Genomic DNA, 54,980 nt, shown 5'->3' on the forward strand with positions numbered 1-54,980 from the left:
AATTCTGTCATCTTTTTCGCCAGTTGTCCGCGCAGCCAGGGGTCGTTGCAGGCGGAGTTGTAAGAGAGCGTGAGGTACAGCCCTTCGCTGGCGATAGGCGGTTCCAGCACTTCCAGGTCATTAGTGATACCGAGGGTTTCCGCCAGGGCGACGCCGGGGTAGTGCTCGTAGAGAACGAATTCGGTGCGCTCCAGCAGCAGTTTCTGGAAGGCCTGGGTGACGCTGGGGACTTCTTCGAGGGTGAGGTTGTCGCGGGCGAAGTGGTCGAAGTCCTGGCCGAAACTGTTGTTCACCAGGGTGCCACCGGTACGCCCCTTGAGGTCGTCACGCCCTTGGAAGGGGAACGCGCGGCCGTGCTTGACCCAGACCACGCTGGGCGTGTCCAGGAAGGCGGGGTGGATGTAGTCCATCGTTTCCAGCCGCGGCAGGGTGAGGAAGGCCCCGGCGATGAGGTCGACCCGACCGGTGCGCACTTCGTCCTGCGCGCGGGACCAGGGGCCGGTATAGAGGACGTCGATCTTCACGCCGATTTCTTCGCCGATGCGGTGCAGCAGGTCGGCATTGGCGCCGACCAGCAGCTTGGGGTTCTGTGGGTCGCGCCACAGGTAGGGCGGGTACTCGGGGTTTCCCGTGGCCACCAGGCGCTCGCACTTCTTGGCCGCCAGGGCGAGGGTCGGCACCAGCAGGCTGGCGATCAGCAACGGAGCGAGGAAGAGACGTCTGTACATCATGGAGTCCCAGTTCTGGAGCTTGGTTGGGAAGACGCCGGCCGTGTCACTGCACGACCATAACGCCGTGCTAGCTTAGGCCATTTGAAATCGTTATTTGTCATAAGGAAGCCTTGATGAAGAAACTGCTTGCAGGACTTGTGACGTTGCTGGCAGCAGTGGCGGCCACGCTTTATTTCTATCCGCCTGCGTTGATGGCCAGCGCGCGACTGGTGGAAACCCATCTGGCCGGCCTGAGCCGCCAGGTGGTGACAGCGGGCGAACTGGATTTCGCCTACTACGACGGCGGCCCGAAGCTGGGCGAGACCATCGTCATGGTCCACGGCTTCGGTGCGGACAAGGACAACTGGCTGCGCATGGCCCGGCACTTCAGCAGCCGCTACCACGTGGTGGTACCCGACCTGCCGGGCTTCGGTGAAAGCAGCCGGCCGACGGGCAGCTACGACGTCGGCACCCAGGCCGAGCGGCTGGCGAACTTCATCCAGGCGCTGGCGGTGGGCAAGGTCCATCTGGTGGGCAACTCCATGGGCGGGCACATCGTGGCGCTGTATGCGGCGCGCTACCCGGACCGCGTGCGTTCGCTGGCGCTCTTCGACAACGCGGGGGTCACTGCACCGCACAAGAGCGAACTGTTCGACCTGCTGGAACAGGGCCGCCCAAATCCCCTGGTGGTCACCCGCGTCTCCGACTACGACAGGCTGATGGACTTCGTCTTCGTCGATCCGCCCGTCCTGCCGGCCCCGCTCAAGCGCTACCTGGCCGACAGGGCCATCGCCAACCAGGCCCACTACGAAGCGGTGTTTCAGCAACTGGTTCAGCGCTACATCCCCCTGGAGCCGGAACTGCCAAAGATCCAGGCCCCTACCCTGCTGCTCTGGGGCGACAAGGACCGCGTGCTGGATGTATCGAGCCTCGATGTCATGAAGCCGCTGATCCCGCACGCCAGTACGGTGGTCATGAAGGATTGCGGACACGCCCCGATGATCGAGCGCCCCGCCGAGACAGCACGCCACTACCAGGCCTTCCTCGACGGTCTCGCCACCGGCACGGCCACACCGTGACCGCTTGCCCGTACAGAGCGACGCAATTATCGGAGAAATAAAAAAGACGGGAAAAGAAAAAGGCCTGCATTTCTGCAGGCCTTTCTTGTATGGCGCACTCGAGAGGATTCGAACCTCTGACCGCCCGGTTCGTAGCCGGGTACTCTATCCAGCTGAGCTACGAGTGCGTTGTGGTGTTTTTAGACCAGATCACCGCTGGTTTCTTCAATCACCCGACGCTATATCAGCTGATTGAAAATGGCGCACTCGAGAGGATTCGAACCTCTGACCGCCCGGTTCGTAGCCGGGTACTCTATCCAGCTGAGCTACGAGTGCGTTGTGGGCGCGCATTATAGAGACTTCAAAACCACCGTCAACTGATTTTTTCGATACTTTTCAATAACTTATCGAACTAACCGCTGACATCTCTACAACACTGAATAATGGCGGAGAAGGGGGGATTCGAACCCCCGACACCCTTTTGAGGTGTACTCCCTTAGCAGGGGAGCGCCTTCGGCCACTCGGCCACCTCTCCGCAACACGGGGCGCATGATAACCATGTTTTCCCCGTTTGCAAAGAAAAAAAGTAGAAAAATTAGTGGTTTGGTTCCTGGTCTTTCTCTTTCTGGATGCGCTGGTAGATTTCCTCACGGTGCACGGCTACCTCTTTCGGGGCGTTGACGCCAATGCGCACCTGATTACCTTTCACGCCTAATACGGTGACAGTGACTTCATCACCGACCATCAGGGTCTCTCCGACCCGGCGAGTCAGAATCAGCATTCCTTTCTCCTCACGGATGTGTTTCAGGGACAGTCTGCAAAAAAGAAATGGCGTCGGCCCCCCATGAATTTCAAGGGGCGTCCACCCAAGTATTGACCAGCGGTGGCAAAAGGAAAGTTCCACCACCGCAGACCAAAAACGACGAAAGGCGCGGGGTGAGCCGCGCCTTTCGTTATAAGGCTCACTCGCTCTGTCGAGCGGGTGCATCCAGTTCGAAGGCGGTGTGCAGGGCACGGACGGCCAGTTCGAGGTACTTCTCCTCGATGACGACGGAGACCTTGATCTCGGAAGTCGAGATCATCTGGATGTTGATGCTTTCCTTGGCCAGGGCTTCGAACATGCGGCTGGCGACGCCCGCGTGGGAGCGCATGCCGACACCGACGATGGACACCTTGGCGATGTTGGTGTTGCCGCCGACTTCACGGGCACCGATCTCGGCAGCGGTCTTCTCCAGCACGGCCAGGGCGTTCTGGTAGTCATTGTTGTGCACGGTGAAGGTGAAATCGGTGGTGTTATCGTGCGCGACGTTCTGCACGATCATGTCCACTTCGATGTTGGCCGCACTCACCGGGCCGAGGATCTTGAAGGCCACGCCGGGGATGTCCGGCACGCCACGGATGGTCAGCTTGGCCTCGTCGCGGTTGAAGGCGATGCCGGAAATGATCGGCTGTTCCATGGATTCCTCTTCATCAAGGGTAATGAGGGTGCCCGGACCCTCCTGGAAGCTGTGCAGCACGCGCAGCGGAACGTTGTACTTGCCGGCGAACTCCACCGAGCGGATCTGCAGCACCTTCGAACCGAGGCTGGCCATTTCCAGCATTTCCTCGAAGGTGATCTTGTCCAGGCGACGGGCCTGGGGAACAACGCGCGGATCGGTGGTGTAGACGCCATCTACATCGGTGTAGATCTGGCACTCGTCCGCCTTCAGGGCAGCCGCCAGGGCCACGCCGGTGGTGTCGGAACCACCACGACCGAGGGTGGTGATGTTGCCGTGCTCGTCCACGCCCTGGAAACCGGCCACCACCACGACGCGACCGGACTTGAGGTCGGCACGGATCTTCTGGTCGTCGATCTGCAGGATGCGCGCCTTGTTGTGGGCGCTGTCGGTGAGGATGCGGACCTGGTTGCCGGTGTAGGAGACGGCCGGCACACCGCGCTTGATCAGCGCCATCGCCAGCAGGGCGATGGTCACCTGCTCGCCGGTGGACACCATCACGTCCAGCTCACGCGGAACCGGCTTGTTGTCGCTGATCTGCTTGGCCAGATCGATGAGGCGATTGGTTTCGCCGCTCATGGCGGAAACCACCACGACGATGTCGTCACCGCGCTCGCGGAATTTCTTGACCTTCTCGGCCACCTGCTCGATGCGCTCGATGGTGCCGACCGAGGTCCCCCCAAACTTCTGTACGATCAAAGCCATTTCAAAGCCGCCTAATCCCGTGAAGGGCGCCCATTAAACAATCAACGCAGGACACTGCCAAGGGCCCGCCGGGCGTGGCGCGGAGCTCCTGGCGAAGGGTTCCGGCGGGCGCCCGGTGCGTGTGGCAACCGGGCGCCAACGGCATCAGAGCCCCTGCTCGACGAACGGAACGGCAAGTGCCAGAGCCTGGTCCAGGGCTGCGGCGTCGGTACCACCGCCACGCGCCATGTCCGGACGGCCACCGCCCTTGCCACCGACCGCTGCCGCGGCCTGCTTCATCAGATCGCCGGCTTTGAGTTGGCCGGTCAGGTCCTGGGTGACGCCGGCGACCAGTGTCACCTTGCCCTCCAGCGCCCCGCCGAGCAGGATCACTGCGCGGCCGAGCTTGTTCTTCAACTGGTCGACCAGCGCCAGCAGCGCGTCGCCGTCCACGTCCAGGCGCGCGGCCAGGACCTTGACGCCCTTGACCTCCACCGCCGATGCCGCCAGGTCGTCGCCGGCCGCGCTGGCCGCCTTGGCCTTGAGCTGGTCGACTTCCTTCTCCAGCTGGCGGTTGCGCTCCAGCAGGGCTGCGAGCTTGTCCAGGACGTTGTCACGGCTGCCCTTGACCAGCACGGCCGCTTCCTTCAGCTGCTCCTCGGCACCGTTCAGGTAAGCCAGGGCCGCAGCACCGGTGACTGCCTCGATACGGCGCACGCCGGAGGCTACACCGCCTTCGCTGGTGATCTTGAACAGGCCGATGTCGCCCGTGCGGGAGACGTGGGTACCGCCGCAGAGCTCGACGGAGAAATCACCGCCCATGCTCAGCACGCGAACCTGGTCGCCGTACTTCTCGCCGAACAGCGCCATGGCGCCCTTGGCCTTGGCGGTCTCGATGTCGGTCTCTTCGGTCTCGACTGCGGTGTTGCGGCGAATCTCGGTGTTGACGATGTCTTCCAGCGCTTTCAGCTGCTCGGGCTTGATGGCCTCGAAGTGGCTGAAGTCGAAGCGCAGGCGCTGGCTGTCCACCAGGGAGCCTTTCTGCTGCACGTGCTCACCCAGCACGCGGCGCAGGGCTGCGTGCAGCAGGTGGGTCGCGGAGTGGTTCAGCGCCGTGGCACTGCGAACGGTGGAGTCGGCCTCGGCCTTGACGCTGGCACCAACCGAGAGACCGCCCTTGGCCACGATGCCGTGGTGCAGGAAGGCACCGCCGGCCTTGGTGGTGTCACGGACGTCGAAGCGCACACCGGCGCCTTCCAGGTAACCGCAGTCGCCCACCTGGCCACCGGACTCGGCGTAGAACGGGGTCTGGTCCAGCACCACCACGCCCTCCTCGCCTTCGGCGAGGCTGTCGACGGCAGCGCCAGCCTTGAACAACGCGACGACCTTGCCGCTGCCGCTGGTGCCGGCGTAGCCGAGGAAACGGGTGTCACCGTCAACCTTGACCAGGCTGTTGTAGTCCATGCCGAAGGCACTGGAGGCGCGGGCACGTTCGCGCTGGGCTTCCATCTCGCGCTCGAAGCCTTCCTCGTCGACGGTCAGCTCGCGTTCGCGGGCGATGTCGGCGGTCAGGTCGACCGGGAACCCGTAGGTGTCGTAGAGCTTGAAGACGATGTCGCCCGGGATGACCTGGCCCTGCAGGGACGCGAGGTCCTGCTCGAGGATCTTCAGGCCATGTTCCAGGGTCTTGGCGAACTGCTCTTCCTCGGTCTTCAGCACGCGCTCGATGTGCGCCTGCTGCTGCTTGAGCTCGGGGAAGGCCTCGCCCATCTCGGCCACCAGGGCAGCGACGATCTTGTGGAAAAAGGTGCCCTTGGCGCCCAGCTTGTTGCCGTGGCGGCAGGCGCGGCGAATGATGCGGCGCAGCACGTAGCCACGGCCTTCGTTGGACGGCAGCACACCGTCCGCCACCAGGAAGGAGCAGGAGCGGATGTGGTCGGCCACGACCTTCAGGGACGGGGCGTCGTCGTTGGCGCAGCCGATGGCCTCGGCAGCGGCCTTGAGCAGGCTCTGGAACAGGTCGATCTCGTAGTTCGAGTGCACGTGCTGCAGCACGGCGCTGATGCGCTCCAGGCCCATGCCGGTGTCCACGCTGGGCGCCGGCAGCGGGTGCATCACGCCATCGGCGGTGCGGTTGAACTGCATGAAGACGTTGTTCCAGATCTCGATGTAGCGATCACCGTCCTCTTCCGGGGAACCGGGCGGGCCGCCCCAGATGTCCGGGCCGTGGTCGTAGAAGATCTCGGTGCACGGACCGCACGGGCCGGTATCGCCCATCGCCCAGAAATTGTCGGACGCATAGGGCGCGCCTTTGTTGTCACCGATGCGGACCATGCGCTCGGCAGGGATGCCGACTTCCTGGGTCCAGATGTCGTAGGCCTCGTCGTCGCTGGCGTAGACGGTGACCCAGAGCTTTTCCTTGGGCAGCTTCAGCCACTTGTCGCCGGTGAGGAATTCCCAGGCGTAGTGGATGGCATCGCGCTTGAAGTAGTCGCCGAAGCTGAAGTTGCCCAGCATTTCGAAGAAGGTGTGGTGGCGCGCGGTGTAGCCGACGTTGTCCAGGTCGTTGTGCTTGCCGCCGGCGCGGACGCACTTCTGGCTGGTGGTGGCACGGGTGTAGGCGCGCTTTTCCAGGCCCAGGAAGCAGTCCTTGAACTGGTTCATGCCCGCGTTGGTGAACAGCAGGGTCGGGTCGTTGCCCGGGATCAGGGAGCTGGAGGCGACGCGGGTGTGCCCCTTCTCTTCGAAGAAGCTCAGGAAGGCTTCACGGATTTCTGCGCTTTTCATAGGTTCGTCCACGGAATCTGCGGTCAAGAATCGCCGGCAAAGGGCCGCATTATATCGGCCCTTTGCCGCGCGGATAGTGCCTTGTGCGATAGAAAGGGGCTATCGGGGGGATTTCAGCCCGCATGATCGAGAAACGCGGCAAAACCCTCGATCACCCGCTCGATTCCGGCGGCGTCGACATCCAGGTGGGTGACCATGCGCAGGCGTGCCGCCGCGCTCACTACCACGCCGCGCTCGGCCATGAAGGCCTTGAGGGCAGCGGCCCGCTCGCCGATGTCGACGTAGACCATGTTGGTCTGCACCGGCTCCACGCTGAAGCCCAGTGCCGCAAGCCCTTCACCCAGGCGCGCGGCGTTGGCGTGGTCGTCGGCCAGGCGCGCCACCTGGTGCTCCAGGGCGTAGTGCCCGGCGGCGGCCAGCAGGCCAGCCTGGCGCATGCCGCCACCGACCATCTTGCGCAGCCGGCGAGCACGCTGGATGAACTCAGCCCCGCCGCACAGTACCGACCCGACCGGCGCGCCCAGTCCTTTGGACAGGCACACGGAAACGGAGTCGAAATGGCGGGTGATCTCGGCAGCGTCCACTCCCAGCTTCACGGCGGCGTTGTACAGCCGCGCGCCGTCCAGGTGCAGCGCCAGGCCACGGCGGCGGGTCAGCTCGCGGGCCGCTGCCAGGTACGCCAGGGGCAGGACCTTGCCCTGCATGGTGTTCTCCAGCGCCAGCAGGCGGGTACGGGCGAAATGGAAGTCGTCCTGCTTGATGGCCGCCTCCACCTTCGCCAGGTCCAGGCTGCCGTCGGCCTCGCCCTCGATGGGCTGTGGCTGGATCGAGCCCAGCACTGCCGCGCCGCCGCCCTCGTACTTATAGGTGTGCGCCTGCTGGCCGACGATGTACTCGTCGCCCCGTTGGCAGTGCGCCATCAGGCCCAGGAGGTTGCTCATGGTGCCGGTGGGGACGAACAGCGCCGCCTCGAACCCCAGGCGCTCGGCCAGCCAGGCTTCCAGACGGTTGACGGTGGGGTCTTCGCCATAGACGTCATCACCCAGCGGGGCGCGGTTCATCGCCTCGCGCATTCCCGGAGTGGGTTGGGTGACGGTGTCGCTGCGCAGGTCTATGACGGACATCTCGGGCTCCTCGGCTGGGTAAGGGGGTGACCCTAAAGGAGCGCGGCGGGTGGGGCAAGGGGCGCCAGGCGCCCCACGAAGCGGGCCTCAGCCCGCAGGGGCTCGGCCCACTGGGTCAGTCGACGTTGGCGGGCACGATGAGGATGCCGGCGCGCAGGCCGTTCTTCACCTTGGGGTTGGGGAAAATGATGCGCGCGCCCTGCTCTTCCACCACCCAACGGGTCCCGGCGATGTCCTCGGCCAGCAGGTAGCCGGTGGGCAGCTCGCTGAAGTTCTCCACATCGTCGGGCAGGTGCAGGCGGAAGGCATCGCTGTGCTTGATCACCTCGCGGGACACGGCGAACAGCTTGAGGTCGCCCAGCGTGTCCACCTCCGGCTCGGCGCCCTCGATCAACTGGCGCAGGCGGGTCTCCAGGCGGTCGAGGTTCACGCCCTCGTTCTGCCCGAACGGCCGGGCCTTGCCGAGTTCCAGGGTGAAGGCCTCGGCCTCCAGCCGCGCGTAGGTGTAGGAGCTGAAGGTGATGCCGGTCTTGTTCTGCAGCAGCACGGCCTCGACCCCGGCAGCGGCCAGGCGCGCCAGCTCGCGGGGGGAATGGGCACGCCCCTCGCGGTAGGGATAGAGGGCGAACTGTTCGATGCGCGAACCGCGGATGGCGGTGTGCATGTCGTAGTGCAGGCGGGTGCGGCCCTCGCGGGCGAAGAACGCAGCGGCCAGGTGTTCCAGCTCGTTGGCGCGCATGGCCTCGGTGCCGCTGGTCTGCTCGTGGCGGCCGTTGAACAGGCGGTTGATGTCCTGCTCCACGTAGCGCTCGCCCCGGCGCATGGCCTCGGGGTTGCCGAGCAGGAAGAGGATGCGTGCGCGGGGTTTCAGTTCGCCCCGGGCCACACCCTGGATCAGCCGGTCGAGCAGCTCGATCGGCGCCGTCTCGTTGCCGTGGATGCCGGCGGAGAGCAGCAGGTCCAGGCCGTCATCGGCGCCGGCGGGCGGGGTCACCTCCAGGGCGCCCTCCGCCAGCCAGTGCAGGCGCGTGCCCTCGGCGGTCAGTTGAATCTTCTCGGTCGGCTCACGGCCGGCCAGGGTCAGTTCAAGCAGCTTGCCAAGGGCCAGCATCCGCGCGTCCTCAGTGGTCGTGGTTGCAGTCCGGCCCGTGTACGTGGCCGTCTTCGTCGTCGGCGTCGGCCGGTTCCATCTCCAGCTGCAGGCTAACCAGGTTGGTGGCCAGCGGGCGCAGCAGCAGGTTGGCGTACTCAGTATCGCCCTCCTCCACGTCCACGCCGATCAGCAGTTGGCCGTTGCCGGCGGTCTGGATCCAGACCTCCTTGCCCTGCCAGACCACGGCAAAACGGGTGCAGGACGTTTCCAGCTGGGTGCCGTCGGTGTCTTCGAGGATGAGTTGCAGGGCGTCGGACATGTGTAGAACTCCAGGATCGTAAGGCAGAGAGCGGCGGGCGGGGCGGAGGGTTCCGAGGAACACCTCACCGCCGGCCGCACGCCGCTCAGTTCAGTTGGAACGGATAAACGGCGCCCAGTTTAAGGATCTGGGTGAGTTCATCCAATGCCGTGCGGCATTCGGTGAGCAATTGTGGATCAGCCAGGTCGCTTTCGCTCAGGCGATCACGGTAATGCTTCTCCACCCAGGCGGTCAGGGTGTCGTAGAGCGAGGGGGTGAGGATCACGCCCGGGTTGACCGCCGCCAGCTCGTTGTCCTTCAGGGCCACGCGCAGGCGCAGGCACGCCGGGCCACCGCCGTTCTGCATGCTCTGCTTGAGGTCGAAGACCTTCACCTCGCGGATCGGGCCGTCCTCGGCGGTCAGGGTCTGCAGGTAGTGCCACACCCGCGCGTTGTTGCGGCACTCCTCGGGGACGATCAGCAGCATGCTGCCGTCGGCGCGGCTGAGCAGCTGGCTGTTGAACAGGTAGGAACGCACCGCGTCCTCCACCGTCACCGCCTCGCGGGGCACGCACACGGCCTGGAAGCGACCACCGACGCGGCCCAGCTTGTCGTGCAGCTCGGCCAGTACCTTGTCGGTCTCCAGGAAGGCGTCCTGGTGATGGAACAGCACCTCGCCATTGCCCACCGCGATCACGTCGTTGTGGAACACGCCCTGGTCGATCACCGCCGGGTTCTGCTGGGCATAGACCACGCCGGCCTCGCTCAGCCCGTGCAGGCGCGCGACGGCCTGGCTGGCCTCCAGGGTCTGCCGCGCCGGGTAGCGCGAGGGCGCCGGGAAGCGGCTGTCGAAAGCGCTGCGGCCGAACACGAAGAACTCCACGCCGGCCTCGCCGTAGCCCTTGCAGAAACGGGTGTGGTTGGCCGCGCCTTCGTCACCGAACTGTGCCACCGCCGGCAGCGCGGCATGGTGGGCGAAGTGGCGCTCGTCGGCGAACATCGCCGCCAGCACGCGGCTGGTGGTGGGGTGCTCGATGCTGCGGTGGAACTTGCAGTTGAGGTTGGCGGCGGTGAAGTGCACGCGGCCGTCCGCAGTGTCGGCGCTGGGGCTGACGGTGCAGGCGTTGGCGGTCCACATGCTGGATGCCGAGCTGCAGGCGGCCAGCAGCGGCATGGCGTCACGGGCGGCCTTCTCGATCACCTGGGCGTCGGTCCCGGCAAAGCCGAGGCTGCGCAGCGCGGCGACGTTGGGGCGCTCCTGCGGGGCGAGCACGCCCTGCTGGAAGCCCATGTCCATCAGCGCCTTCATCTTCGCCAGGCCCTGCAGGGCGGCTTCCTTGGGGCTGGAGACCGCCTGGCTGTTGCTCTGCGACGCCACGTTGCCGTAGGACAGGCCACCGTAGTTGTGGGTCGGGCCGACCAGACCGTCGAAGTTCACTTCATGGGCGCTCATAGGCTGACTCCAGGCGTCAGGGTTGCAGGCAGGGCGAGGGTTTCGCTTTCCAGCGAGGCGACCGGGTAGGCGCAGTAGTCAGCGGCGTAGTAGGCGCTGGCGCGGTGGTTGCCCGACGCGCCGACGCCACCGAAGGGCGCGCTGCTCGCGGCCCCGGTCAGTTGTTTGTTCCAGTTGACGATGCCGGCGCGGCTCTCGATGAAGAAGCGCTGGTACAGCTCGCGGGAGTCCGAGAGCAGGCCGGCAGCCAGGCCGTACTGGGTAGCGTTGGCCTCGGCCATGGCGGCCTCGAAGCCGTCGTAGCGGATCACCTGCAGCAGCGGGCCGAAGAACTCTTCGTCCGGTCGCTCGGCCACTGCAGTGACGTCGAGGATGCCGGGGGTCAGCAGCGCGGCGGTCTCCAGCGGCTGGGACATGGCCAGCAGCGGCGTGGCGCCCTGGGCGATCAGGTGCTCCTGGGCCTTGAGCAGGTGGCGCGCGGCGTCCAGGGAGATCACCGAGCCCATGAAGGGCGCCGGCTGGGCGTCGAAGGCGCCGACCTGGATGCTCGCCGCCACCGCCACCAGGCGCGCCAGAAGCGCGTCGCCCCAGGCGCCGACCGGCACCAGCAGGCGGCGGGCGCAGGTGCAGCGCTGGCCGGCGGAGATGAAGGCGGACTGGATGATGGTGTAGACGGCCGCATCGACATCGGCCACCTCGTCCACCACCAACGGGTTGTTGCCGCCCATCTCCAGCGCCAGGATCTTGTCCGGGCGGCCGGCGAACTGCTGGTGCAGCAGGTTGCCGGTGCGGCTGGAACCGGTGAAGAACAGGCCGTCGATGCCCGGGTTGCCGGCCAGGGCGACGCCGGTTTCGCGGCCGCCCTGCACCAGGTTGAGCACGCCGGCGGGCAGGCCCGCTTCGATCCAGCACTGGACCGTCAGCTCGGCCACCTTGGGGGTCAGCTCACTGGGCTTGAACACCACGGCATTGCCGGCCAGCAGCGCGGGCACGATGTGGCCGTTGGGCAGGTGGCCAGGGAAGTTGTAGGGGCCGAACACGGCGACCACGCCGTGGGGCTTGTGGCGCAGCACGGCGGTGGCATCGGCCAGCGGGCCGCTCTTCTCGCCGGTGCGTTCGCGGTAGCTCTGGATGGAGATGGCGACCTTGTTGACCATGCTGGTCACTTCGGTGGCGGACTCCCACAGCGGCTTGCCGGTCTCCTCGCCGATGCAACGGGCCAGTTCGTCGGCGCGGGTCTTGAGGGTGGCGGCGAAGCGTTCGAGAACGGCGATGCGCGCGTCCAGGCTCAGGCGGGCCCAGGCCGGGAAGGCCGCACGGGCGGCAGCCACGGCGGCTTCGACCTGCTCGGCGCTGGCGCCCTGCCCACTCCAGACGGATTCCTGGGTGACCGGGTTCAGCGAGTCGAAGGCCTCGCCCTGCCCGGCCTGCCAGGCGCCTGCGATGTAATGGGTGCTCATTTCACGGACTCCTTGGCCGACAGGGGCACGGCGCGAACCGAGGCGCCAGCCGAGAGTTTCAGGCGCTTGGCGGTGTCGGCGTCCACCACCAGGGTGCCGGCAGCCAGGCGCGCCGGGGCGGCGGTGACACGGCAATCCTCGCGCTTGCGGTTGTGGATCAGGTACGGCGTGGCGTCCTCGCCCGGCGTGCCCACGGCCAGCACCAGCGCCTGGCTGTCCTGCACGGCGCGGATCTTCGCGGTCTGGCATTCGATGGCCGGGCCGGCGTCGAAGATGTCGACGTAGCCCTGGAAGCTGAAGCCCTCGCCCTTGAGCATCGCCAGGGCCGGCTCGGTGTCGGTGTGCACGCGCCCGATCACGTCCCGCGCCGCCTCGGAGAGGAAGCAGGTGTAGAGCGGGAACTTGGGCATCAGCTCGGCGATGAAGGCCTTGTTGCCGACGCCGGTGAGGTAGTCCGCGCGGGAGAACTCCATCTTGAAGAAGTGCCGGCCCAGGCTCTCCCAGAACGGCGAGACGCCGTGCTCGTCGGACATGCCGCGCATCTCGGCGATCACCTTGTCGCCGAACAGCTCGGGGAACTCGGCGATGAACAGGAAGCGTGCCTTGGACAGCAGGCGGCCGTTGAGGCCGGTGCGGTAGCCGGCGTGCAGGAACAGCGAGCACAGCTCGGAGTTGCCGGTCAGGTCGTTGGCCAGGAACAGCGTGGGGATCTGCCGGTGGATGTTCAGCTCCTGGGAGGCGCTGACGGTGAGCCCGACGCGGTAGTTGTACCAGGGCTCACGCAGGCCCACGGCGCCGGCCACGGCGGAGATGCCGACGACCTTGCCGTCGTCGTCCTCGAGCACGAACAGGTAGTCGGCATCGGCCCGCTCGGCCTCGCCACGGAATGCCTTCTCGGCCCAGCCCACACGGTGGGTCAGGCGCTCCTCGTTGGCGGGCAGCGTGGTCAGGCCGGCGCCGGTGCTGCGCGCCAGGTCGATCAGGGCCGGCAGGTCGGCGCTGCGTACGGGACGAACGATCATAGTCACTCCGTTAGAGCTTCGTGCTGCGAGCGGCAGGTCGGGCGGCACGCCGCCCAGGGCTGGCACTCGGGGTTAAATCGCCACCAGGCGCACGCTGGCGCCCTCGCCGACGCCCAGGGCTTCGGCGGCTTCGGCGGTGAGTTCCACCGGCTTGCCCGGGGCCCAGTCCAGCTCGGCCACCACGGCGCGGAAGTCCTGCAGCTGGCCGTTGCTCACCAGGTACTGGCGGCCCACCTTGGGCGCGGCACCGATGCGCACCGGCACCACGCGGCTCTGGGCGATGGAGCGGATGCCGGACGTGCGGGCGTGCAGGGTCGGGCCACCGTCGAAGATGTCGATGTAGTTGTCGGTCTCGAAGCCTTCGCGCATGAGGATGTCGAAGGTGATCTGCGCGCGCGGGTGCACCTGCCCCATGGACTCCTGGGCCTCGTCGGGCAGCAGCGGCACGTAGATGGGGTAGTTCGGCATCAGCTCGGCGAGGAAGGTGCGGCTCTTCAGCCCCGACAGGCGCTCGGCCTCGACGTAGTTGAGGTCGAAGAAGTTGCGCCCGACGGCGTTCCAGAACGGCGACTCACCCTGGTCGTCGCTGTAGCCGACGATCTCCACCACCACCGCATCGGCGAAGCGCTCGGGGTGGCTGGCCATGAACAGCAGGCGGCCGCGGGAGTTGAGTTCGGCGAAGGCGGTGTTCACCAGGTCGCGCTCGACGTAGAAGCTGGTCAGCAGGCTGTTGCCGGTGAGGTCGTGGCACAGCGAGAGGACGTGGATCTTGTTGTGGATCTTCAGCTCCCGGGACGCATGCACGAAGGTCTCGTTGCGGAAGCTGTAGAAGGGCTCGGAGAAACCGGCGGAGGCGACGATGGCGGAACAGCCCACCAGGCAGCCGCGCTCGGTGTCTTCCAGCACGAAGAAATAGCTCTCCTCACCGTTGAAGCTCACTTCGGCAGCGAAGGACGCTTCGGAGGCGGTGATCTTCTCGCCCAGGCGACCGGCGTCGTCCGGGAGGGACGTGACACCCACGGGGCTGTCCGCGGCCAGTCGCTGAACATCGGCGAGGTCGGCCATTTGCGCGGGGCGCATCACCAGCATGGGGTCACTCCTTCAATAAAGGCTCCGGCGGCGCCGTTGGCCGACCGGAGAAAACGGCGGCCAATGGGCCGCCGATCACGCATGAAAAACCTTCATCCCTGGTTGTGCGACGCGGCACCTCCTGTGCCGCGCCTTCCGGGCCCTCAGGCCTGGGTCAGCTTGGCCACGGCGCGCTCGAAGCGGTCCAGGCCTTCGTCGATGTCGGCGTCCGGGATCACCAGGCTGGGCGCGAAGCGCACCACGTCCGGGCTGGCCTGCAGCACCATCACGGCTTCCTTCTCGGCGGCGTTGAGCACGTCCTTGGCCTTGCCTTTCCAGGCATCGGCCAGTACCGCGCCGATCAGCAGGCCCAGGCCGCGCACTTCACTGAACAGGCCGTACTTCTGGCCGATGGCCTCGAGGCGTGACTTGAAGCGCTCGTGCTTGGCGGTGATGCCGCTGAGCACTTCGGGGGTGTTGATCACGTCCAGCACCGCTTCGGCCACGGCGCAGGCCAGCGGGTTGCCACCGTAGGTGGTGCCGTGGGTGCCCACGGAGAGGTGCTTGGCGATCTCGGTGGTGGTCAGCATGGCGCCGATGGGGAAACCGCCGCCCAGGCTCTTGGCGCTGGAGAGGATGTCCGGGGTCACGCCGTAGTGCTGGTAGGCGAACAGGTGGCCGCTGCGGCCCATGCCGCTCTGCACTTCGTCGAACACCAGCAGGGCGTTGTGCTCGTCGCACAGCTTGCGGGCGCCTTCCAGGTAGGCCTGGTCGGCCGGCAGCACGCCGCCCTCCCCTTGCACGGGTTCGAGGACCACGGCGCAGGTCTTGTCGGAGATGGCGGCCTTCAGGGCTTCCAGGTCGTTGAACGGCACATGGGTGATGCCTTCCATCTTCGGACCGAAGCCGTCGGAGTACTTCGGCTGGCCGCCCACGGTGACGGTGAACAGGGTACGGCCGTGGAAGCTGTTGGTGGCGGCGATGATCTCGTGCTTCTGCGGGCCATAAACGTCGTGGGCGTAGCGACGGGCCAGCTTGAACGCGGCCTCGTTGGCCTCGGCGCCGGAGTTGGCGAGGAACACGCGCTCGGCGAAGGTGGCGTCCACCAGCTTCCGGGCCAGGCGCAAGGCCGGCTCGTTGGTGAAGACGTTGGAGACGTGCCAGATCTTGTTGGCCTGGTCGGTCAGTGCCTTGACCAGTGCCGGGTGAGCATGCCCCAGGGAGTTCACGGCGATGCCGCCGGCGAAATCGATCAGTTCACGGCCGCTCTGGTCCCAGACGCGGGAGCCCTGGCCTCGCACCGGGATGAACGCGGCGGGGGCATAGTTGGGGACCATCAGCTGATCGAAATCGGCGCGCTCGACCTGCGCATGCTCAACGGACATCAGTTTCTCCTGCCTGAAGCGGCTAGTGGTGAAAGGATTGTAGGGAGTGATCCGGGGTTGGCATTGTCGCCAAGCGACAACTTCTTACAGCCCAAACCCGCGAAAATCCGAGGCTTTCGGAAATGCGACAGAAAGCGTCGGGAAGGCGCAGTTTAAACGCGGATCGCCACAGGACGCACGGGGCACAGCGTATTCGCCACGGGATGACCGGCGGGTATCCGTCATGCGCAAGGACACGAGGCAAGACGGCGCATCGAGACGCCATGCACCGGCACGCCGCACCCGCGACCGGGGCTGCCAGCACAAGGAAGAAAGGAACGAGGCGCCGGGCGCTGCAAGCCGCCCGCCCGGCACCGGTGATCAACCGCGCTCGGACAGTGCCGGCTGGTTGTCGAAGGGGCCGCCGCTGCGCCGCTGGTTGCGGTCTTCGCGAGGGGTGACGCCGAAGAAGTTGCGGTAGGCGCTGGAGAAGTGCGGGCCGGAGGAGAAGCCGCAGGAGAGGCCGATCTGGATGATCGACTTGCTGGTCTGCATCAGCATCTGCCGGGCCTTGTTCAGGCGCAGCTCCAGGTAGTACTGGCTGGGCACGCGGTTGAGGTACTGCTTGAAGATGCGCTCCAGCTGGCGGCGCGACACGCACACGTGCTGGGCGATCTCGTCAGTGGTCAGCGGCTCCTCGATGTTGGCCTCCATCAGCAGCACCGCCTGGGTGAGCTTCGGGTGGCTGGAGCCGAGGCGGTTCTGCAGCGGGATGCGCTGGCGCTCGCCGCCTTCGCGGATGCGCTCCACCACCAGTTCCTCGGACACGGCGCCGGCCAGCTCGGCGCCGTGGTCACGGGCCAGCACCGCCAGCAGCAGGTCGAGCACCGCCAGGCCGCCGCAGGCAGTGAGGCGGTCGCGGTCCCAGTCGAACAGGTGGCTGGTGGCGATGACCTTGGGGAAGCGCTCGCTGAAATCATCCTGCCAGCGCCAGTGCACCGCTGCGCGGTAACCGTCCAGCAGGCCCAGCTGCGCCAACGGGTAGACCCCGGCGGAGAGCCCGCCCACCACGCAGCCGGTGCGGGCCACCTGCTTCAGCGCCGTGGCCAGCCCGACGGACACCGCCGCCGGTGGCTCGTCGGCCAGAAGGAACAGGCGTGTCAGCCCTTCCAGCCTGCCGGTCCAGGGCTCGCCCGGCAGGCGCCAGCCGCCTTCGGCCGGTGCCTCGGCCTGGAGGAAGTGCAGGTCGTAGACCACTTCCGGGTGCAGGCGCTGGGCGACGCGCAGGGCCTCCTCGGCCAGCGCCAGGGTCATGGCCTTGGTGCCGGGCCAGAGCAGGAAACCGATTCGTTGGGCAGTCATGGCAGGCAGCTTAGCCTCAGTCGGCACGATTTACTTGAGGCTTCCGGAGAGGAACTGCTTGAGCCGCTCGGATTGTGGATTGGCCAACACATCCTTCGGGCAGCCGGTCTCTTCGACCACGCCCTTGTGCAGGAAAATCAACTGGTTGGACACCTCGCGGGCGAAGCCCATCTCGTGGGTGACCACCACCATGGTGCGGCCTTCCAGGGCCAGGTCCTTCATCACCTTGAGCACCTCGCCCACCAGTTCGGGGTCAAGGGCGGAAGTGGGCTCGTCGAAGAGCATCACCTCCGGCTCCACCGCCAGGGCGCGAGCGATGGCGACACGCTGCTGCTCACCACCGGACATGTGCGCCGGGTAGGCGTCCTTGCGGTGGGCCACGCCGACCTTGGCCAGGTAGTGCTCGGCCTTCTCGATGGCTTCCTTCTTCGACACGCCGAGCACGTGCACCGGCGCTTCGATGACGTTCTCCAGGGCGCTCATGTGCGACCACAGGTTGAAGTGCTGGAACACCATAGCCAGGCGCGAACGCATGCGCTGCAGCTGCTTGGGGTCGGCCGCCTTGAGGCCGCCGTCCTTGTTGGCCACCAGCTTGAGCTCCTCGCCATTGAGCAGGATCTTGCCGCCGTGGGGCTGCTCCAGCAGGTTGATGCAGCGCAGGAAGGTACTTTTGCCCGATCCGCTCGAGCCGATGATGCTGATCACATCGCCCGCCTTGGCGGCCAGGGAGACGCCCTTGAGGACTTCATGGCTGCCGTAGCGCTTGTGCAGGTCTTGGACTTCCAGTTTGTACATGGTCTCGGTCTCGATGCGATTGGATCAGTCGCTCAGCAAGCGTCCCTGACGAATGGGTTCACGGCCGGCCACCTTGGCCAGCCACAGTCCGGGTTGGGCGAAGCGGGTGCGCTCACGGGCGAACAGCACGCCGTCCACCGTGGCGCACACCGTGGAATGGCGGTCGCTCAAGGGGTCGATCACTTCGAACAGCGGCTCGCCAGCCCTGACCCGCGCACCGGCAGGCTGCAGGAAGCTGACCACGCCGGCGTGGGGCGGATAGAGCAGTTCGGTGCCCTCGAAGGGGGTCGGCTCGCACCGTGCCGGCGGAGCGGCCGGCCAGTCACCGTCGATCAACCCGTGCTCGGCGAGCACTGCGAGAATGGCCTCGGCGCGAGCCTCGGACAGCGGGCGGTCGGTATCGGCCACGCCGCCCAGCTCGACCGTGCTGGCCACGCAGACCAGCGGAATCGACGCCTGCGGGAAGCGCCGGGCCAGGCGCAGCCAGGGCAGCGAGCAGGCCTCGTCGAACGAGCTGCCGCCGGACTCTTCAGCGGTGAGTACGGCCGCGGCCCCCAGGCGGGCCGAGAGCCCGGCCAGCGGCGCGGCGTGCTGCGGCAGGCAGTACAGGTGCACGGCCGCCTCCAGGTCGCAATGCAGGTCCAGCACCAGGTCGGCGTCGCAGGCGTGGGTCAGCAGCAGGCGCTGCAGCCCCTCCAGCTCCGAAGTGGCCGGCGGCAGCTGGCGCAGGGCGGCCCGCATGGCCTCGCGGATGGTGGTGCGGTTGGCATCAGCGTCATCACCCAGGCGCCCTTCCAGGCTGGCCTCGATCTGGGCCGCCAGGTCGACGAAGCCCCGGTTGAAGTTGCGCCCACTGGTGAACTCGAAGCGACCCAGGTGGGTGGCCTGCAGCACCTGGCCGAGGCCGATGGGGTTGGCCACCGGCACCAGTTCGATGCAGCCGGTCAGGCGCCCTTGGGCCTCCAGTTCGACCAGACGCCGCTTGAGCTCCACCGCCACGCGCATGCCCGGCAGTTCATCGGCATGCAGGGACGCCTGCAGGTACGCCTTGCGCGCGCCGACACCGAAGCGGAAGACGCTCAGCTGGCGGCGGGTACCGGGCAGGCCCCAGGGCAGTTCGTGGTCGATGCGCTCCATGGCATCAGGCCTTGCGCGGGGCCAGGTAGGCCAGCCAGCGGCGCTCGGCCAGCTTGAACAGGCGCACCAGGATGAAGGTCAGGCACAGGTAGAACAGGCCGGCGGTGATGAACGCCTCGAACGGCAGGTAGTACTGCGAGTTCACGGTGCGCGCGGCGCCGGTGATGTCCACCAGGGTGACGATGGAGGCCAGGCTGGTGGTGTGCAGCATCATGATCACTTCGTTGCTGTACTGCGGCAGCGCACGACGCAGGGCCGAGGGCAGCAGGATGCGGCGGTACAGCTTGGCGCGGGACATGCCGATGGCCTTGGCCGCTTCGATCTCGCCGTGGGGCGTGGCCTTGAGGCTGCCGGCGAGGATCTCGGCGGTGTAGGCACTGGTGTTGATGGCGAACGCCAGGCAGGCACAGAAGGTGGCGTTGGACAGGTAGGGCCAGAGCCAGCTTGCGCGCACGGCCTCGAACTGGGCCAGGCCGTAGTAGATGAGGAACAGCTGCACCAGCATCGGGGTGCCGCGGATGACGTAGGTGTAGAGCCAGGCCGGGAAGTTGACCATGGGCTGCTTGGAGACCCGCATCAGCGCCAGGGGCACGGCCACCAGCAGACCGACGGCCAGGGAAATGGCCAGCAGCTTGAGGGTCACCAGCACGCCGCTGAAGTAGAGCGGCAGGTTCTCGTAGATGACGGTGTAGTCGAAGATCACGGATGCGCCCTCTCGCTCACAGATCGGCGGCCTTGATGCCGACGGAGTAACGTTTTTCCAGGAAGCGCAACGCCAGCAGCGACACGCTGGTCAGCACCAGGTACAGACCCGCCACGGCCAGGAAGAAGGTAAAGGGCTCGCGGGTGGCGTCCGCCGCGCTCTTGGCCTTGAACATCATGTCCTGCAGGCCCACCACGGACACCAGCGCGGTGGCCTTGGTCAGCACCAGCCAGTTGTTGGTGAAGCCGGGGATGGCGAAGCGGATCATCTGCGGCACCAGGATGCGGAAGAACACCTGGCGACCGCTCATGCCGTAGGCGAATCCGGCCTCGCCCTGCCCTTTCGGGATGGCCATGAAGGCGCCCCGGAAGGTCTCGGACAGGTAGGCACCGAAGATGAAGCCGAGGGTGAAGACCCCGGACCAGAACGGGTCGAGGTCGATGTAGTCGTCATAGCCGACCATCGGCCCCACCAGGTTCACCACCTGCTGGCCGCCGTAGAAGATCAGCAGGATCAGCACCAGGTCGGGAATGCCGCGGACCACGGTGGCGTAGGCATCCCCCATGATGGCCAGCCAGCGCACCGGCGACAGGCGGAAGGCCGCGCCGACCAGGCCGAGCAGGATGGCCATGGACATGGAGGACAGCGCCAGCAGCAGGGTGAGCCAGGCACCCTCGAGAATGGTCGAGCCGTAGCCGTTGAGCATGTTTCAGGTCCTCTTGCAGCGCCCCAGGTGAAACCGGACAGCACCGCTGCAATGAAAAAGTGGCACAACCTGCAGGTTAGCCGCCGACCGTGACGCCCGGTCGCGCGGTGCCGTAGGGCGCCTCTAAAAACGGGGACGAGGCAGTCAGCGCAAGGCAAAAACAGACGAAAAAGCGCAGTTTACGTGGGGTAAATGAGCATTTTGAGGCTGTTTTTAACGCCGCGATGACAACGCAGGTAGTTTTTAGAGGTGCCCCGTGGTCGCGGGGCGGCCTCAACGTCCTGGTTGTGCCACTTCCGGGGAAGGGCGGAGGGGATTACTCGCCGTAGATGTTGAACTGGAAGTACTTGTCCTGGACTTCCTTGTACTTGCCGTTGGCACGGATGGCGGCGATGGCGGCGTTGATCTTGTCCGCCAAGGCCTTGTCGCCCTTGCGAACGGCGATGCCGGCGCCTTCACCGAAGTACTTCGGATCGGTGTAGTCCGGGCCTACCAGGGCGAAGCCCTTGCCGGCTTCGGTCTTGAGGAAGCCGTCGTCGATGTTCACGGCATCGGCCAGGGTCGCGTCGAGGCGGCCGGCGGTCATGTCGAGGAACACTTCGTTCTGCGAGCTGTAGCGCACCACTTCGATACCGGCCGGGGCGTAGACCTCGGTGGCGAAGCGGTCGTAGGTGCTGGCGCGCTGGACGCCGACCTTCTTGCCCTTCAGGTCCACCAGCGGGTCGTTGATCACGGTGCCGGCCTTCATTGCCAGCTTGATCGGGGTCAGGTAGTAGCGGTTGGTGAAGTCGACGGACTTCTTGCGGTCTTCGGTGATGGTCATCGAGGACAGCACGGCGTCGAACTTGCGCACCTTGAGGGCGGGGATCAGGCCGTCGAACTCCTGCTCGATCCACTGGCACTTGACCTTCATCTCTTCGCAGAGGGCGTTGCCGATGTCGTAGTCGAAGCCGGTGATCTTGCCGTCCGGGGTCTTGAAGGCGAAGGGCGGGTAAGCGGCCTCGATGCCAATGCGCAGGGGCTTGGAATCATCGGCAGTGGCTGCCAGCGGCGACAGCAGGGTCAGCGCCAGAGCGCCGAGAAGGGCAATCTTCTTCATGTTTGACTCCTTGGAATAGGGAAGCATCTGCTGGCAGGAGAGATCGTGCCCAGACCATTCAGCGAATTGTAGAAATAGGCGCGGAATTTACCTTGATTGAACTCAGGGAAATGGCCTTGGCCGGGTGAGCGGCATTCTAGCGACAGCCCTAAAGTCGATATTTCTTCAATGCGACAACAAATTACAAAAGGCCAGGACGGCCGGGAGGGAGAGGTTGACAGCAACCTGCTTTCGTGACTAGGCAGTTCAATTCAGAACCTTCTGTAAAAGCAATTACCAGACCACTTTCCAACAACCCCAGTAAAAACGGGCGCTCCAGCCCGCTACCAGGCTGTCAGCCCCACCTCATTCAGCACCAGCCCGGGGCAATCTGCTCCCAGGCGCCCCAGAATGGCGCGCAAGGTTACACCCCGACTGTTACCGCTCGCTATCCCCCGTTGCAACGCACCAGCCGCTGGCACCGTCCGATATCAATCGACCAGAAGCAGAACGCCCCGCCGGGCTTGTGGCCGGGCGGGGCGTTCGCTGGAGCGGGAGGTCGCCGAGTCAGGCGGCCTGCATGGTGCGGTGGGTGTCGATGAGGTGCTGCACCACGCCAGGATCAGCCAGCGTGGAGATGTCGCCGAGGGTGTCGTACTCGGCCACGGCGATCTTGCGCAGGATGCGGCGCATGATCTTGCCGGAGCGGGTCTTGGGCAGGCCGGGTGCCCACTGGATCACGTCCGGCGTGGCGATGGGGCCGATCTCGCGACGCACCCACTGTTTCAGTTCCTGGCGCAGCGCTTCGGAGGATTCCACACCGGCGTTGAGGGTGACGTAGACATAGATGCCCTGCCCCTTGATGTCGTGGGGGACGCCGACCACGGCGGCCTCGGCGACTTTCGGGTGGGCGACCATGGCGCTCTCGATCTCGGCGGTGCCCATGCGGTGGCCGGAGACGTTGAGCACGTCGTCGACGCGGCCGGTGATCCAGTAGTAGCCGTCCTCGTCGCGACGGGCACCGTCACCGGTGAAGTACATGCCCTTGAAGGTCTTGAAGTAGGTGTCGACGTAGCGGTCATGGTCGCCGTACAGGGTACGGGCCTGGCCCGGCCAGGAGTCGATGATCACCAGGTTGCCTTCGGCGGCGCCCTCGATCAGGTTGCCCAGGTTGTCCACCAGGGCCGGCTGCACGCCGAAGAAGGGCCGCGCGGCAGAACCCGGCTTGAGGGCGTGAGCCCCCGGCAGCGGGGTCATCAGGCAGGCGCCGGTCTCGGTCTGCCACCAGGTGTCGACGATCGGGCAGCGGGACTGGCCGACGTTCTCGTAGTACCAGTGCCAGGCTTCCGGGTTGATCGGCTCGCCCACCGAACCCAGCAGGCGCAGGCTGGAGCCGTCGGCCCCGGCCACGGCTGCCTTGCCCTCGGCCATCATCGCGCGGATGGCGGTGGGGGCGGTGTAGAGGATGTTGACCTTGTGCTTGTCGATGATCTTGGCGACGCGGCTGACGTCCGGGTAGTTCGGCACGCCCTCGAACATCAGGGTGGTGGCGCCGTTGGACAGCGGCCCGTACACCAGGTAGGTGTGACCGGTGACCCAGCCGATGTCGGCGGTGCACCAGAAGACTTCGCCCGGGCGGTAGTCGAACACGCGCTCATGGGTCAGCGAGGCGTAGACCAGGTAGCCGCCGGTGGTATGCAGCACGCCCTTGGGCTTACCGGTGGAGCCGGAGGTGTAAAGGATGAACAGCGGGTCCTCGGCACCCATTTCCTTCGGCAGGCACTGGCTGGAGGCGACCTTCATCAGGTCCTCGTACCAGACGTCGCGGTGCGGGTTCCACTTGATGGTGGAGCCGGTGCGCTTGACCACGATGAGCTTCTGGACGCTGTTGGTCTCGGGGTTGGTCAGGGCGTCGTCGACATTGGCTTTCAGCGGGGTCTTCTTGCCGCCACGCAAGCCTTCGTCGGCGGTGATCACCACCTTGGACTTGCAGTCGATGATGCGACCGGCCAGGGCCTCGGGAGAGAAGCCGCCGAAGACCACGGAGTGGATGGCGCCGATACGGGTGCAGGCCAGCATGGCCACCACCGCCTCGGGGATCATCGGCATGTAGATGGTGACCACGTCACCGCGGTGCACATCCTGGCCGCGCAGGGCGTTGGCGAACTTGCACACTTCTTCGTGCAGTTCGCGGTAGGTGATGTTGCGGTGCTCGGACGGGTCGTCGCCCTCCCAGATGATCGCCAGTTGGTCGCCGCGCTCGGCAAGGTGACGGTCCAGGCAGTTGGCGGAGAGGTTGAGGGTGCCGTCGGCGAACCACTTGATGTCGACGTGGTGGTCGTCGAAGGAGGTCTGCTTGACCTTGGTGAACGGCTTGATCCAGTCGATGCGCTGAGCCTGCTCGCGCCAGAAACCATCGGGGTTGATCACCGACTGCTGGTACATGGCCTTGTAGGTCGCCTCGTTGGTCAGCGACTTTTCAGCCACCTCGGGACGCACCGGATACAGTGAAGCAGCACTCATGTCTCATACCTCGACGGGTAGTTGTTTTTGTATGCCGTCTTTTGTATCCCCCGCCTGTCAGTGGGGCCATTCGACCATGGTCTTACCGGACTTGGACCATGGTCTAAGCCCCGTGGAACGGGCCATCCAGCGCGTTTTCCAGGTGCCCCTGGCAGCGTCTGCCGCTCCAGGGCGCCGAAGCCCCAGTGCGATCAATAAAGCGCACAGGTTTTTGCCAACCCAGAAATCAGGCGCGCTCAAATCCGTAACAATCGCGGAAATATTTAGCCAAAACCTATCGATTGATACGCATGGATACCTAAAGCTAATATTCCGTTCATTATGTTGAACAGTCACTCCCCTTCCCTGTCCTTCTCCCGTCTGGTGTCCCGCGAGGGCCACTGGACCGGCGACCTGTAGCGCCCCTCCCATTCGGGCCGGACGACTTCGGCCACCTGCGCCCTGCGCACACCCGAAACCGAAACACGGGCGATTCGCCATTGCCGGCGAGCCCGCAATGCCCATGGGAGGGCACCATGCGTTCCTGGATCTATCTTCTGACAGCGATCTTCTTCGAGGTCGTCGGCACCACCTCCATGTCCTTTGCCAACGAAAACAACCCGGTGCTGGGGCACCTGCTGATGTACGGGCTGATCGGCCTGTCGTATTTCTTCCTGGCACTGGCCGTCAAACGCGTCCCGGTCGGGGTCGCCTACGCCCTCTGGGAGGGCATCGGCATCGTGCTGATCACCGCCGTCAGCGTCGCCTGGCTGGGGGAAAGCCTCGGCCTGGCAAAGGCGCTGGGCATCGGCGTGATGATCGCCGGCATCCTGCTGATCAAGTTCGGTACCCACAGCTCGACCGAGCCGACTCGCCAGGAGGTGGCAGCATGAGCACCGTGACCTGGATTCACTTCGCCTGGCTGGGCGTGGCCATCGTCCTGGAAGTCCTGGCCAACATCCTGCTCAAGTACTCCGACGGCTTCCGCCGGCGCCTGCTCGGCGGCCTGTCCATCCTCTGCATCCTCGCGGCCTTCACCGCGCTGGCACAGGCGGTGCAGGGCATGGAGCTGTCGATGGCCTACGCCATCTGGGGCGGCTTCGGCATCATCGCCACCGTTGCCCTCGGCTGGGCCCTGTTCGGCCAGCGGCTGGCCTGGCGCGGCTGGCTCGGCCTGAGCTTGCTGGTAGGCGGCATGACCCTGCTGAAACTCGCCTGACATGAAAAAGGCCCCGTGAGGGGCCTTCTTCATTTGTGCCGGCGGTCAGACCAGGGTCAGGGTGACGTCGATGTTGCCGCGGGTGGCGTTGGAGTACGGGCAGACGATGTGGGCCTTGTCCACCAGTTCGCGGGCCTGGGCCTTGTCCATCCCCGGCAGGCTGATCTGCAGCTCCACCTCGATGCCGAAGCCGTTGGGGATGGCGCCGATGCCGACGATCCCTTCGATGGAGGCGTCAGCCGGCATCGGGTACTTGTCCCGTGCCGCGACGAACTTCATCGCGCCGATGAAGCACGCCGAGTAACCGGCCGCGAAGAGTTGCTCGGGGTTGGTGCCCGAGCCGCCGGCACCGCCCAGTTCGCGCGGGGTGGTCAGGGCGACGTCCAGCACGCCATCGGAGGAAACGGCACGGCCATCACGGCCACCGGTGGCTTCTGCGTAGGCGCGGTATACGACGTTTTCGATGCTCATGGTGCGGTCCTCGTGATCAGGTTGCGTTGGGGTGGATCCGATTCGATTTGCGCGACTTCATTTAGCGCTCAAATCTTCATGGCGATAAATTTATCGCTAATTAATTTTGCGCGCAAGACATTTCATTGGATCGTTTCGCTATAGCCTCATACCAACGAGGCATAAGCCCAGCGCAGCTGCCCGCGCGCCTAGCGATGAAAACCCGCTCGGCTGAGCGCCTGGGTCAGTGCGAGGGCGTATTGCCCCTGGCAATGCAGCCGCCCCTGCCCGTCCGGCAGGCCGAGCCCGAAGCCTTCGTCACCCTCGCCGAAATAGAGGATGCCGTTGGGCAGTTCGGCCACCACCAGCACATCCTCAGGCTCGCCGGAGCGCAGGCGGGTGCAGGCATAGAAGGGCACGCGGCAGGCGGCGAACACCACCTGCTGGGCAGGCGAGCAGTCGCACAGGTGCTGGAACACCAGGTTCTTGATTTCGACGGTCGAAAACGATTGGCAGGTATCCATGGCGGGTCCGTCCTGCTTGTTATGGTTGAGCGGGCCTGACGTAGGGATCTTCGAACACCGAGTGCGAAAATCTAGCAGTCGCAGGGCGGCTTTCCACCCCAACCAGTAACAGGATCAGACGAACGCGACGGAGGGGTCAGGACGAGGAAACGCGCGGCCCGAGCAGAATGATGGCGGCACCGATGATGCAGAGCGCCGCACCCAGCCAGTCGCTGGCCAGCGGGCGGGTGCGCTCGACGAAGGCCAGCCAGCAGAGTGACGCGACGATGTAGACCCCGCCGTAGGCGGCGTAGGCCCGCCCCGCGTAGGCCGCTTCGACCCGGGTGAGCAGGAGGGCGAACAGGGTGAGGCTCAACAGCCCGGGGGCGATCCACAGCGCACTGCGTCCAAGCCGCAACCACATCCAGAAGGCGTAGCAGCCGGCGATCTCGAACAGCGCCGCGAGGAAGAACCACAGGTAGTTGAGCATGGGTGCCTCCAGGGCGAGTGCGACCGGGGCCGGCCGCCTGATGTCAACCGCGCAGCGCGCCTTCCCGTTCCCAGGCGCAGCGTACGCGCAGGCCGGCTTCTTGCGGGCTGTGGAAGCCCTGTTCGCTTTCCCAGCGGAAGGTGTGGGTGCCGTTGAGCTCCGTCTCCAGGTGCACCACGGCGCTGCCCCAGTAGAGCTGCTCCAGCAACGCTTCGAACTGCTTCACCCAGAGGTTCCACTCATACTCGATGGCGGGGTAGCTGGCGCCGAAGTGAATCACCTGGGTCTGGTAGAGGCCGAGCCCGGGGCGACGGCTGAAGGAGAACATCTCGCGGCCGAGGAAGGGCCAGATATCGCCGGCAGGCAGGCGCTCGATCACCTCACGATTGGTCTCGCGGCGATGATCCAGCACCTCGGGATCATCGGACGGCCAATCGCGGATGCAGCCATAGACGATGGATTCAGAGTCCACACAAGCACTCCAGGAAAACTGAGGCAGCCTTCTAACACAGGGCCGGCGGCCAGGAAAGGAACTGCGCGCTATTTCCGCGCATCCGCCTTGCCGCGCCCCAGCAGCCAGGCCAGCACGCAGAGCAGCGAGGCCAGCGCGGTGATGACCATGAAGGGCCCCTGGTAGTCGCCCGCCAGGTCCCGGCCGAGGCCGGCGAGCACCGGCGTCAGGCTGCCGAGGCTGTAGCCGGCGAACAGCATCATCGCCGTCCAGCGGCTGACGGCGAGGGAGCTGTTCACCTCGTAGAGCGGCAGCACCATGGCCAGGGAGAAGGAGCCGGAGAGCCCCAGGCCCAGCAACAGCGCCCAGAGCTCGGGCACCTGGGTCGGCGCGAAGGTGATCATCGCCAGGCACAGCGTGCTGATGAAGCCGCAGGCCAGCAGCAGGTGATAGCGGTTGCCGAAACGCTGGGCCAGCCAGGGCAGCACGAAGGAGCTGGGCAGCCCCATCAGCATGAACAGGCTGAACAGGCTGTTGCTGCGCAGGCTGCTGAAGCCGGCCTCGCCGTAGCGGGCCACCAGCCAGGTGGCCAGGGCGTAGAACAAGCCGGCCTGGATGGCGAAGAAAGCGGTGATCAACCACGCACGCGGCTCACGCCAGGGCAGGCCAGCCGCCCCGCCCTCCTCGGCTTTTTCGGCACGGTTGGGCAGGCACAGCCAGAGCAGCATCGCCACCCCGGCGGGAATGGCCCAGGCGGCCAGGCCCAGGTGCCAGCCACCCTGGGCCAGCACCACCACCGGCTCGGTGAGCACCGCACCGGCTGCACCGCCCACGGTCATGCTCAGGGCATACCAGGCGACGACCCGGCCGACGTGGTCATGGAAATGGCGCTTGATGAAACCCGACATCAGCGGGCCGGCGATGGCGATGCCGGCGCCCAGGGCGGCCGCGCTGCCGATCAGCACGGCGCTGTGGTGCGACCCGAGACGGGCCGCCAGGGCCAAGCCGATCAACCCCAGGCAGCCGGCGATGACCCGCTCCAGCCCGAAGCGCACAGCCAGGCGTGGCGCCAACGGGGCCAGCAGCCCCATGCAGAGGACCGGCAATGCGGTGGTCAGGCTGATCAGCCCCCGGCTCAGGGACAACTCGGCGGCAATGCGCTCGATGAGCGGGGCGAGGGAGGTGATGCCAGGGCGAAGGTTGATCGCGCCCAGCACCAGGGCGAGCATCAGGAGGGCTCGGGATACAGGCTTCACAGGGCTTCCAGGGTCGTCGACAGGCAGGTCGGGGAGCGGAACCCTACTACTCCCCTCCCCGGCCAGGCAAGGCTGGAAGCCCCATAAATTGACCGATCGATCAGGACGCCTGGCGGTTCCTGGCGCGCATTTTCTCGGCCATGGTGGCCATTTCGTCGTAGAGGGCCTGGGGGTTCTTCTGCTTGATGGTCCAGGCCATCCGGCCCTGTTCGTGGGGCAGGATCATGAAGGTGCCGGCGGCCACTTCGTCGTAGATGTAGCTGGCGATGTCGGCGGCGCTGATCGGCGAGCTTTCCAGCAGCTTGCCGACCTGCTGCTTCATGGCCGGGGTCGGGCCACGGAAGGAGTCCAGCAGGTTGGTCTGGAAGAAGGATGGGCAGACCACATGGACGCCGATACCCTCCTGGCGCAATTCGATCAGCAGGCTTTCCGACAGGGCCACCACGCCGGCCTTGGCCACGTTGTAGTTGCTCATGGCCGGGCCCTGCATCAGCGCTGCCATGGAGGCGATGTTGACGATGCGCCCACGGCTCTTCTGCAGCAGCGGCAGGAAGGCCTTGCAGCCCTTGACCACGCCCATGAGGTTGATCGCGATCTGCCAGTCCCAATCCTCCAGGGACAGTTCCTCGAAGAAGCCGCCGGAGGCGACGCCAGCGTTGTTGACGATGATGTCGATGCCACCGAGCTTCTGCTCGCAGGCCTGAGCGAATGCGGTGAGCTGGCTGTAGTCACGCACGTCGCAACGCTGGGTGAAGCCATCGCCGCCGGCTTCGCGAACCAGGGCGAGGGTTTCCGCCAGGCCGGCCTCGTTGACGTCGGACAGGGCGAGCTTGCTGCCTTCGCGGGCCCAGCGCAGGGCGATCTCGCGGCCCAGGCCCGAGCCGGCGCCAGTGATCATGATGCGGTTGTGCATGGTGAGGGTGCCTTCTGCTGTGCTAGATGCCCGCAGTGTAGCGAGGCCCCTGGCGCCGAAGCGCGAAATCAGGACGCTGAATGACCGGTGCAAAACGTTGCTTCACGGGCTTGCGCAGCGCTCCGCGAGCGGCATCCCCGAGAACGCCTCAGAAGGCCGTGCGGCGCTTCAGTCCACGCCACAGCACCAGCCCGTAGACCAGCAGGTTGAGGCTGATGACCACGGCGCCCAGCCAGAGCTGGATGGCGTCGGTCAGCCCGGCCGGGTAGATCACCGGCAGGATGTAGCGCTCGACGAAGCCACCGGGGTAGCCCGACTCGCCTGCCGCGTGCCGCAAGCTGTTCTCCAGGTCCGTCAGCGGACAGCGCAGGTGCAGCAGCTCCATGCAGGCGCCCCAGGCCACGGCCGGCAGATGCAGCATCGCCATCCAGGTGCGCACCAGCACAGCCACCCCACCCAGCAGCACGAAAAGAATGAAGGCCAGGTGCACCAGCACCACCGCATCCGCCGCGATCCGTTCGATCATCCGCTCGCTGTCGGCGCATCCCCGCGCCGCCTCCTTGATAAAGGCTGGAATGAAAACACCCTGAACCCGCTGCGCACCGCTGAAGTCGGAACACATAGGCACGGGTAGAAAAGGCCGCAAAGCCTTGCCGCCCTGCGCCAGGAAGTCCAGAACCAATCAGAAACAAGGAGTCCACCATGGGCCTGAGCACCATCCTGCTGCTGATCCTGATCCTCCTGCTGGTCGGCGGACTGCCGGTCTTCCCCCACTCCCGCTCCTGGGGCTATGGCCCGTCCGGTATCGTCGGTGCGCTGCTGGTGATCCTCATCGTGCTGATGCTGCTGGGCCGCATCTAGCACGACGTACGACCGGCTCGAAAAAGAAAAAGGGCAGCCAATGGCTGCCCTTCTTCTTGTTGGCCGAGCGATCAGTGGGCGACGGCGCCACTGGCCCCCAGGCCGGTCTGGGAGCGGACGAACTGCGGGAAGAAGCGCGCACGCTCTTCATCAGCAGCCGTGGACTTGTCGGTGATGGAGAAGAACCAGATACCGACGAAGGCCACCAGGATGGAGAACAGGGCCGGGTACTCGTAGGGGTAGATGGCTTCGGCGTGACCGAGGATCTGAACCCAGATGGTCGGGCCGAGGATCATCAGCGTGACGGCCGTTACCAGGCCCAGCCAGCCGCCGATCATGGCGCCACGGGTGGTCAGCTTCTTCCAGTACATGGAAAGGATCAGCACCGGGAAGTTGCAGCTGGCGGCGATGGAGAAGGCCAGGCCCACCATGAAGGCGATGTTCTGCTTCTCGAACAGGATGCCCAGGCCGATGGCCAGGACGCCCAGTGCGACGGTGGTGATCTTCGAGACGCGCAGCTCATCCTTCTCGTTGGCCTTGCCCTTCTTGACCACGGAGGCGTACAGGTCGTGGGACACGGCCGAGGCGCCAGCCAGGGTCAGGCCTGCCACGACCGCGAGGATGGTGGCGAAGGCAACGGCGGAGATGAAGCCGAGGAACAGGCTGCCACCCACGGCGTTGGCCAGGTGCACCGCCGCCATGTTGTTGCCGCCGATGAGGGCGCCGGTGGCGTCCTTGAAGGCGGGGTTGGTGCTGACCAGCAGGATGGCGCCGAAGCCGATGATGAAGGTCAGGATGTAGAAGTAGCCGATGAAGCCGGTGGCGAAGAACACCGATTTACGAGCTTCCTTGGCATCGCTCACGGTGAAGAAGCGCATCAGGATGTGCGGCAGGCCAGCGGTGCCGAACATCAGCGCCAGGCCCAGGGAGATGGCCGAGATCGGGTCTTTCACCAGGCCGCCGGGGCTCATGATGGCCTCGCCTTTCGGGTGGACCTTGATGGCCTCGCTGAACAGGGCAGCGAAGTCGAAGTTGACGTGCTTGAGCACCATGATCGCCATGAAGGAGGCGCCGGAGAGCAGCAGCACGGCCTTGATGATCTGTACCCAGGTGGTGGCCAGCATGCCGCCGAACAGCACGTAGCAGACCATCAGGATGCCCACCAGCACCACGGCGACGTGGTAGTTCAGGCCGAACAGCAGCTCGATCAGCTTGCCGGCACCGACCATCTGCGCGATCAGGTAGAAGGCCACCACCACCAGCGAACCGCAGGCGGAGAGGGTGCGGATTTCCTTCTGCTTCAGGCGGTAGGAGGCGACGTCAGCGAAGGTGTACTTGCCGAGGTTGCGCAGGCGTTCGGCGATCAGGAACAGGATCACCGGCCAACCGACGAGGAAGCCGATGGAGTAGATCAGGCCGTCATAGCCCGAGGTGAACACCAGCGCGGAAATGCCCAGGAAGGACGCGGCGGACATGTAGTCGCCGGCAATCGCCAGGCCGTTCTGGAAGCCGGTGATGCTGCCGCCAGCGGTGTAGAAGTCGGCAGTCGACTTGCTGCGCTTGGAAGCCCAGTAGGTGATGCAGAGGGTGAAGCCGACGAAGGCCACGAACATGACGATGGCGGATACGTTCACCGGCTGGCGTTGCACATCGCCTTCGATGGCACCGGCTGCCCAGAGTGCCGGCGCGGCGACCATCAGGCCCGCGGCGGCAAGAAGCGAGAGAATACGCGCGCTCATTGCTGCGCCTCCTTGAGGATTTCCTGGTTCAGCCGGTCGAACTCGCCGTTGGCGCGGCGCACGTAGACACCGGTCAGGACGAAGGCGGTGAGGATGATCCCGACGCCGATCGGAATGCCGAGGGTGATCGGCGAATCGGCACTGAGGCGCATGCCCAGTACTTGCGGCTCGAAGGCGATCAGCAGGATGAAAGCCAGGTAGAGGCCGAGCATGATGGCAGAGAGCAACCAGGCGAAACGTTCACGCTTGGTCACCAGTTCCTTGAAGCGCGGATTCTCATGAATCCGTTGGTAAATGCTGTCGTTCATTTTGTTGTTGTCCTCCACAGCACATGGGTGGTGAAAGCAACTCTAGATCGACCATGCACGGGTGACAGACGACCTTAGTCGTAGCGCCGCCGCTTTCTAGACCAAGGTCGTACACCCTTGATTGACCGGGGCTATCGTCACCATTCCCGCGTTGCATTTCCTTCCGCGCCGCACGGCCATTAGCCTGGCGAACATGAATCATTCGTAACTGCGGAACGCCATCATGCTCAAGACCGTGACCTTCACCCTCATGCACTTCGGCATCGCCTTCACGGTGGCCTACCTGCTCACCGGCAGCGTGACGGTCGGCGGCCTGGTGGCCCTGGTGGAACCCTTGGTGAACTCGGTGGGTTTCCACCTGCACGAGAAGCTCTGGAAGCGCCTGGAAGCCCGGGGCATCGATGGTGCGAACGGCTTTGCGGGCTGGGGTCATCGCCACGCCTGAGGCCATCGGTAACGACTGGACACAGGCAGCGGCGGATCGGAAGGAAAGGCACATTCCTACGCAGGGTGCTAATCCGCTAAGATTCGGCGCTTTGCCGCCAGCCGCGACACATCCAATGAGCCCAACCAGCCGATTCCCCCTGTTTCCCTACCTGTTCGCATCTCTGATCGCCCTGCTGTCGCTCGCCGGCCTCTGGTACGGCCAGGGCAAGCCAGTGATCCTGCCGGACGCCGCCACGCCGACCCACAAGCTGCAATGCGCGTCCTACAGCCCGTTCGACAAGGACCAATCGCCGTTCGACCAGCCGTTCGTCCTGCGCCCCGAACGCATGGATGCCGACCTGGCGCTGCTGGCGACGCGCTTCCACTGCGTGCGCACCTATTCGATGACCGGCCTCGAAGCCATGCCGGAGCTGGCCCGCAAGCACGGGCTGAAGCTGATGCTCGGCGCCTGGGTCAACGGCAACCCGGTGGACACCGGCAAGGAAATCACCGCGCTGGTGAAAGCCGCCAACGCCAACCCGGACGTGGTCGAGGCAGTGATCGTCGGCAACGAGACCCTGCTGCGCAAGGAAGTGACCGGCGCCCAGCTGGCCAAGCTCATCACCGAGGTGAAAGCCCAGGTGAAGCAACCGGTGACCTACGCCGATGTGTGGGAGTTCTGGCTGCGCCATCCGGAGGTGGCTCCGGCGGTGGACTTCCTCACCATCCACCTGCTGCCCTACTGGGAAGACGACCCGGCGGGGATCGACGAGGCCCTCGCCCACGTCGGCGAGATCCGCGAGGACTTCGGCAAGCGCTTCGCGCCCAAGGACATCCTGATCGGCGAGACCGGCTGGCCCAGCGAGGGACGCCAGCGCGAAACCGCCCTGCCCAGCCGTGTCAACGAGGCCAAGTTCATCCGTGGCTTCGTCCACATGGCCGAGGAAAACGGCTGGCGCTACAACCTGATCGAAGCCTTCGACCAGCCCTGGAAGCGCGTCAGCGAAGGCGCGGTGGGCGGCTACTGGGGCCTGTTCAGCGCCGACCGTACCGAGAAAGGCGTGCTGGCCGGGCCGGTCTCCAACCTCCCCCACTGGCCGAACTGGCTGGGCGCCAGCGCCCTGTTGTTCCTGGTCGCGCTCGCTCTGGGTGGCCGCCCCGCCTCGGTGCGCGCGGCCTGGCTGATGCCGCTGCTGGCCGCCCTGGGCGCCGGCAGCATCGGCATGTGGGCCGAGCTGACCCGCGTGACCGCACGCTATGCCGGCGAGTGGGCCTGGGCCGCCGCCATCGTGGCGCTGAACCTGGTGGTGCTGGCCCACGGTGTGCTGAGCCTGTCCGCCCGGGGTGCAGCGCGTGAACGCCTGTTCGCCTGGCTGGAAGCCCGTGGCGGCTGGTGGCTGCTCGGTGCCGGCTTCGTCGGCGCGGTGCTGATGCTGGGCCTGGTATTCGATGCGCGCTACCGCAGCTTCCCCAGCGCAGCACTGCTGCTGCCGGCTCTGTTCTATCTCGCCCGCCCGGTCAGCGCCTCGCGCCGCGAGACGCTGCTGCTGGCCCTAATGATCGGCCTGGGGATCATTCCCCAGCTTGTCGAGGAAACCCTGGGCAACATCCAGGCCATCGGCTGGGCTTTCACCGCCCTGCTGATGACCCTGGCGATGGTTCGCAGCCTGAAGCTGACACGCTGAGACCGGCTGGACCGCGCGAAGAGCCCGCCTCATGGCGGGCTTTTTGTTGCGGGTGCTGCAGCGCCCGTCCATGAGCGAAGCAGGGACGTACGCAGACATCAGGAGGCAGGTCAGGGATGGTTGCCGCCAGGAATCATGCAGGCATGAAAAAGCCCGCCAGGAGGCGGGCTTCTTCACGACTGGAGCAGCGGGATCAGACCAGCTTTTCCAGCTCGGGTACGGCTTCGAACAGGTCAGCCACCAGGCCGTAGTCAGCCACCTGGAAGATCGGGGCTTCTTCGTCCTTGTTGATGGCGACGATGACCTTGGAGTCCTTCATGCCGGCCAGGTGCTGGATGGCACCGGAGATGCCCACGGCGATGTACAGCTGCGGGGCGACGATCTTGCCGGTCTGGCCGACCTGCATGTCGTTCGGCACGAAGCCGGCGTCGACGGCGGCGCGAGAAGCACCGACGGCAGCGCCCAGCTTGTCGGCCAGGGAGTACAGGTGCTTGAAGTTGTCGCCGTTGCCCATGCCACGGCCGCCGGAGACGACGATCTTGGCTGCGGTCAGTTCGGGACGGTCGGACTTGGCCAGCTCTTCACCCACGAAGGCGGACTTGCCAGCGTCGTTGGCAGCGCCCACGGCTTCGATGGCGGCGGAGCCACCTTCGGCAGCAGCAGCGTCGAAGCCGGTGGTACGAACGGTGATCACCTTGATGGCAGCAGTGGACTGCACGGTGGCGATGGCGTTACCGGCGTAGATCGGACGCTTGAAGGTGTCGGCACTTTCAACAGCGATGATCTCGGAGATCTGGTCGACGTCCAGCAGCGCAGCAGCGCGCGGCAGGAAGTTCTTGCCGTTGGTGGTGGCAGCAGCCAGAACGTGGCTGTAGCCCTTGCCCAGCTCGGCGATCAGGGGCGCGACGTTTTCCGGCAGCTGATGGGCGAAAGCCGCGTTGTCAGCAACCAGTACCTTGGAAACGCCAGCAACCTTGGCAGCCGCTTCGGCAGCACCGCCAACGCCGGAACCGGCAACCAGGACGTGAATGTCGCCGCCGATCTTCTGGGCAGCGGTCACTACGTTCAGGGTAGCGGCGGCCAGGGCGGAGTTAGTGTGTTCAGCGATAACCAGGATAGCCATTTAGATTACCTTCGCCTCGTTCTTCAGTTTCTCGACCAGTTCAGCCACGGACTTGACCTTGATGCCGGCGCTGCGGGCAGCAGGCGCTTCGACTTTCAGGGTCTTGACGGTGGAGGCGGTGGAAACGCCCAGGGCGTCGGGGGTAACCACGTCCAGCGGCTTCTTCTTGGCCTTCATGATGTTCGGCAGCGAAGCGTAGCGCGGCTCGTTCAGACGCAGGTCGGTGGTGACGATGGCCGGGAGGTTCAGGGCCACGGTCTGCAGGCCGCCGTCGATCTCACGGGTGACGTTGACCTTGTCGCCAGCGACTTCGACCTTGGAGGCGAAGGTGCCCTGGGCGAAGCCAGTGAGGGCGCCCAGCATCTGGCCGGTCTGATTGTTGTCGCTGTCGATGGACTGCTTGCCGAGGATCACGAGCTGGGGTTGCTCCTTGTCCACGACGGCTTTCAGCAGCTTGGCGACGGCCAGGGAGTTCAGCTCATCGGCCGACTCGACCAGGATGGCGCGGTCAGCACCGAGAGCCAGGGCAGTACGCAGCTGCTCTTGAGCGGTGTTCGGGCCAATGGTGACGACGACGATTTCGGTCGCGACGCCTTTTTCCTTCAGACGCACGGCCTCTTCGACAGCGATCTCGCAGAAGGGGTTCATCGACATCTTGACGTTGGCGAGGTCGACGCCGGAGTTGTCCGCCTTGACGCGGACCTTGACGTTGTAGTCGACCACTCGTTTGACAGCTACAAGAACCTTCATGGATTCCTCGTTACTCTCCGGTGAAATAAGAATGTCGCCAAGGCGAACCTGGCGGGTGATGCTCATCGGCCGGAACCGACGGTCAGCCCATACGGCGAGTGCAAAACCGACCGTATCTTGACCGTAACACCCAAACCGGTCAATACGGGAAAATACCCAGTCATAAGCCGCAGAGCCTTATCCTATCAGGCTTTGACAAAATTCAAACAAACGTTTGTATTGGACCCGCCAAAGGGTGTGGATATAATGCGCCAGCTCTGGTCAGGGATCGAGCCTAGCCCTCCCACATAAAACATCGAAGAGAGCCTTGAGGAGATAGACAGTGGAACGCGAATACATGGAATTCGACGTCGTCATCGTCGGCGCCGGCCCGTCTGGCCTGTCCGCAGCATGCCGACTGAAGCAGAAGGCCGCCGAAGCTGGTCAGGAGATCAGCGTATGCGTGGTCGAGAAAGGTTCCGAAGTCGGCGCCCACATCCTCTCGGGTGCAGTCTTCGAACCCCGCGCGCTCAACGAACTGTTCCCTGACTGGAAGGAGCTGGGCGCTCCGCTAAACACTCCGGTCAAGCGCGACGACATCTATATGCTCAAGGATGCCGAGGGCGCGATCAAGATCCCCGACCTCTTCGTGCCCAAGACCATGCACAACGAGGGCAACTACATCATCTCCCTGGGCAACCTGTGCCGCTGGCTGGCCCAGCAGGCCGAAGGCCTGGGCGTCGAGATCTACCCGGGCTTCGCCGCCCAGGAAGCGCTGATCGACGAGAATGGCGTAGTTCGCGGCATCGTCACCGGCGACCTCGGTGTCGACCGTGAGGGCCACCCGAAGGAAGGCTACTACACCCCCGGCATGGAACTGCGTGCCAAGTACACCCTCTTCGCCGAAGGCTGCCGTGGCCACATCGGCAAGCAGCTGATCAAGAAATACAACCTCGACTCCGAGGCCGACGCCCAGCACTACGGCATCGGCATCAAGGAGATCTGGGACATCGACCCGTCCAAGCACGAGCAGGGCCTGGTGGTGCACACCGCCGGCTGGCCGATGGACATCATGGGCACCGAGAACACCGGCGGCTCCTTCCTTTATCACCTGGAGAACAACCAGGTGGTCGTGGGCCTGATCATCGACCTGTCGTACGCCAACCCCTACCTCTCGCCGTTCGACGAGTTCCAGCGCTACAAGCACCACCCGGTGATCAAGCAGTACCTGGAAGGCGGCAAGCGCGTCGCCTACGGTGCCCGCGCCATCTGCAAGGGCGGTCTGAACTCCCTGCCGAAGATGGTCTTCCCAGGCGGCGCGCTGATCGGCTGCGACCTGGGCACCCTGAACTTCGCCAAGATCAAGGGCAGCCACACCGCCATGAAGTCCGGCATGCTTGCTGCGGAGGCCATCGCCGCCGCTCTGGCCGCCGGCAAGGAAGGTGGGGACGAGCTGACCGGCTACGTCGATGCCTTCAAGTCCAGCTGGCTGTACGACGAGCTGTTCTGCAGCCGCAACTTCGGTGCCGCCATCCACAAGTACGGCGCCCTGGTCGGCGGTGCGTTCAACTACATCGACCAGAACTGGTTCGGCGGCAAGATTCCCTTCACCCTGCATGACAACAAGCCGGACTACGCCTGCCTGAAGCCCGCCGCCCAGTCCCAGCGCATCGACTATCCGAAGCCGGACGGCAAGATCAGCTTCGACAAGCTGTCCTCGGTATTCCTCTCCAACACCAACCACGAAGAGGAACAACCCTGCCACCTGAAGCTCACCGACCCGAGCATTCCGCTCGAGAAGAACCTGCCGCTGTACGACGAGCCCGCCCAGCGCTACTGCCCGGCCGGCGTATACGAGGTGGTGACCCAGGAAGACGGCAACAAGCGCTTCCAGATCAACGCCCAGAACTGCGTCCACTGCAAGACCTGCGACATCAAGGACCCGGCGCAGAACATCACCTGGGTTGCCCCGGAAGGCACCGGCGGCCCGAACTACCCCAACATGTAATCGCCACAAACAGAAAAGGCCCCAAGGGGCCTTTTTTGTTGCTTGTGGGAAAGCCGATCAAGGCTCCTCGCCGATCGGGAAGAACTCCCCGCCCGACCAAACGCCCAGCCAGCGGCGGCCATCGATCTCGCGCACCACCGCCAGCTCGACCAGTTGGTAGAAGACGTTGCGGTGGATCAGCGCCTCCAGGTTGGCCCGCACATGCACATAGGGCGAAGGCTCCTGGGTGACCGGATCGATCACCACGCGAATGGGATGCTCGGCGCCGGCCTCCACCTCGTCCTCGACATGCGTGACGAAGCGCAGCACCTGACGCTCGCCCTCCCCGCTCACCTCGACACTTACCGCAACAAAGGGCGCGTCCTCGACGGTGATGCCGACCTTTTCCACCGGTGTCACCAGGAAGTAGTCATCGCCGTCGCGGCGGATGATGGACGAGAACAGCCGCACCATCGGCTTTCGCCCGATGGGCGAACCGAGGTAGTACCAGGTCCCGTCCCGGGCGATGCGCATGTCGATGTCGCCACAGAAATCGGGGTTCCACAGGTGGACAGGTGGCAGCCCCTTTCCCTTGGGCAGCTGTGCCAGCAGATCACCTGCCTTGCCTGTATCGCTCATGGCATCCTCCTCAGCGGCTCAGCCCCAACAGGCTGCGCGCGTACTCTCTCAGGGGCGGACCGATCAGGTCCTCGGGCTTCTGGTCATAGAAGGTGAACAGCCCGCCGCGGTTGGTGATCCGCGCGGTGTCCACCAGGTAGCGTGTGTTGGTCTCGATCAGCATCAGCTGGATCACGCCGTTGTCGACGCCGAGCCGATCCACCGCTTCCTGGTCCTCCCACTCTTCCAGCGTGCCGATCCGGTCGTCCGCATCGGCGAAGCGCGTATACAGCAGGTAGTTCGCCCCAACCGCCCGTGCCTCGCTCATCGCCTGCTCCAGGCTCACTGGCTGGCGTGCGCGACGGACCATGGGGAAATACTCGACGAAGCCCCGGAACGCCTCCTCCGCCACCACGTTCGGCCGGGTATGGGTGCCGTTCTCCGGCATGAAGGAGCTCTGGGCGATATAGATGAGGGAGTCCGCCTGCAGGCGCCACGTATTGGCACGGCGCGTCTCGCTGTGGTCCAGCAGGCCCGCATCGCTCATGTGGTCCCGCGCGCCCAGGGCCAGGTCGCTCACCTTCATGCAGCCACCCAACGCCACGATCACCAGCAACACCATCAGCCTATGCATAACGTTCCTCCGTCCAGCGACGTAAATCCGGCACTGGCGGTATGAAATGCAGGTTCCGCGCCATCACAACCCGCGCTGCCATTCCTGGCGAAGATTGGCGCGCCCTGGCGCAGCGATGGCCTGGCGCACCTGCTCCAGCAGGCGCGGCTTGTCCGCTCCCAGCTGCCCCTTGAGGACCAGGTAGTTGGACGCATGGTCACTGCGGAAGACGGTGTCGCGCAGCTCCAACCCCTCCAGCATCCGCTCGACTTCGCGGAACAGGCCGATCTGGTCCAGGGGACGGAAATCCTCGAAACGCGACCGCAGGCGGTCATCCCCCATGGGAAAGCTGACCACCAGCGTGGAGAGAAATTCGGGCTGGGTCTCGTTCATCAACTGCGCTGAATGATCAGCATGCTGGTCACTGAGCACCGTTCCGCCCAACCCGTTGAGGATCATCACCGAACGGGTGATGCCAGCCTCGCCGAGCTTCAGCAGTGCATCGCGGGTCGAGGCCGCGGTTTCACCCTTGTTGACCCGGGCCAGCACCTCGTCGTCCCCCGACTCGGCACCGACATACACCATCCCCAAGCCCGCATCGGCCAACTCCTTCAGCTCCTCGACCGATTTGCGACGCAAGTTCCTCGGCAGGCAATAGCTGGAGACGCGCGTCACCTCCGGCAGGTGCTCGGAAATGGCGCGGAGGATCGTCAGCAGGCGGTGAGTCGGCAGCACCAGCGCATCGCCATCAGCCAGGAAAACCCGCTGGACGATCAGTTGTTCGCCGCAGCGACGGATTTCCTCCAGCACTTGTGCTTCGTCACGCGCACGGAATTTCTTCTGCGGCTGCGTGTACATCTCGCAAAAGGTGCACTGGTTCCACGAACAGCCGTTGGTCACCGGCAGGATCAGAGAGTTCGCCTCACTCGGCGGTCGGAACACGGGTTCGATATAGGAAACGGGAAAGCTCATGGGCTGTTTCTCGCCGAGGCGGCCATCAGCCGCCGATGATCTTCATGACCGTCACACCACCGGAGAAGGCGACATCCTGCTTGTCCGCCAACGCGCTGACGAGCAACCGCTGCAGTGCAGGGAGTGCCTGGTGACGGGGTTTGTGCAGCAAGTCCCCCACATAGTGGCGATTGCTGGAGGACAGGCAGCCATGCAGCCAGCCCGTGGACGACAGGCGCAGGCGCGAACAGGTCCGGCAGAAGGGCACGCTCTCATTGGCGATCACCCCGAAGTGGCCGCGTCCCGGAATCTCATAGCGCAACGCCGTCGCGTCCACCGGCGCATCGGCCTGGACATAGGCGTACTGCTCGCCAATGGCGGCCAGCAGTTCATCCAGGCCGACGAACTGACGCTGGAAACCAGCCGCGTCGCGTGCCAGGTGCCCCATGCGCATCAGTTCGATGAAGCGCAGCTCGAAGCCGCGCGCCAGGCTGTGCTCCAGCAGGGGCAGCACCTGGTCGAGGTTCTGGCCCCGCAGCGGCACCATGTTGACCTTGATCCTGATCCCGGCAGCGGCCGCTTCATCCATTCCACGAAGCACGGACGCCAGGTCTCCTCCCCTGGCGATCCGGCGGAAGGCATCCGCATCGAGGGTATCCAGGGAAACATTGAGGCGACGGATGCCGCTGGCAAGCAGGGCGGGCAACTTGCGGGAAAGCAGCTGGCCGTTGGTGGTCAGGCTGATGTCATCGAGACCGAGCTGGCCGATGCCATCCAGAAAGGCTTCGAGCTTGGGGCTGACCAGGGGCTCTCCGCCGGTGATGCGCAACCGTTCGATGCCCGCGGCTTCGATCAGGTAAGCCACACCGCGCACCAGCGCATCGGCAGGCAACTCGTCATGGGCGGCGACCAGGCGCTTGCCGTCAGGCACGCAGTAGGTACAGGCGTAGTTGCAAGCGGCAGTGAGGCTGATGCGCAGGTTGCGAAACCGCCTGCCTTGTCGATCGACGATCACGGGACGCTCCGAGGAGGGGGTGGCGCAGTATATCGCCGGGCCCCGAGCCCGTCCCATGACTCGGCGCCCAGCAGGCGTCCATCACTCAGCCGGATGGCGACTCATTGTCACGCTTGCGCTTGTTGCCCATGCGCACGCCGATGTCCATCAGGAACTGGAAGAAGCCTTCCTGGTCTTCCAAGACGTTGCTCCAGAAGGGCGAGTGGTAGAGCGCAACGGCGCCATGCACCAGCGCCCAGGCCGCGCAGTAGTGGAAGTAAGGCGGTACGTCTTCCAGCTTGCCTTCGGCGATACGCCCCTTGATCAACTGGGTCAGGCGCTCGAAGTTGGACGCACGGATCTTGTGCAGCTGCTCCACCATCTCGGGCACCTGGCTGTTCTTCACCACCTTCTCCTCCAAGCGGTCGAACAGGCGGTAGCGCTGCGGATCCCGCATCCGGAACTCGAAATAGGCGCGGGACAGGGCTTCTTTGTCGCGATCCACGTCCGCCGAGTGGAGCAGTTCGTTCAGGTCGCGCTCGTAGTCCAGCATCAGGCGCAGGTAGATCTCGGCCTTGGACTTGAAGTGCTTGTAGATCGTGCCTTTGCCGATACCCACTGCGTCGGCAATCATCTCGACGGTGACGCTGTCCTCGCCCTGCTCCAGGAACAGTTTGAGCGCGGTATCGAGGATTTCCTGCTCGCGGCGGCGAAACTCACGGACTTTACGGGGTTCTTTCTGCATAAAGGGACTATAGGGTCAAAAATCAAGCCGCGTATTATGCCTAAATGCCGGCAAAATGCACGGAACATCCGACTATGAGCGTATTGCCAGCACCCAGCCGGGCATATTAGGCAGCAGCCGACACGCCCCCGGATGGCTGGAAAGCGCGACCCAGCAGGGTTTCGCCCCCTCCAAACAGAACGCTTGGAAGATATCTAGACATCAATCCGACCGGATTCGATCAGCAATCTATAAGACGACGCCAGACGATTCGACGCTCGCTGTAAGCCCGATCAAAGTGGAAAAAGTCATGTTGCGCCCATTCTTTGGGGCTGCGGCATGCAAGACGATAGGCAGGAACAGGGGGGACTCAGCGGGCGCGGGAGTATTCCAAATCTGTTTAAAAAACGACCGATCTGCTCTGGACGCTCGGGGATATTGGCCAATACTTCTCTTTACCGGTGCGCGGCATCTCCCCCCAAGTGCCCCGCCGGCCAAAGTACCGAGGATCGCGTACTTTGTTTTACTCCTAATGGTCTTGACCCGGATTCATCCCCCAGAACCCGGGTTTTTTTTGCCTGTGCGTCAGGCAGCCGATTGGGCCAGCGGGAACAGACGGTAGAAGTTGGCCGTGGTCTGCTCGGCCAGCGCGTCATAGGACACACCCCGCAGCTCAGCCAGGAACTCCGCCACCTCGCGCACATACTGCGGCAGGTTCGCCTTGCCCCGGTGGGGCACCGGTGCCAGGTAGGGGGAATCCGTCTCTACCAGCAACCGATCGGCAGGCACCTGGCGAGCGACCTCGCGCAGCGCCTCGGCATTGCGGAAGGTGACGATCCCTGACAGGGAGATATAGAAGCCGATGTCGAGCGCAGCCCGGGCCATGTCCCAGTCTTCGGTGAAGCAATGCAACACGCCTGCCTGGGGCAAGGCAGCTTCTCGCAGCAGGGCAAGGGTGTCCGCCCGCGCCTCGCGGGTGTGGACGATGACCGGCTTGCCGGTGATCCGTGCAGCCTCGAGGTGCAGTTGGAAAGCCTGCTGCTGGAGCTCCGCTGCCTCCGGCTCGTAGTGATAGTCGAGCCCGGTCTCGCCAATGGCCACCACACGCGGGTGATCCAGTTCCTGCAGCAACCAGTCCAGGGCAGGGGGCTGACCAGGCGCGAGATCCAGCGGGTGTACGCCGACCGAGCAGTGCACATCACCGTAGCGGTCGGCCAGGGCCTTCACTGCGGCAGCGTTATCGGCGCTCACGCCAATGCAGAGGAATTGCCCAACGCCCCGGGCGCGCGCCGCATCGAGCGCTGCATCGAGGGAGCCGCCATGGGCAGCCAGGTCAAGGCGATCAAGATGACAATGAGAGTCGACCAACATGGTGCGGGGTGCCACTGGAGGGGTACAGGGAAGCGCCGCCTGGGCGGCGCCGGAGATTACATGGTGTGGGTGGGACGATCGGACTTCAGCGCGCCGGCCAGGTAGGTCTCGATCTTGTTGCGGGCGGTGGTGTCGCCATCGTTGAACTGCACGCCGATGCCGGCAGCCCGGTTGCCCTGGGCGCCCTTCGGGGTGATCCACACCACCTTGCCCGCCACCGGGATCTTCTCCTGCTCATCCATCAGGTTCAGCAGCATGAACACCTCGTCACCGAGCTTGTAGCTCTTGTTGGTGGGGATGAACAGGCCACCGTTCTTGATGAACGGCATGTAGGCGGCGTAGAGCACGGACTTGTCCTTGATCGTCAGGGACAGGATCCCGTTACGCGGGCCTAGATTGGGTGGGAGACTCATTCGGCGTTCCTGCTGGCTGGCTCAGTGGGCGATTCTAGCCCGGTCCGGGCAAGCTTGCCCACTGCACCAGCAAGGCTTCGAGAAGCAAGACACGGTTGAGATTGGCCTTGCCCAGCACCTTCTGCCGCTGCTGCAGGAGCCACTCCTGCATCGCCAGCACCTTGGCCTGGGAGGATTTGTCCGCCAGGTACTGGACGACCTTGCGCATGTCCGCCAGCCCCAGCCCTGCTTCGTCCTGCGTCAACTGGTAGCGCAGCATCAACTGGGCCCAGTCGCAGAACCAGTCGAACAGCAGCACCAGCGGCACTGCGTTCCAGCCTTCGGCCAACTGGCTGACGCCGACTTGCTGCTTGATCAGCTTCTTCACCCCCTCCACCACCTGGGCACGCTGCTCCAGCACGCCTTGTCCGTGCAGACGCAACGCGGTCAGGGGCGAGCCGCCGGCCAGGGCCAACAGGTCCGAGCGGGTCGCGGCATCACTGTCAGGCAAGGCCCGGGCGAGCCAGGCCAGGCTCTCCGCCTCACCTGGCAACGGGCATGTCTGCTGTACACAGCGGCTCTTGATGGTGGGCAGCAGGCGGCTCGGCTGGTGGCTGATGAGCAGCAGCACGGTGTCGCCGGAAGGCTCCTCCAGACTCTTGAGCAGGGCGTTGGCCGCGTTCAGGTTCATGGACTCCGCCGGCTCGAGCAGTACGACCTTGCGCCCCCCCAACTGAGCGGTCTGCACGACGAAATCCACCAGGTCTCGCACCTGATCGACACGGATTGCCTTGTCGACCTCCTCCGGTTCCAGCACGTAGTTGTCAGGGTGAGTGCCCGCTGCCAGCAGGAAGCAGGACTTGCACTGACCACAGGCATCGTTTCCCGCAGGTTGCTGGCACAGCAGCCGTGCCATCAGGCGTTCAGCAAGCGCACGCTTGCCGATGCCGGCCGGCCCATGCAGCAGGTAGGCATGGGCATGACGCGGGCGACCGGCCAGGTGCTGCCAGAGCGAGTCCTGCCAGGGGTAGGCTTCAGCCATGGCAGCGCTCCAGCAACTCCGGCAGGAGAGCGTCCAGGTAACGCTGGACATCGGCCAGGGGCTTCGCCGCATCGATCACCCGGTAACGCTCGGGCGCCTGGGCGGCACGCTCGAGATAGGTCTGGCGAACGGCGTCGAAGAAGCTGCGGTTCTCCTGCTCGAAACGGTCCAGCCGGCCACGAGCTGCGGCGCGCTGGAGGCCCACTTCCACCGGCAGGTCGAACACCAAGGTCAGGTCCGGGCGCAGGCTGCCCTGGACGAAGCGCTCCAGTTCGGCAATACGCGCCATCGACACACCCCGGCCACCGCCCTGGTAGGCGTAGGTGGCGTCGGTGAAGCGATCACACAGCACCACTTGCCCGGCCTCAAGCGCAGGGCGAATGACGCGGTCCAGGTGCTGGGCGCGGGCGGCGAACATCAGCAGCAGTTCGGTATCCACCGCCATCGACTCGTCACTGGGCGCCAGCAGCAGCTCGCGGATGCGTTCGGCCAACGGCGTGCCACCGGGCTCGCGGGTTAGCAGGACTTCAACGCCACGCTCGCGCAGGCGAGAGGCGATGAAGTCGCGATTGGTGCTCTTGCCGGCCCCTTCGGGGCCTTCGAGCGTAATGAACAGGCCGTTCACGGGGTGTCCTTCTTGCTGACGGGAGCGGGACTCGAGCGGTAGTCCGCACGGCGGTTGAGCTGGAACTCACGGACCGCCTTGTTGTGCGCTTCGAGGGTCTCCGAAAAAACGTGGCTACCGTCGCCACGGGCGACGAAGTAGAGACTTTTGCCTTCCACCGGGTTGAGGGCCGCATGGATGGCCTCGCGCCCCACCATGGCGATGGGCGTCGGCGGCATTCCGGCGATGACGTAGGTGTTGTAGGGCGTCGCCTCGCGCAGGTGGGCACGGGTGATCTTGCCGGTGTAGCGTTCACCCAGGCCGTAGATCACCGTGGGATCGGTCTGCAGCAGCATGCCCTGCTGGAGGCGACGGATGAACACGCCGGCGATCTGCCCACGCTCCTCCGGGACGCCGGTCTCCTTTTCCACCATCGAGGCCATGATCAATGCGTCATAGGCATCCTTGTAGGGCAAGCCCTGGGCACGGGATTGCCACTCCTCGTCCAGGACCTGCTCCAGACGCTGGTGAGCCTGGCGAAGCAGGTCCGTATCACGCATACCGCGTACATAACGGTAGGTATCGGGGAAGAATCGCCCCTCGGGATGCTGGCCTTCCAGACCGAGGCGCTTCATCACTTCATCATCGCTGGCACCAGCCAGGGTCTGTTCCAGCCTGACCTGCTTGGCCAACGCAGCTCGCAGTTGGCGGAAATTCCAGCCTTCGACCAGGGTGAGGCTGTACTGGACGACATCGGCCCGCTGCCAGAGCCCGAGCAACCCTTCGGCAGTCATGCCCGGCGTCATGCGGTACTCACCGCTGTGCAGTGCCTGGCCGGAAAGGTTGAAACGCCAGTACTGGCGCAGCCAGAAGGCACTGTGGATCACGCCCTGCTCCTCCAGTCGATTGAGCATGCCACCCGGGGTGGCACCCGCCGGCACATCGAGCAGGCGCTCCTCGCTGAGGTCGAGGGGCTGGGTGAGGGCCAGGTGCTGTTGCCAACCCGCGAACGCCAGCAAGAGACCAACGAGGAACAGGCCACCCTGCAGCAGCATGAGCAATTTGCGAATCACGAATCAGCAGTCCAGTTGGGCGAGGGCAAGGGGCTGCAGTTTACGGGTGAGCGGGCCCACCGACCAGACATGCTCGCCGCAGGCGCGCACCGGCCAGATGCCATAGAGGCTGTTGCAGGTAAAGACCTCGTCAGCGAACGCCAACTCGTCGAACGCGATGTCGCGGACCTGGACGTTGATTCCCTCGACTGGGGCCAGATCCAGCAATGCCGCGCGCATGACACCCTGCACACCACAGCGCTGCAGGTCCGGCGTCAGTAACTGGCCGTCATGCACGAGGAAAAGGTTGCTGAACACACCCTCGATCAGCCGGCCCGAATGGTCTCGTACCAACCCTTCCGCATAGCGGGAATCACTCCACTCGGCACGCGCGAGAACCTGCTCAAGCCGGTTCAAATGCTTGAGGCCAGCCAGCAAGGGTTGCTCGGCCAGGCGCGTGGTACAGGGAAAAAGCTCGATGCCCTCTTCGCCGCACACCGATGGGTAGGCAGGCAATGGACTGGCCATCAGCAGGCGACGAGCGGGGCCGCTGGAGGGTGCATAGCCGCGCAGGCCATCACCCCGGGTGACGATGAGCTTTGCGACGCCCTCCCCCAATTCGGCGGAGAATGCCAGGAGCTCGTTACGAACGGTCTCCAGATCCAGGGACAGGAAGAGCCGACGCGCGCCTTCAGCCAAGCGCGCCAGATGACGCTCCAACAGGCTTGGAACGCCCCGGCGAACGGCGATGGTCTCGAACAGTCCATCGCCGTAGGCCAGGCCGCGATCCCTCATGGGAAGGGAAGCGGCCGGCCGGCCATCGATCCAGTCGTCCATCAACCCTCGAAGCGACGGAACACCAGGGAACCGTTGGTGCCGCCAAAGCCGAAGGAGTTGGACAGGACGACATCGATGGGCATGGAGCGCGCCTGATGAGGCACGAAATCCAGGTCACAGCCTTCGTCCGGCTCCTCCAGGTTGATGGTCGGCGGAGCCACCTGGTCGCGGATCGCCAGCACGCTGAAGATCGCCTCAACGGCCCCGGCAGCGCCCAGGAGGTGACCGGTCATCGACTTGGTCGAGCTCACCGCAACGCGGTAGGCGTGATCGCCGAAGACGCTCTTCACGGCAGCGGCTTCCGCCAGGTCACCGGCCGGCGTCGAGGTGCCATGGGCATTGATGTACTGCACCTGGTCCGCATTCAGACCGGCATCACGCAGGGCGTTGCGCATGCAGCGCGCGGCACCGGCGCCGTCATCCGGCGGAGAGGTCATGTGGAAGGCATCGCCACTCATGCCGAAGCCGACCAGCTCGGCATAGATGGTGGCGCCACGGGCACGGGCGTGCTCCAGCTCTTCAAGCACCAGCGCACCGGCGCCATCTGACAGCACGAAGCCATCGCGCCCTTTGTCCCACGGGCGGCTCGCGCGAGTCGGCTCGTCGTTGCGGGTAGACAGTGCACGGGCCGCACCGAAGCCGCCGAGACCGAGGCCGCAGGCCGCCATCTCGGAGCCACCGGCGATCATCACGTCCGCCTCACCGTAGGCGATGTTGCGCGCAGCCATGCCGATGCAATGGGTACCGGTGGTGCACGCCGTGGCGATGGCATAGTTAGGCCCCTGGATACCCAGGTGGATCGACAGGAAGCCGGACACCATGTTGATGATCGACCCCGGGACGAAGAACGGCGAGATGCGCCGCGGTCCCTGCTCGATCAGCGAACGGCAGTTGTTCTCGATGTTGGTCAGGCCACCGATGCCCGACCCCATGGCCACGCCGATGCGCTCACGGTTGGCATCGGTCACTTCCAGGCCAGCGTCACGCACGGCCTGGAAACTCGCAGCCAGGCCGTACTGGATGAACAGGTCGAGCTTTCGTGCTTCCTTGGCCGACAGGTACTGCTCGACATCGAAGCCCTTGACCGAGCCGCCGAAACGGGTGGCATAGGCCGACAGATCCATATGCTCGATGAGGCCGATGCCACTGCGGCCAGCCAGGATGCCTTGCCAGCTATCGGCGACGGTGTTGCCCAAGGGCGACAGCATGCCAAGGCCGGTGATCACGACGCGTCTACGCGACACAGCGCTCTCCTTTTACATGTTGCTGATCGGCGGCAAAAACCGCTTAAAGAAAAGCCGCACGACCTTCAGGGTCGTGCGGCTTTTCCAGGTCGGGGAACCGACGATTACTTATTGCGCGTGAGCGTTGATGTAATCGATGGCTTCCTGAACGGTGGTGATCTTCTCGGCTTGCTCGTCCGGAATCTCGGTCTCGAATTCCTCTTCCAGAGCCATCACCAGCTCAACGGTGTCAAGGGAGTCGGCGCCCAGGTCTTCAACGAAGGAAGCGCTGTTGGTGACTTCGTCTTCTTTGACGCCCAGTTGCTCGGCGACGATCTTCTTGACGCGTTCTTCGATGGTGCTCATACCTTGTTTTCACTCCTATGGAAAAATCCGTGCAGCTTGGGCTGCAGTGTATAGAAAGGGTTTTCTGCTTTTCAAGCAGGACTCCGAACCCCTTCAGGCCCCGTCAGGAGCCGTCCAGAACCCAATTGCACTCGAGTACCGGATTTTAGACAGCTCGTATGACAGTTTCCTGAGGGGATTCGTCACATTCAGCTCATGTACATCCCACCGTTCACCGGAATGGTAGCCCCTGTGACGTAGGAAGCACCATCGGAAGCGAGGAATCCGACCACCTTCGCAATCTCCTCGGCCTGACCAAGGCGAGCCAGCGGAATCTGGGTCAACAGGGCCTCGCGCTGCGCATCGGGCAGTTCGCGAGTCATGTCAGTATCGATGAAGCCAGGGGCAACGGAGTTGACGGTGATGGCGCGAGAGCCCACTTCACGGGCCAGCGCCCGACCGAAGCCCTCGAGACCGGCCTTGGCAGCAGCGTAGTTGGCCTGGCCTGCGTTGCCCATCGCACCGACCACGGAGCCGATGTTGATGATGCGGCCCCAGCGCGCCTTGGTCATGCCCCTCAGAACTGCCTTGCTCAAGCGGAACAGGCTGTTCAGGTTGGTATTGATGACGTCGAACCACTCGTCGTCTTTCATCCGCAGCATCAGGTTGTCGCGGGTGATGCCGGCATTGTTCACCAGGATCAGCGGCTGCCCCAGATGCTGCTGGATGTGCTCCAGCGTGCTGGCGACGGATTCATCGCTGCTGACATCCAGAACCAGGCCGGCCCCTTCGATGCCGTGCTCCTTCAGGTACTCGGCAATGCGCTCGGCGCCGCCCGGCGTGGTGGCGGTACCGATGACGACGGCACCTTGGCGGCCCAGTTCCAGGGCGATGGCCTGGCCGATACCACGGCTCGCGCCGGTAACCAGTGCGACCTTACCTTGCAGACTCATGGTCTTCTCCTTGATCAGGCCAGCGCAGCGCGAGCGGCTGCGAAGGCGTCGGGGGTATCCAGGTTATGGGTGGCGATGCCCTTGACGCAGCGCTTGTTCAGGCCACTCAGGACCTTGCCGGGGCCGCACTCGACGAGATCGGTCACACCCTGCTCGGACAGGCGCACCATCGACTCGACCCAGCGGACCGGGCTGTAGAGCTGAGCCAGGAGGTCGGCCTTGAGCACATCAAGATCGGTCACCACCGAGGCGCTGACGTTCTGCACCAGCGCGATCTCGGGCGCCTTCCAGTCCAGCGCCTGGACAGACTCGGCGAAACGCTCTGCAGCAGGCTTCATCAGGGCACAGTGGGACGGCACGCTCACCGGCAGCGGCATCGCACGCTTGGCACCGCGCGCCTTGCAGGCTTCGATGGCACGCTCGACAGCTGCAGCCGAACCGGCAATCACCACCTGGCCCGGCGCGTTGAAATTCACCGCACTGACCACGTCACCCTTTGCAGCCTCGGCACAAGCTGCCAGTACATCGGCATCCTCAAGACCCAGGATGGCCGCCATGCCGCCCTGTCCAGCCGGGACGGCCTGCTGCATCAACTGCCCACGGCGCTCGACGAGCTTCACGGCGTCAGCGAACTGCAGGCTGCCTGCGGCTACCAGAGCGGAGTACTCGCCCAGGCTGTGACCAGCTACATAGGCAGGACGTACGCCGCCTTCCTGCAGCCACAGGCGCCACAAGGCGATGGACGCGGTCAGGATCGCCGGCTGGGTCTTGTCGGTCTGGTTGAGGCTTTCCTCGGGACCTTGCTGGGTCAAGGCCCACAGGTCATAGCCGAGTGCTTCGGAGGCTTCGCCGAAGGTCTCTGCGACCAGGCGGCTCGAAGCGCCATGCTCGGCCAGCATGCCAAGGGACTGAGAGCCCTGGCCGGGGAAAACGAATGCGAGGGATGCGGACATTGGAACGGTTCCCGTGTTTGCCTTGTTCGATTCGCACACCTGGCGGCGCCAGGCGCAACGGACTGACAGTTGGATGACAACCCTCGGCCAGCGGTCACATCCTAGAGCAACAGATCCTCGAGCCGCCCATGGAGTCGCTGCGGCAGATTCTCCCGCACCTCGATGACGGCACGACGAATCGCACTCTGGAAACCATCCGCGCCAGCGGAGCCGTGGCTCTTCACCACGATCCCCTGCAGCCCGAGAAAGCTCGCGCCATTGTGGCGGGACGGAGCCAGGTCACCCTTGAGACGACTCAACAGCGGCAGCGCCAGCGCACCAACCAGACGGGAGCCAAGATTCTCGGTGAACAGGGACTCGATGCGCGCGGCAATCATCGCCACCAGACCTTCGCTGGACTTGAGCAGAATGTTGCCGACGAAACCATCGCAGACCACCACATCCGCCTCGCCGCGATACAGCGCATCGCCCTCGATGTAGCCGATGTAGTTCAACCCATTGGCCTGCTGAAGCAGGCTGGCCGCGAGCTTGACCTGCTGGTTGCCCTTGATGTCCTCCGTGCCGACGTTCAGCAACGCCACACGAGGGCTGCGCAATCCGAGCGCCTCAGCCGCAACGCTGCCCATCACCGCAAACTGATAGAGATGCTCGGCACTGCAATCCACATTGGCGCCCAGGTCCAGCAGGTGGCAATGGCCGCGCGCCGTGGGGATCGCAGTCACCATGGCAGGCCGATCGATTCCCGGCAGGGTCTTGAGCACATAGCGGGAAAGCGCCATCAACGCACCGGTATTGCCGGCGCTCACGCAGGCATGGGCACGCCCGGCACGGACGAGGTCCAGAGCGACACGCATGGAGGAGTCGGGCTTGCTGCGCAGCGCCTGCGAGGGGCGCTCGTCCATCGCCACCACTTCGGCAGCATGCTCGACGGACAGGCGTCGACGATCGACTCCGCTTTCGCGGGCGATGAGCTCTTCAAGGACAGGGGCTTGGCCGACAAGGACCAGATGCAAGGAGGGGAACTCAGCCAGGCAGGCAATGCTGGCCGGAACAATGCAACGGGGACCGAAGTCCCCGCCCATTGCGTCAATCGCTATAACAGAGACAGACAAGGATTACTCGTTCGAGCCCTTGTCGATCACCTTGCGACCACGGTAGAAGCCGTCCGGGGAGACGTGGTGGCGCAGGTGAACTTCACCGGTGCTCTTCTCGATGGACAGGGCATTGGCCTCGAGGGCGTCGTGGGAGCGACGCATGTCACGGGCAGAGCGGGATTTTTTGTTCTGCTGAACAGCCATAATCAATTAACTCCTAAACGTTTGGGTCACGCTTTAACTGCGCCAGTACGCTGAACGGGTTGGACCGCGGAACCTCGTCCTCGCTCGGTTCGGGCTCATCAAGCCCCGCCGGCTGCTGGCATTCCTCAGGGTCATGGGCCGGAACAATGGGCAAGGCCAGCAGAAGCTCGTCCTCGACCAGAGTCAGAAGATCCAGCGGATCCTCACCCACTTCCAGCACGTCATAGCCCTTGGGCAGTGACTGGCTGTCCGCACCCTCCTTCACCACGGCGTACGTACACTCGCTGTGGATCGGCAGCGCGACCAGCTCCAGGCAACGCTGACATACCATCTTGACCTCGACGTCGAGCTCGCTGTGGATCACCACAGTGCGCTGCTCGTCGCGCTCGAACGAAAGCCTCACGGTGACGCGACCTGCGTCATCGGAGAGGGGATCGCACAAACGCTCGAGACTGGCGAGAGGCAGCTCACCCTGGAGGGTGGCGCTGCGATCAGCCATCTTGCGCGGATCGACGTGAGTTGGAATCGGCCCATTCAACATAGGCGCGTTATTCTAGGGATGCCCCCCTGCCCTGTCAAAACAAATTCCGAACTGTCCGCCGCACGGCACGCCCGATAGAATCGCGGCATTTTTTCGCGGAGTCGATCATGACCAATCTGGTGCTCGCATCCAGCTCACCCTACCGGCGCGCCCTGCTGGAGCGCCTGGGCCTTCCCTTCACCTGGAGCGCGCCCGCCATCGATGAAACACGCCACCCGGGAGAAGGCGCCGAGCAACTGGTGCGCCGCCTCGCCGAACAGAAAGCCCGTGCCCTGGCGCACATCCATGACCAGCACCTGATCATCGGCTCCGACCAGGTTGCCGTGCTCGGCGAGCAGGTCCTGGGCAAGCCCGGCGACTTTACCCGCGCCAAGCAGCAACTCATGGCCGCAAGCGGCGCCAGCGTAAGCTTCCTGACCGGCCTCGCCCTGCTCAATACGCGAACCGGCAGCTGCCAGGTGGATTGCATCCCCTTCACCGTGCACTTCCGCAAACTGGACGAAGCCACCATCGAGCGATACCTGCAGACAGAGCAGCCCTACGACTGCGCCGGCAGCTTCAAGGCTGAAGGGCTCGGCGTCGCACTGTTCCGCACAACAGAGGGCGAGGACGCCACCAGCCTGGTTGGCCTGCCACTGATCCGCCTGGTGGACATGCTGCTCGCCGAAGGCCGACAGGTCCCCTGAAACGAAAAAGCCCGGCACAAGCCGGGCTTTTCTGGCAACTACCTGCGAGCTTCAGCGCAGCGAAGGCCCCTGGAACCCCATCCACATCGCCAACTGCTCAGCCATGCTCGCACCCAGGCGCTTGGCAAAGCGATCGAACGGCGTGTCCTGCTTCGTGTAGTCGACGATTTCCTTGGCACCGATGACCTCGCGCGCCACGTAGCTGGTGCTACCGAGCTTATCCACCAGACCAAGCTCAAGAGCCTGCTCACCGGACCAGACCAGACCGCTAAAGAGCTCGGGATGCCCATCGACCTTCAGCCGATCACCTCGCCCCTTCTTCACGCTCTCGATGAACTGGCGATGAGTGATATCCAGCACACCCTGCCAGAAGCGAGTCTCGTCGTCCTTCTGAGGCTGGAACGGATCAAGGAACGCCTTGTGCTCGCCCGAGGTATAGACACGACGCTCGACACCCAGCTTACCCATCAAGTCGACGAAGCCGAAGCTGGCCGCCGTGACACCAATGGACCCCACCAGGCTTGCCTTGTCCGCGTAGATCTCGTCCGCTGCACTGGCAATGTAGTAGGCACCAGATGCCCCAAGGTCAGTGATCACCGCATAGACTTTGGTATCGGGATGCTCACCCCGCAGCCGCCGGATCTCGTCATAGATGTAGCCCGACTGGACGGGACTGCCGCCCGGGCTGTTGATGCGCAGCACAACCCCCTTGGTCTTCGGATCCTCGAAGGCCGCCCTGAGACTACCCACGATGTTGTCGGCACTCGCAGCCTCGTTATCCGCAATCATGCCGCGAACCTCGACCAGCGCCGTATGGGTCTCACCACGCGCCGCCGTCTTCTGCAGATCGAACAACGGCGAAAACATCAGCAGCGCGCCGAACAGATAAAGGAAGGTCAGGAGCTTGAAGAAAATACCCCAGCGCCGAGCTCGCCGCTGCTCCTGAACGCCCGCCAGAACAGCCTTTTCAAGCAGCCTCCAACTCTTGTCATCACCACCAGCGGGTGCCGATGCGTTCCATTCATCAGACATGCAATTCCACCTTGTTTACCGGGTTGTTCGCGCCACCAGCCAACCAATGGCGCAGCTCATCAAAATGCTCGATTGCCAGTGTCGGCGACTCCAGCCGCAGGACATCCAGCGACTGCGCGCCATAACCAACCGCCACGCAGTCCATTGCCGCATTGCGCGCCATGCGCAGATCAAAGGGCGAGTCCCCCACCATCAGCGACGCACCGGCACTGACACCGCAATGCGCCATGATCTGGCGCAGCATCAAGGGATCAGGCTTGCTCGCCGTTTCGTCAGCGCAGCGAGTGATATCGAAGTAGCACTCCCAACCACGCCCCGCCAGGACACGATCAAGCCCGCGCCGCGTCTTGCCCGTTGCCACCGCCAGGCGATAACCAGCCTCGCGAAACGACTCCAGCGCATCTTCCACGCCCACAAAGAGCGGCGACGGGGCCGCCTCCAGATGACTGTAGTGCGACGCATAGACCTCGCGGTAGCGAGCGATCCGCTGCGGATCGGCCAGATCCGGGTAAAGCACTGCAATCGCCTCGGGCAAGCCGAGGCCGATGATTCCCTTGAGCGCCGAATCGTCCAATTGCGGCAGACCGCAAGCCTCAGCCGCCACCCGAAGGGACTCGACGATGCGCGAAATGGAGTCCACCAGGGTGCCATCCCAATCGAAGATCAGCAGCTGATAGTCAGGCACCCAACCGCTCCAGGGTCTGCGACCAC

The 54,980-nt window shown here is 64.7% G+C and carries 59 protein-coding genes and 3 tRNA genes (2 of these 62 only partly in view); 8 read left to right on the forward strand and 54 right to left on the reverse strand.

The window, feature by feature from the left end; translation table 11 throughout:
- Window positions 1-728 carry the 5' portion of a substrate-binding periplasmic protein gene (locus PotMrB4_RS20030; protein WP_074970157.1) on the reverse strand. 94 nt of this gene lie to the left of the window's left edge, so 728 of the gene's 822 nt are visible here — the first part of the coding sequence; its start codon is at window positions 726-728; its stop codon lies off the left edge, out of view.
- Window positions 729-844: 116 nt separating this feature from the next.
- Between PotMrB4_RS20030 and PotMrB4_RS20035 the strand changes: the two genes are divergently transcribed.
- The gene (locus PotMrB4_RS20035; RefSeq protein WP_172434310.1) at window positions 845-1,789 is read left to right on the forward strand and encodes an alpha/beta fold hydrolase; all 945 of its coding nucleotides are present in this window, start codon (window positions 845-847) and stop codon (window positions 1,787-1,789) included.
- 90 nt (window positions 1,790-1,879) lie between these two features.
- Here the strand turns inward: PotMrB4_RS20035 and PotMrB4_RS20040 are convergent.
- The 21 genes from PotMrB4_RS20040 to acs all read right to left on the reverse strand — a co-directional run bounded on the left by PotMrB4_RS20040 (window position 1,880) and on the right by acs (window position 23,921).
- Window positions 1,880-1,956, reverse strand: a tRNA-Arg gene (locus PotMrB4_RS20040).
- A 71-nt stretch (window positions 1,957-2,027) separates the two neighbouring features.
- Window positions 2,028-2,104: transfer RNA gene (locus tag PotMrB4_RS20045), tRNA-Arg, on the reverse strand.
- Window positions 2,105-2,212: 108 nt separating this feature from the next.
- A tRNA-Ser gene (locus tag PotMrB4_RS20050) sits at window positions 2,213-2,303 on the reverse strand.
- A 60-nt stretch (window positions 2,304-2,363) separates the two neighbouring features.
- Window positions 2,364-2,549, reverse strand: coding sequence for a carbon storage regulator CsrA (csrA, locus tag PotMrB4_RS20055; RefSeq protein WP_007159101.1), 186 nt, complete (start codon window positions 2,547-2,549; stop codon window positions 2,364-2,366).
- A 181-nt stretch (window positions 2,550-2,730) separates the two neighbouring features.
- Window positions 2,731-3,969 carry an aspartate kinase gene (locus tag PotMrB4_RS20060; RefSeq protein WP_044412275.1) on the reverse strand — a complete coding sequence of 413 codons (1,239 nt, stop codon included), beginning with the start codon at window positions 3,967-3,969 and terminating at the stop codon, window positions 2,731-2,733.
- Window positions 3,970-4,113: 144 nt separating this feature from the next.
- The gene (gene alaS / locus PotMrB4_RS20065) at window positions 4,114-6,735 is read right to left on the reverse strand and encodes an alanine--tRNA ligase (RefSeq protein WP_160480009.1); all 2,622 of its coding nucleotides are present in this window, start codon (window positions 6,733-6,735) and stop codon (window positions 4,114-4,116) included.
- A 113-nt stretch (window positions 6,736-6,848) separates the two neighbouring features.
- A complete protein-coding gene (gene ltaE, locus PotMrB4_RS20070; protein ID WP_172434311.1) occupies window positions 6,849-7,859 on the reverse strand; it encodes a low-specificity L-threonine aldolase in 1,011 nt (336 codons plus the stop codon).
- A 115-nt stretch (window positions 7,860-7,974) separates the two neighbouring features.
- A complete protein-coding gene (astE, locus tag PotMrB4_RS20075) occupies window positions 7,975-8,970 on the reverse strand; it encodes a succinylglutamate desuccinylase (protein ID WP_044412282.1) in 996 nt (331 codons plus the stop codon).
- 10 nt (window positions 8,971-8,980) lie between these two features.
- Window positions 8,981-9,271, reverse strand: a complete 291-nt coding sequence (locus PotMrB4_RS20080; RefSeq protein ID WP_044412286.1) for a hypothetical protein — start codon at window positions 9,269-9,271, stop codon at window positions 8,981-8,983.
- An 85-nt stretch (window positions 9,272-9,356) separates the two neighbouring features.
- On the reverse strand, window positions 9,357-10,703 hold the full coding sequence (astB, locus tag PotMrB4_RS20085; protein ID WP_044412289.1) for an N-succinylarginine dihydrolase: 1,347 nt from the start codon (window positions 10,701-10,703) through the stop codon (window positions 9,357-9,359).
- Complete coding sequence (astD, locus tag PotMrB4_RS20090; protein ID WP_107329066.1) at window positions 10,700-12,163, reverse strand: succinylglutamate-semialdehyde dehydrogenase; 1,464 nt, start codon at window positions 12,161-12,163, stop codon at window positions 10,700-10,702. Before astD ends, astB begins: the two co-directional genes overlap by 4 nt.
- Window positions 12,160-13,185 (reverse strand): arginine N-succinyltransferase, encoded by a 1,026-nt coding sequence (gene astA, locus PotMrB4_RS20095; protein WP_044412295.1) that lies wholly within the window; start codon window positions 13,183-13,185, stop codon window positions 12,160-12,162. Before astA ends, astD begins: the two co-directional genes overlap by 4 nt.
- Before the next feature lie 72 nt (window positions 13,186-13,257).
- Window positions 13,258-14,274 carry an arginine/ornithine succinyltransferase subunit alpha gene (gene aruF / locus PotMrB4_RS20100; protein ID WP_044412298.1) on the reverse strand — a complete coding sequence of 339 codons (1,017 nt, stop codon included), beginning with the start codon at window positions 14,272-14,274 and terminating at the stop codon, window positions 13,258-13,260.
- 143 nt (window positions 14,275-14,417) lie between these two features.
- On the reverse strand, window positions 14,418-15,638 hold the full coding sequence (locus PotMrB4_RS20105) for an aspartate aminotransferase family protein (protein ID WP_172434312.1): 1,221 nt from the start codon (window positions 15,636-15,638) through the stop codon (window positions 14,418-14,420).
- 360 nt (window positions 15,639-15,998) lie between these two features.
- Complete coding sequence (gene argR / locus PotMrB4_RS20110) at window positions 15,999-16,979, reverse strand: transcriptional regulator ArgR (protein WP_069559661.1); 981 nt, start codon at window positions 16,977-16,979, stop codon at window positions 15,999-16,001.
- A 30-nt stretch (window positions 16,980-17,009) separates the two neighbouring features.
- A complete protein-coding gene (gene aotP, locus PotMrB4_RS20115) occupies window positions 17,010-17,774 on the reverse strand; it encodes an arginine/ornithine transport ATP-binding protein AotP (RefSeq protein WP_044412306.1) in 765 nt (254 codons plus the stop codon).
- Between the two features lie 24 nt (window positions 17,775-17,798).
- Window positions 17,799-18,911 carry a succinylglutamate desuccinylase/aspartoacylase family protein gene (locus PotMrB4_RS20120; RefSeq protein ID WP_172434313.1) on the reverse strand — a complete coding sequence of 371 codons (1,113 nt, stop codon included), beginning with the start codon at window positions 18,909-18,911 and terminating at the stop codon, window positions 17,799-17,801.
- 4 nt (window positions 18,912-18,915) lie between these two features.
- Window positions 18,916-19,614 carry an ABC transporter permease gene (locus PotMrB4_RS20125; protein WP_044412311.1) on the reverse strand — a complete coding sequence of 233 codons (699 nt, stop codon included), beginning with the start codon at window positions 19,612-19,614 and terminating at the stop codon, window positions 18,916-18,918.
- A 16-nt stretch (window positions 19,615-19,630) separates the two neighbouring features.
- On the reverse strand, window positions 19,631-20,320 hold the full coding sequence (locus PotMrB4_RS20130; protein ID WP_160480015.1) for an ABC transporter permease: 690 nt from the start codon (window positions 20,318-20,320) through the stop codon (window positions 19,631-19,633).
- 316 nt (window positions 20,321-20,636) lie between these two features.
- Window positions 20,637-21,419 carry an ABC transporter substrate-binding protein gene (locus tag PotMrB4_RS20135; protein ID WP_044412316.1) on the reverse strand — a complete coding sequence of 261 codons (783 nt, stop codon included), beginning with the start codon at window positions 21,417-21,419 and terminating at the stop codon, window positions 20,637-20,639.
- A 546-nt stretch (window positions 21,420-21,965) separates the two neighbouring features.
- Window positions 21,966-23,921 carry an acetate--CoA ligase gene (gene acs, locus PotMrB4_RS20140; protein WP_044412319.1) on the reverse strand — a complete coding sequence of 652 codons (1,956 nt, stop codon included), beginning with the start codon at window positions 23,919-23,921 and terminating at the stop codon, window positions 21,966-21,968.
- A gap of 515 nt (window positions 23,922-24,436) precedes the next feature.
- Between acs and PotMrB4_RS20145 the strand changes: the two genes are divergently transcribed.
- Together PotMrB4_RS20145 and mdtI are read left to right on the forward strand one after the other, a co-directional pair.
- Window positions 24,437-24,793 carry an SMR family transporter gene (locus PotMrB4_RS20145; protein ID WP_044412322.1) on the forward strand — a complete coding sequence of 119 codons (357 nt, stop codon included), beginning with the start codon at window positions 24,437-24,439 and terminating at the stop codon, window positions 24,791-24,793.
- On the forward strand, window positions 24,790-25,119 hold the full coding sequence (gene mdtI, locus PotMrB4_RS20150; RefSeq protein ID WP_044412325.1) for a multidrug/spermidine efflux SMR transporter subunit MdtI: 330 nt from the start codon (window positions 24,790-24,792) through the stop codon (window positions 25,117-25,119). The genes PotMrB4_RS20145 and mdtI overlap by 4 nt, the downstream gene beginning before the upstream one ends.
- A 45-nt stretch (window positions 25,120-25,164) precedes the next feature.
- Here the strand turns inward: mdtI and PotMrB4_RS20155 are convergent, their stop codons facing one another.
- The 7 genes from PotMrB4_RS20155 to PotMrB4_RS20185 all read right to left on the reverse strand — a co-directional run bounded on the left by PotMrB4_RS20155 (window position 25,165) and on the right by PotMrB4_RS20185 (window position 29,708).
- Window positions 25,165-25,590, reverse strand: coding sequence for an organic hydroperoxide resistance protein (locus PotMrB4_RS20155; RefSeq protein WP_044412328.1), 426 nt, complete (start codon window positions 25,588-25,590; stop codon window positions 25,165-25,167).
- A gap of 188 nt (window positions 25,591-25,778) precedes the next feature.
- Entirely contained in the window at window positions 25,779-26,093 is a 315-nt protein-coding gene (locus PotMrB4_RS20160; RefSeq protein WP_044412331.1) for a hypothetical protein, read from the reverse strand.
- A gap of 136 nt (window positions 26,094-26,229) precedes the next feature.
- A complete protein-coding gene (locus PotMrB4_RS20165; protein ID WP_074970136.1) occupies window positions 26,230-26,562 on the reverse strand; it encodes a YnfA family protein in 333 nt (110 codons plus the stop codon).
- Window positions 26,563-26,605: 43 nt separating this feature from the next.
- On the reverse strand, window positions 26,606-27,034 hold the full coding sequence (locus PotMrB4_RS20170; RefSeq protein ID WP_074970134.1) for a hypothetical protein: 429 nt from the start codon (window positions 27,032-27,034) through the stop codon (window positions 26,606-26,608).
- A 68-nt stretch (window positions 27,035-27,102) separates the two neighbouring features.
- Window positions 27,103-28,242, reverse strand: coding sequence for an MFS transporter (locus PotMrB4_RS20175; RefSeq protein WP_202119553.1), 1,140 nt, complete (start codon window positions 28,240-28,242; stop codon window positions 27,103-27,105).
- A gap of 127 nt (window positions 28,243-28,369) precedes the next feature.
- Window positions 28,370-29,182 carry an SDR family oxidoreductase gene (locus PotMrB4_RS20180; RefSeq protein ID WP_074970130.1) on the reverse strand — a complete coding sequence of 271 codons (813 nt, stop codon included), beginning with the start codon at window positions 29,180-29,182 and terminating at the stop codon, window positions 28,370-28,372.
- Between the two features lie 148 nt (window positions 29,183-29,330).
- Window positions 29,331-29,708 (reverse strand): DUF2784 domain-containing protein, encoded by a 378-nt coding sequence (locus PotMrB4_RS20185; protein ID WP_172434314.1) that lies wholly within the window; start codon window positions 29,706-29,708, stop codon window positions 29,331-29,333.
- Between the two features lie 176 nt (window positions 29,709-29,884).
- On the opposite strand from PotMrB4_RS20185, the gene PotMrB4_RS20190 reads away from it, so the two are divergent.
- Window positions 29,885-30,043: a DUF3309 family protein gene (locus PotMrB4_RS20190; RefSeq protein ID WP_044412351.1), complete on the forward strand. Its 159-nt coding sequence runs from the start codon at window positions 29,885-29,887 to the stop codon at window positions 30,041-30,043.
- Between the two features lie 71 nt (window positions 30,044-30,114).
- Here the strand turns inward: PotMrB4_RS20190 and PotMrB4_RS20195 are convergent, their stop codons facing one another.
- Both PotMrB4_RS20195 and PotMrB4_RS20200 read right to left on the reverse strand, forming a co-directional pair.
- Window positions 30,115-31,782: a cation acetate symporter gene (locus PotMrB4_RS20195; RefSeq protein WP_142015742.1), complete on the reverse strand. Its 1,668-nt coding sequence runs from the start codon at window positions 31,780-31,782 to the stop codon at window positions 30,115-30,117.
- Entirely contained in the window at window positions 31,779-32,090 is a 312-nt protein-coding gene (locus PotMrB4_RS20200) for a DUF485 domain-containing protein (RefSeq protein ID WP_044412356.1), read from the reverse strand. The genes PotMrB4_RS20195 and PotMrB4_RS20200 overlap by 4 nt, the downstream gene beginning before the upstream one ends.
- A gap of 223 nt (window positions 32,091-32,313) precedes the next feature.
- Between PotMrB4_RS20200 and PotMrB4_RS20205 the strand changes: the two genes are divergently transcribed.
- Both PotMrB4_RS20205 and PotMrB4_RS20210 read left to right on the forward strand, forming a co-directional pair.
- Window positions 32,314-32,535: a DUF2061 domain-containing protein gene (locus PotMrB4_RS20205; RefSeq protein ID WP_044412359.1), complete on the forward strand. Its 222-nt coding sequence runs from the start codon at window positions 32,314-32,316 to the stop codon at window positions 32,533-32,535.
- A 115-nt stretch (window positions 32,536-32,650) separates the two neighbouring features.
- Window positions 32,651-34,201, forward strand: a complete 1,551-nt coding sequence (locus tag PotMrB4_RS20210; RefSeq protein WP_172434315.1) for a glycoside hydrolase family 17 protein — start codon at window positions 32,651-32,653, stop codon at window positions 34,199-34,201.
- A gap of 193 nt (window positions 34,202-34,394) precedes the next feature.
- On the opposite strand, the gene PotMrB4_RS20215 is transcribed toward PotMrB4_RS20210, so the two are convergent.
- Window positions 34,395-35,324, reverse strand: a complete 930-nt coding sequence (locus PotMrB4_RS20215; RefSeq protein ID WP_044412364.1) for an electron transfer flavoprotein subunit alpha/FixB family protein — start codon at window positions 35,322-35,324, stop codon at window positions 34,395-34,397.
- Window positions 35,325-36,074 (reverse strand): electron transfer flavoprotein subunit beta/FixA family protein, encoded by a 750-nt coding sequence (locus PotMrB4_RS20220; RefSeq protein ID WP_069559679.1) that lies wholly within the window; start codon window positions 36,072-36,074, stop codon window positions 35,325-35,327.
- 322 nt (window positions 36,075-36,396) lie between these two features.
- On the opposite strand from PotMrB4_RS20220, the gene PotMrB4_RS20225 reads away from it, so the two are divergent.
- The gene (locus tag PotMrB4_RS20225; RefSeq protein WP_074970120.1) at window positions 36,397-38,061 is read left to right on the forward strand and encodes an electron transfer flavoprotein-ubiquinone oxidoreductase; all 1,665 of its coding nucleotides are present in this window, start codon (window positions 36,397-36,399) and stop codon (window positions 38,059-38,061) included.
- A 57-nt stretch (window positions 38,062-38,118) separates the two neighbouring features.
- On the opposite strand, the gene PotMrB4_RS20230 is transcribed toward PotMrB4_RS20225, so the two are convergent.
- From PotMrB4_RS20230 to PotMrB4_RS20315, 18 genes are all read right to left on the reverse strand, one after another.
- Complete coding sequence (locus tag PotMrB4_RS20230; protein ID WP_142015724.1) at window positions 38,119-38,679, reverse strand: DUF1285 domain-containing protein; 561 nt, start codon at window positions 38,677-38,679, stop codon at window positions 38,119-38,121.
- Window positions 38,680-38,689: 10 nt separating this feature from the next.
- Window positions 38,690-39,292 (reverse strand): DUF4823 domain-containing protein, encoded by a 603-nt coding sequence (locus PotMrB4_RS20235; protein WP_172434316.1) that lies wholly within the window; start codon window positions 39,290-39,292, stop codon window positions 38,690-38,692.
- 63 nt (window positions 39,293-39,355) lie between these two features.
- Window positions 39,356-40,243, reverse strand: a complete 888-nt coding sequence (locus PotMrB4_RS20240) for a radical SAM protein (RefSeq protein ID WP_172434317.1) — start codon at window positions 40,241-40,243, stop codon at window positions 39,356-39,358.
- A 25-nt stretch (window positions 40,244-40,268) separates the two neighbouring features.
- Window positions 40,269-41,237: a GTP 3',8-cyclase MoaA gene (locus PotMrB4_RS20245; protein ID WP_172434318.1), complete on the reverse strand. Its 969-nt coding sequence runs from the start codon at window positions 41,235-41,237 to the stop codon at window positions 40,269-40,271.
- A gap of 85 nt (window positions 41,238-41,322) precedes the next feature.
- Complete coding sequence (locus PotMrB4_RS20250; RefSeq protein WP_044412384.1) at window positions 41,323-41,961, reverse strand: TetR/AcrR family transcriptional regulator; 639 nt, start codon at window positions 41,959-41,961, stop codon at window positions 41,323-41,325.
- Between the two features lie 564 nt (window positions 41,962-42,525).
- Window positions 42,526-43,311: a TatD family hydrolase gene (locus tag PotMrB4_RS20255; RefSeq protein WP_044412387.1), complete on the reverse strand. Its 786-nt coding sequence runs from the start codon at window positions 43,309-43,311 to the stop codon at window positions 42,526-42,528.
- A gap of 56 nt (window positions 43,312-43,367) precedes the next feature.
- Entirely contained in the window at window positions 43,368-43,724 is a 357-nt protein-coding gene (locus tag PotMrB4_RS20260; RefSeq protein ID WP_044412389.1) for a PilZ domain-containing protein, read from the reverse strand.
- A 34-nt stretch (window positions 43,725-43,758) separates the two neighbouring features.
- Window positions 43,759-44,745 (reverse strand): DNA polymerase III subunit delta', encoded by a 987-nt coding sequence (locus PotMrB4_RS20265; RefSeq protein ID WP_172434319.1) that lies wholly within the window; start codon window positions 44,743-44,745, stop codon window positions 43,759-43,761.
- The gene (gene tmk, locus PotMrB4_RS20270) at window positions 44,738-45,370 is read right to left on the reverse strand and encodes a dTMP kinase (protein WP_142015711.1); all 633 of its coding nucleotides are present in this window, start codon (window positions 45,368-45,370) and stop codon (window positions 44,738-44,740) included. The genes PotMrB4_RS20265 and tmk overlap by 8 nt, the downstream gene beginning before the upstream one ends.
- Window positions 45,367-46,422, reverse strand: a complete 1,056-nt coding sequence (gene mltG / locus PotMrB4_RS20275; protein ID WP_172434320.1) for an endolytic transglycosylase MltG — start codon at window positions 46,420-46,422, stop codon at window positions 45,367-45,369. Before mltG ends, tmk begins: the two co-directional genes overlap by 4 nt.
- A 3-nt stretch (window positions 46,423-46,425) precedes the next feature.
- Window positions 46,426-47,238 carry an aminodeoxychorismate lyase gene (gene pabC, locus PotMrB4_RS20280; RefSeq protein WP_172434321.1) on the reverse strand — a complete coding sequence of 271 codons (813 nt, stop codon included), beginning with the start codon at window positions 47,236-47,238 and terminating at the stop codon, window positions 46,426-46,428.
- On the reverse strand, window positions 47,238-48,482 hold the full coding sequence (gene fabF, locus PotMrB4_RS20285) for a beta-ketoacyl-ACP synthase II (RefSeq protein WP_044412403.1): 1,245 nt from the start codon (window positions 48,480-48,482) through the stop codon (window positions 47,238-47,240). Before fabF ends, pabC begins: the two co-directional genes overlap by 1 nt.
- 108 nt (window positions 48,483-48,590) lie before the next feature.
- Window positions 48,591-48,827 carry an acyl carrier protein gene (gene acpP, locus PotMrB4_RS20290; protein ID WP_016493661.1) on the reverse strand — a complete coding sequence of 79 codons (237 nt, stop codon included), beginning with the start codon at window positions 48,825-48,827 and terminating at the stop codon, window positions 48,591-48,593.
- Between the two features lie 188 nt (window positions 48,828-49,015).
- The gene (gene fabG, locus PotMrB4_RS20295) at window positions 49,016-49,759 is read right to left on the reverse strand and encodes a 3-oxoacyl-ACP reductase FabG (RefSeq protein WP_044412409.1); all 744 of its coding nucleotides are present in this window, start codon (window positions 49,757-49,759) and stop codon (window positions 49,016-49,018) included.
- Window positions 49,760-49,773: 14 nt separating this feature from the next.
- Window positions 49,774-50,712: an ACP S-malonyltransferase gene (gene fabD / locus PotMrB4_RS20300; RefSeq protein WP_172434322.1), complete on the reverse strand. Its 939-nt coding sequence runs from the start codon at window positions 50,710-50,712 to the stop codon at window positions 49,774-49,776.
- A 101-nt stretch (window positions 50,713-50,813) separates the two neighbouring features.
- Window positions 50,814-51,824, reverse strand: a complete 1,011-nt coding sequence (plsX, locus tag PotMrB4_RS20305) for a phosphate acyltransferase PlsX (RefSeq protein WP_074970096.1) — start codon at window positions 51,822-51,824, stop codon at window positions 50,814-50,816.
- A gap of 3 nt (window positions 51,825-51,827) precedes the next feature.
- Window positions 51,828-52,010: a 50S ribosomal protein L32 gene (gene rpmF / locus PotMrB4_RS20310; RefSeq protein WP_044412415.1), complete on the reverse strand. Its 183-nt coding sequence runs from the start codon at window positions 52,008-52,010 to the stop codon at window positions 51,828-51,830.
- 13 nt (window positions 52,011-52,023) lie between these two features.
- Entirely contained in the window at window positions 52,024-52,551 is a 528-nt protein-coding gene (locus tag PotMrB4_RS20315; protein WP_044412418.1) for a YceD family protein, read from the reverse strand.
- Window positions 52,552-52,658: 107 nt separating this feature from the next.
- Between PotMrB4_RS20315 and PotMrB4_RS20320 the strand changes: the two genes are divergently transcribed.
- Window positions 52,659-53,237: a Maf family protein gene (locus tag PotMrB4_RS20320; protein ID WP_172434323.1), complete on the forward strand. Its 579-nt coding sequence runs from the start codon at window positions 52,659-52,661 to the stop codon at window positions 53,235-53,237.
- Between the two features lie 51 nt (window positions 53,238-53,288).
- Here the strand turns inward: PotMrB4_RS20320 and sppA are convergent, their stop codons facing one another.
- The 3 genes in view from sppA to rluC are tightly spaced (each overlapping or abutting the next) and all read right to left on the reverse strand, a layout consistent with a single transcriptional unit that may run on beyond the window.
- A complete protein-coding gene (sppA, locus tag PotMrB4_RS20325; RefSeq protein ID WP_172434324.1) occupies window positions 53,289-54,269 on the reverse strand; it encodes a signal peptide peptidase SppA in 981 nt (326 codons plus the stop codon).
- Entirely contained in the window at window positions 54,262-54,954 is a 693-nt protein-coding gene (locus PotMrB4_RS20330; RefSeq protein ID WP_172434325.1) for an HAD-IA family hydrolase, read from the reverse strand. The genes sppA and PotMrB4_RS20330 overlap by 8 nt, the downstream gene beginning before the upstream one ends.
- Window positions 54,947-54,980 carry the final stretch of a 23S rRNA pseudouridine(955/2504/2580) synthase RluC gene (rluC, locus tag PotMrB4_RS20335; protein ID WP_172435128.1) on the reverse strand. 920 nt of this gene lie beyond the right edge of the window, so 34 of the gene's 954 nt are visible here — the last part of the coding sequence; its start codon lies beyond the right edge, outside the window; its stop codon occupies window positions 54,947-54,949. The genes PotMrB4_RS20330 and rluC overlap by 8 nt, the downstream gene beginning before the upstream one ends.

The sequence above is a fragment of the Metapseudomonas otitidis genome (genome assembly GCF_011397855.1).
Taxonomy (GTDB): Bacteria; Pseudomonadota; Gammaproteobacteria; order Pseudomonadales; family Pseudomonadaceae; genus Metapseudomonas; species Metapseudomonas otitidis.

Coding starts and splice junctions, on each gene's coding strand:
- PotMrB4_RS20235 (WP_172434316.1), bottom strand. CDS start 39,292: ATGCATAGGCTGATGGTGTTGCTGGTGATCGTGGCGTTGGGTGGCTGC.
- acs (WP_044412319.1), bottom strand. CDS start 23,921: ATGAGTGCTGCTTCACTGTATCCGGTGCGTCCCGAGGTGGCTGAAAAG.
- PotMrB4_RS20250 (WP_044412384.1), bottom strand. CDS start 41,961: ATGCAGAAAGAACCCCGTAAAGTCCGTGAGTTTCGCCGCCGCGAGCAG.
- PotMrB4_RS20215 (WP_044412364.1), bottom strand. CDS start 35,324: ATGGCTATCCTGGTTATCGCTGAACACACTAACTCCGCCCTGGCCGCC.
- fabD (WP_172434322.1), bottom strand. CDS start 50,712: ATGTCCGCATCCCTCGCATTCGTTTTCCCCGGCCAGGGCTCTCAGTCC.
- astB (WP_044412289.1), bottom strand. CDS start 10,703: ATGAGCGCCCATGAAGTGAACTTCGACGGTCTGGTCGGCCCGACCCAC.
- astE (WP_044412282.1), bottom strand. CDS start 8,970: ATGCTGGCCCTTGGCAAGCTGCTTGAACTGACCCTGGCCGGCCGTGAG.
- PotMrB4_RS20160 (WP_044412331.1), bottom strand. CDS start 26,093: ATGGATACCTGCCAATCGTTTTCGACCGTCGAAATCAAGAACCTGGTG.
- PotMrB4_RS20145 (WP_044412322.1), top strand. CDS start 24,437: ATGCGTTCCTGGATCTATCTTCTGACAGCGATCTTCTTCGAGGTCGTC.
- sppA (WP_172434324.1), bottom strand. CDS start 54,269: ATGTCTGATGAATGGAACGCATCGGCACCCGCTGGTGGTGATGACAAG.
- PotMrB4_RS20165 (WP_074970136.1), bottom strand. CDS start 26,562: ATGCTCAACTACCTGTGGTTCTTCCTCGCGGCGCTGTTCGAGATCGCC.
- PotMrB4_RS20130 (WP_160480015.1), bottom strand. CDS start 20,320: ATGCTCAACGGCTACGGCTCGACCATTCTCGAGGGTGCCTGGCTCACC.
- PotMrB4_RS20220 (WP_069559679.1), bottom strand. CDS start 36,074: ATGAAGGTTCTTGTAGCTGTCAAACGAGTGGTCGACTACAACGTCAAG.
- PotMrB4_RS20035 (WP_172434310.1), top strand. CDS start 845: ATGAAGAAACTGCTTGCAGGACTTGTGACGTTGCTGGCAGCAGTGGCG.
- PotMrB4_RS20320 (WP_172434323.1), top strand. CDS start 52,659: ATGACCAATCTGGTGCTCGCATCCAGCTCACCCTACCGGCGCGCCCTG.
- PotMrB4_RS20120 (WP_172434313.1), bottom strand. CDS start 18,911: ATGGAGCGCATCGACCACGAACTGCCCTGGGGCCTGCCCGGTACCCGC.
- aotP (WP_044412306.1), bottom strand. CDS start 17,774: ATGTACAAACTGGAAGTCCAAGACCTGCACAAGCGCTACGGCAGCCAT.
- ltaE (WP_172434311.1), bottom strand. CDS start 7,859: ATGTCCGTCATAGACCTGCGCAGCGACACCGTCACCCAACCCACTCCG.
- PotMrB4_RS20105 (WP_172434312.1), bottom strand. CDS start 15,638: ATGTCCGTTGAGCATGCGCAGGTCGAGCGCGCCGATTTCGATCAGCTG.
- PotMrB4_RS20175 (WP_202119553.1), bottom strand. CDS start 28,242: ATGCTCGCCCTGGTGCTGGGCGCGATCAACCTTCGCCCTGGCATCACC.
- pabC (WP_172434321.1), bottom strand. CDS start 47,238: ATGGACGACTGGATCGATGGCCGGCCGGCCGCTTCCCTTCCCATGAGG.
- PotMrB4_RS20180 (WP_074970130.1), bottom strand. CDS start 29,182: ATGCACAACCGCATCATGATCACTGGCGCCGGCTCGGGCCTGGGCCGC.
- PotMrB4_RS20185 (WP_172434314.1), bottom strand. CDS start 29,708: ATGATCGAACGGATCGCGGCGGATGCGGTGGTGCTGGTGCACCTGGCC.
- PotMrB4_RS20260 (WP_044412389.1), bottom strand. CDS start 43,724: ATGAGTCTCCCACCCAATCTAGGCCCGCGTAACGGGATCCTGTCCCTG.
- PotMrB4_RS20195 (WP_142015742.1), bottom strand. CDS start 31,782: ATGAGCGCGCGTATTCTCTCGCTTCTTGCCGCCGCGGGCCTGATGGTC.
- astD (WP_107329066.1), bottom strand. CDS start 12,163: ATGAGCACCCATTACATCGCAGGCGCCTGGCAGGCCGGGCAGGGCGAG.
- alaS (WP_160480009.1), bottom strand. CDS start 6,735: ATGAAAAGCGCAGAAATCCGTGAAGCCTTCCTGAGCTTCTTCGAAGAG.
- PotMrB4_RS20080 (WP_044412286.1), bottom strand. CDS start 9,271: ATGTCCGACGCCCTGCAACTCATCCTCGAAGACACCGACGGCACCCAG.
- PotMrB4_RS20190 (WP_044412351.1), top strand. CDS start 29,885: ATGGGCCTGAGCACCATCCTGCTGCTGATCCTGATCCTCCTGCTGGTC.
- PotMrB4_RS20135 (WP_044412316.1), bottom strand. CDS start 21,419: ATGAAGAAGATTGCCCTTCTCGGCGCTCTGGCGCTGACCCTGCTGTCG.
- PotMrB4_RS20230 (WP_142015724.1), bottom strand. CDS start 38,679: ATGAGCGATACAGGCAAGGCAGGTGATCTGCTGGCACAGCTGCCCAAG.
- csrA (WP_007159101.1), bottom strand. CDS start 2,549: ATGCTGATTCTGACTCGCCGGGTCGGAGAGACCCTGATGGTCGGTGAT.
- fabG (WP_044412409.1), bottom strand. CDS start 49,759: ATGAGTCTGCAAGGTAAGGTCGCACTGGTTACCGGCGCGAGCCGTGGT.
- mdtI (WP_044412325.1), top strand. CDS start 24,790: ATGAGCACCGTGACCTGGATTCACTTCGCCTGGCTGGGCGTGGCCATC.
- argR (WP_069559661.1), bottom strand. CDS start 16,979: ATGACTGCCCAACGAATCGGTTTCCTGCTCTGGCCCGGCACCAAGGCC.
- PotMrB4_RS20265 (WP_172434319.1), bottom strand. CDS start 44,745: ATGGCTGAAGCCTACCCCTGGCAGGACTCGCTCTGGCAGCACCTGGCC.
- PotMrB4_RS20255 (WP_044412387.1), bottom strand. CDS start 43,311: ATGTTGGTCGACTCTCATTGTCATCTTGATCGCCTTGACCTGGCTGCC.
- PotMrB4_RS20205 (WP_044412359.1), top strand. CDS start 32,314: ATGCTCAAGACCGTGACCTTCACCCTCATGCACTTCGGCATCGCCTTC.
- PotMrB4_RS20060 (WP_044412275.1), bottom strand. CDS start 3,969: ATGGCTTTGATCGTACAGAAGTTTGGGGGGACCTCGGTCGGCACCATC.
- PotMrB4_RS20240 (WP_172434317.1), bottom strand. CDS start 40,243: ATGAGCTTTCCCGTTTCCTATATCGAACCCGTGTTCCGACCGCCGAGT.
- rpmF (WP_044412415.1), bottom strand. CDS start 52,010: ATGGCTGTTCAGCAGAACAAAAAATCCCGCTCTGCCCGTGACATGCGT.
- aruF (WP_044412298.1), bottom strand. CDS start 14,274: ATGCTGGTGATGCGCCCCGCGCAAATGGCCGACCTCGCCGATGTTCAG.
- PotMrB4_RS20200 (WP_044412356.1), bottom strand. CDS start 32,090: ATGAACGACAGCATTTACCAACGGATTCATGAGAATCCGCGCTTCAAG.
- PotMrB4_RS20210 (WP_172434315.1), top strand. CDS start 32,651: ATGAGCCCAACCAGCCGATTCCCCCTGTTTCCCTACCTGTTCGCATCT.
- acpP (WP_016493661.1), bottom strand. CDS start 48,827: ATGAGCACCATCGAAGAACGCGTCAAGAAGATCGTCGCCGAGCAACTG.
- astA (WP_044412295.1), bottom strand. CDS start 13,185: ATGATCGTTCGTCCCGTACGCAGCGCCGACCTGCCGGCCCTGATCGAC.
- PotMrB4_RS20315 (WP_044412418.1), bottom strand. CDS start 52,551: ATGTTGAATGGGCCGATTCCAACTCACGTCGATCCGCGCAAGATGGCT.
- PotMrB4_RS20155 (WP_044412328.1), bottom strand. CDS start 25,590: ATGAGCATCGAAAACGTCGTATACCGCGCCTACGCAGAAGCCACCGGT.